Below are 57493 nucleotides of genomic sequence, written 5' to 3'. Positions count from 1 at the left end.
CCTTCAGGGACGGCGAGGTGATGTGGCGGGACTGTGGAGCTTGCTCGGCGGTGTCTCCTTCGGCAAGCCGGGTCTCTTGTTCAATTGGCATGGCGGCGGATCTCCTCGCGCAGGCGGCGGGTAATGGTTCCAGTCAGTTCCCCGGCACGGCCGGCGTCGGTCCGGTGTTCCTCGGTGACGTTCCACTCGGCCACGACCCGCCCCGGACGGGAGGACAGCAGCAGGACCCGCTGGCCGAGCCTGACGGCTTCGCGCACGTTGTGCGTCACGAACACGATGGTGCGGCCCGTTTCCTTCCAGATCCGCTCAAGCTCATCGTGCAGAAGGTCGCGCGTGATGGCGTCGAGGGCAGCGAACGGTTCGTCCATGAGCAACAACTGCCGGTCCTGGGCCAAGGCGCGGGCGAGTGCGACGCGTTGCCGCATGCCGCCGGAGAGTTCGTGCGGGCGTTTGTCCCCCGCGCCACCCAAATGGACGAGGTCCAACAGCTCGCCCGCACGGGCAGCACGCGACGCCTTGCTCTGGCTGCCGGACTTGTCGGCGAGCTTCAGCGCGAGTTCGATGTTGCCACGAGCAGTGAGCCACGGGAACAGCGCTGAATCCTGGAACATGAAGGCGGCGCCGTCGCTGGGCACCTCCAAAGCGCCCGACGTCGGCTCGTCCAGCCCCGCGAGGATGTTCAGCAGGGTGGATTTGCCGCAGCCGGACGCACCGAGCAGGGCGACGAACTCGCCTTGCTGGATGGTGGCGTTGACGTCGTCCAGCACCGGGGCGCCGTCGCCGAAGCGTTTACCCAGGTGTTCCAGTACGACTGGCATGGTCCCGTCCTTCGTTCGTTGCTTGTTGTTTCCCAACTAGCTCGCAGTTGTTGTCGTTATGAGCCGTCAAAACGACAACTAATGCGAGCTAGTTGGGCCGGTCGGTTCAGTCTTGGCCCAGTCCTGCGGCCGAGGTCTTCTGCCCGGTCACGCTGTTGAGGGCGCGGAGGTCGAAGATGCCGTTGATGTCGGCCGGTTTGGTGATGCCGGCGTCGACGCCGTCCTGAAGCAGCTTCTTGTAGGTCCCGGCGAGCGGGTCCACGGTGAAGGTGATGTTCTTCAGGGAGCGGTCGATGACGTCGGCCGGCAGCGTGCTGCCCGCGGTCGCCTTCAGCGCGGCGTTGATCGCGGTGGCCTTGTCGGCCGCCGAAGCGCTGTTGAGCCAGTTGACGGAGGCTTCGTGGCCCTGGAGCAATGCGGTCACGGTCTGCGGGTGTTCGGCAGCGAACTTCTTGCTCACGATCAGGATCGTGGTGGGGAACGCACCCTTGTCCCACAGATCCTTCTCGTCCACCAGGACCTTGCCGCCGGCCTGGAGCACCAGACGCGAGGCCCACGGCTCAGGCAACCACGCGCCGTCGAGCTTTCCGTCTTGGAAGAGCTTGAGGGTCTGGGCGTTGTCCGTCGGGTTGATGGCGACGTCGCCGCCGCCGTTCGGGTTGGTCTTCAGGCCCTGCTTGCCCAGCCAGGCGCGCAGTGCCACGTCCTGGGTGCCGCCGAGCTGCGGGGAGGCCAGGGTCTTGCCCTTGAGGTCCGCGGCAGTGTTGATGCCTGGCTTGACTACCAGCTGCGCGCCGCCGGAGGCTGCGCCCGCGATGATGCTGATGGACGCGCCCTTGCTCTGGACGAAGGAGTTGATGGCCGGGTTCGGGCCAAGGTAGGCGGCGTCGATCGCGCCGGCGTTCAGGGCCTCAACCGCGGCGGGCCCTGCGTTGAAGATCTGGGTGGTGAGCTTGGTGCTGCCCAGCTTGCCGGCGATGATGCCCTTGCTCACGCCGACGAGTGCGGGGGCGTGGGTGACGTTGCCGAAGTAGCCCAGCTTGAGTTCCGCGGCGGGCGTCGTTGCAGCCGCGGCCTGGGTTTCGTTGTTCTTCGCGACAACCGATGCGACGGCGGCGCCGGCACCGATCAGCAGGACGAGCCCGACGGCGATGCCGATCTCGAGCGTGCGGCGGCGCTTGGGCTTGCTGGTTTCGCCGGCGACGATGCGCGTGGTTCCCGGGTTCGAGCCGGGCGGCGTGGGTTCTGGGGTGTTTGACATGGGGAAATCCTTGGGATGCGTTGCGGAAGGGGCAGAGCGTGTATCAGGCCCTGCGACATCGCCCCGAACGGGCGGGCAAGGACCAATCCGATGAGGTCATGGATTCACCATAGGGACTGTCATATTTGCCGTTCAACGACCCGGAAACCCGGGGTCACGCACGTTCATGCGGCGTCACAATTCGGCTCGCCCCAATGCAAAAAACCGCAGCTTGTTTCCCACCCCAAGCCTTGAAGGCCGGGTTTGGGAAACAAGCTGCGGTTCCGGTCATCGAGAACGTCAGATGACGTAACGTTCGTCCTCATGGTCGCCCGGGTGGTCCTTCACCAAGCCGGCCGCGAGCGTGTTGCCGTCCACGGGATCGATCACCAGGAACGCGCCCGTGCGGCGGTGGTGCAGGTAGTTCTCCAAGGGCAACGGCGCGGCCAGTCGAAGCTGGGCGTTACCGATGTCGTTCAGCTCAAGGCTGGAAGCAGCCTCGACGTTGAACGTGGCCAGGTCCAGCTTGCCCGTCACATTGCGGACCAACGCCTGGACGGTGCGGGTCCCGTGCTTCACGAGCACCTTGGCACCTTCGCGCAACGGCTTCGGCGAAAGCCAGCACAGCGCGGCGTACAGGTCGGCCGAGCTCTCGCGCACCGTCCCTGCTGCGGCAATGGTGTCACCGCGGGCGATGTCGATTTCATCGGCCAGGCGGATCGCCACGGACTGCGGAGCAGTGGCCTCGGCGAGCTCGCTGCCGGCGAAGTCGATCCCGGTCACGGTGGTGATCCTGGGCTCGTGGCCCGGGCTCAGGACAGTGACCTTGTCGCCAAGCTTCACGGTCCCCTCCGTGATCTGGCCGGCGTAGGCGCGGTAGTCGCGGTACGCCTCGACGTCGAGCCCTGCGGCGACGGCGTCGGGAGCCAGCGCGCCCTGCGGGCGGATGACCAGCTGGACCGGGAAGCGGAAGCTCTCCAGGTGGCTTTCGAGCTCATCGGCGGCCGGAAGGGTTTCCAGGACTTCGAGCAGGGCCGGGCCGCTGTACCAGGGGGTGCGGTCCGAGCGGTCCACGACGTTGTCGCCGTCGAGCGCCGATACCGGGATGACCGCGACGTCGGCAATCCCATCGCTGCCCAAGCCAAGCTCGCGGGCAACCTTCTGCACGTCCGTCTCGATCTCGCGGAAGACCGACTCGCTGAAGTCCACGAGGTCGATCTTGTTCACGGCGACGATTACGTGCGCCACGCGCAGCAACTGCAGCACCGACAAGTGGCGGCGGGTCTGCTCCAGGACTCCCTTGCGGGCGTCAATGAGTACGACGACGGCATCCGCAGTGGATGCGCCCGTCACCGTGTTCTTGGTGTACTGAACGTGGCCGGGGCAGTCCGCGAGGATGAAGCTGCGGCGGTCGGTGGCGAAGTAGCGGTAGGCGACATCGATGGTGATGCCCTGTTCCCGTTCGGCGCGAAGGCCGTCGGTCAGGAGGGCAAGGTCAATGGCCTGGCTGCCGGTGGCGCCGGCTCCGCCGAAGCCACGGTCCGCCGAGGTGCGGGCGACGGCGTCGAGCTGGTCCGCGAGGATCGCCTTGGAATCGTGAAGGAGGCGGCCCACCAGGGTGGACTTGCCGTCGTCGACGGATCCAGCGGTGGCGAAGCGGAACAGCGTGGATTCGCGCAGGCCGGTCTCCAGGAGTGCGGTTTCGGTGCTCATTAGAAGTAGCCGTCCTTCTTGCGGTCTTCCATGGCTGCCTCGGAGATGCGGTCATCTGCGCGGGTGGCGCCACGTTCGGTGAGTGTGGATGCGGCAACTTCAACGACGACGTCGGCAACCGTGCGGGCGTCGGAAACGACCGCGCCGGTGCAGGACATGTCGCCCACAGTGCGGTAGCGGACTAGCTTGGTGACGACTTCCTCGTGCGGAAGCGGCATGGAAACCTCGCCGACTGCGCGCCACATGCCGTCGCGTTCGTAGACCTCGCGCTCGTGGGCGTAGTACAGGCCGGGCAGCTCAATGCCTTCGCGCTCGATGTAGCGCCACACGTCCAGCTCGGTCCAGTTGCTGATGGGAAACGCCCGGACGTGCTGGCCCACGGTGTGGCGGCCGTTGTACAGGTTCCACAGTTCGGGGCGCTGGTTACGGGGGTCCCACTGGCCGAACTCGTCGCGCAGGCTCAGGATGCGCTCCTTGGCACGGGCCTTGTCCTCGTCGCGACGTCCGCCGCCGAAAACGGCGTCGAACTTGTTGCGCTGGATGGCGTCCAGGAGCGGCACGGTCTGCAGCGGGTTGCGGGTACCATCGGCACGCTCGGCAAGTTCGCCACGGTCGATGAACTCCTGCACGGAACCCACCACGAGCTTCAGGCCCAGGCGCTCCACCGTGCGGTCGCGGAAGTCGATGACCTCGGGGAAGTTATGGCCGGTGTCCACGTGCAGCACGGGGAACGGAACCTTGCCAGGCCAGAACGCCTTGGTGGCCAGGTGCAGCATGACCACGGAATCCTTGCCGCCGGAGAACAGCAGCGCAGGCTTCTCGAACTCGGCAACAACCTCGCGGATGATATGGATGGCCTCGGACTCGAGGGTGTCCAAAGACGAGAGGCGGGCCGACCGCAGAGCCTGGGCGGCAGTCGGCGTCTCCACAAGGTCCTTTTCCAGCACTGACAGCTCCGTGTCCTCGTTGGTTGTGTAGATGCTCATACGTGTAGTCCGCATTCTGTCTTGTCGGTTCCTGCCCAGCGGCCGGAGCGGGGGTCCGCTCCCGGGGCCACTTTGCGGGTGCAGGGCTGGCATCCGATGGACGGGTATCCCTGGCTCAGGAGGGGGTTGACGGGAAGGATGTTGTCTTCGGAGTACTGGACCAACTGGTCAAAGCTCCAGTCCGCCATCGGGTTGACCTTGACCAATCCGTTGGCCTCGTCCCAGCTGATCAGCGGGGTGTTGGTCCGGGTGGGGGCCTCGTCGCGGCGGACTCCGGTGAACCAGACTTCGTAGCCGGCGAGGGTCCGGCGCAGCGGCTGGACCTTGCGGAGCGCGCAGCACTGGGCGGCGTCGCGGGCAAACAGGTCCTTGCCGAGGAGGCGGTCCTGCTGCTCCACGGTGTTCTCGGGGAGCACGTCCACGATGTTCACGCGCAGGTTCGCGGCGACTTCGTCCCGCGTGGCATGGGTTTCCGGGAAGTGGTAACCGGTCTCCAGGAACAGGACGTCGACGCCGGGAAACTGGTCCGCGACGAGGGCCGGCAGCACGGCGTCCGCCATGGAGCAGGCCACGGCGACGGCGGGCAGTTCGAAGTTGCGGGCAACCCAGGCGATGACGTCGCGGGCGGGCGCATTCCAACCGAGCTCGGCGGCACCGGATTCGGCCAGGGCCTTGAGTTCGTCGTGGGAACGCTGGCAGGGCCCACGGCCACCGGGGTCCCCGGCCGAGCTTGCGAGGTTGGGGAGTGGCTGGGGATTGGTCACTGGAGATCTCCTTCATCTGCGGAGTGCGCCCATTCGGCGAAGGTCTGGCCTTCGGCGCGGTCGGCCACGAACTTCCGGACTACCCGCTCTACGTAATCGGGCAGGTCCTCGACGTAAACCTTGAGGCCGCGCACGGTGCGTCCGAGGCCTGCTTCTTCGCGGTTGGACGAAGCCAGCCCGCCGCCCAGGTGAACCTGGAAGCCCGGGGTGGGGTCGCCGTCGGGCGTTGGCAGCATCATGCCCTTGAGCCCGATGTCCGCGGTCTGGATGCGGGCGCAGGAGTTGGGGCAGCCGTTGATGTGCAGGGACAATGCCTGGGGCAACTGGCCGCTGTCCGCGAGGTCGGCCAGGCGGCGTTCCAGCTCGGCGACGGCGGTGGCTGCCGTGACCTTGGTTTCCACGATGGCGAGCTTGCAGAATTCGATGCCGGTGCAGGCGATGGTGCCGCGGCGGAACACGGACGGGCGGGCGGAGAGGCCTAGGGTGTCCAGTTCGGCGACGAGCGGTTCCACCTGCTCCTTGGCGACGTCCAGCACAACGATCTTCTGGTGCGGCGTGGTGCGCAGGCGGAAGGAGCCGCGGGCTTCGAGGGTGTCCGCGAGCTTCACGAGTTGGCTTCCGGAGAGACGACCGGCCAATGGTGTGGCTCCGATGAAGAACTTGCCGTCCTTCTGCTCGTGGATGCCGACGTGGTCGCCCGGGGTCGAGGGCTTGGGCGCTGCGGGGCCGTCGGAAAGCTTGAAGCCGAGGTATTCGTCCTCAAGGATCTGGCGGAACTTTTCGGGACCCCAGTCGGCCATGAGGAACTTCAGGCGTGCCTTGGTGCGCATCCGGCGGTAACCGTAGTCGCGGAAGATACTGGTGACGCCGAGCCACACTTCGGCGGCTTGCTCAGGCTTCACGAACGCGCCGAGGCGCTTGGCGAGCATCGGGTTGGTGGACAGCGCGCCGCCTACCCAGAGGTCATAGCCGACGCCGAGTTCGGGGTGGACCATGCCGACCAGGCCGAAGTCGTTGATCTCGTGGACCACGTCCTGCGAGGGGTGGCCGGTAATGGCGGTCTTGTATTTGCGCGGCAGGTTGGCGAGCTCGGGGTCGCCGATGAAGCGCTCCGCGAGTTCGTGGATCAGCGGCGTAGGGTCGATGATCTCGTCCTTGGCGATGCCGGCAACCGGGGAGCCCAGGATGACACGCGGCACGTCGCCGCAGGCCTCGGTGGTGGACAGGCCGACTGATTCGAGGCGGCGCCAGATTTCGGGCACGTCCTCCACCCGGATCCAGTGCAGCTGGATGTTCTGGCGGTCCGTCAGGTCGGCGCTGCCGCGGGCGAAGTCCACGGAGATCTGGCCGATGACGCGTAGTTGCTCGGTGGTGAGCGCACCGCCGTCGATCCTCACGCGGAGCATGAAGTACTTGTCCTCGAGCTCGTGCGGCTCAAGCGTGGCGGTCTTGCCGCCGTCGATCCCGGGCTTGCGCTGGGTGTAGAGGCCCCACCAGCGGAAACGGCCGTGGAGGTCCGTGCCGTCGATCGAGTCGAAGCCGTGCTTGGAGTAGACAGACTCGATACGCTCGCGGACGTTGAGCCCGTTGTCTTCCTGCTTCCAGGTTTCGTTGGCGTTGAGCGGCGCAGTGCCGTCAACCTTCCACTGGCCATGGGGTTTAGCGGCAGGACGGGCGGTGCGGGCCGGGCGCTTGGGTGCAGCCTCGTCCGCAGACGCTCCGGCTAGAGCTGTATCAGTCATGCATCGACTGTAGGGCTGGCCAGAGAGGCGTAACAAAGGTCCGGGAAACGGAAAGTCACCTAGGGAAACATTTCGTCACGAACCGCCGTCGGGCCTTGTTCAGCTGGCCGCGCTGTGCATTCGACATGCCCGCTCAGGAGCGAGCGGCAACCGCCGCGTCGTAGCGTTCCAAGGCGATCTCCGCGAGCACCGGAGAGGGCAGCAGCGGTGCCGTCACGACGTCGGCGCCGGCCTTGGACAGCTGGTCGTGGAAGTAGCCCGTGGCCAGCAGATACGAGGAGACCACCACCCGGCCGCCGTCGTCGGTGACTTCCGCGCCGGTAAATTCCGCGCCGGTGAGTTCGGCGCGCAGGGCCGCGACGCCGTCGGGCACGTTCGGCTCGGCACTCGCGCCATAGGCGACGCGCACCTTGTTCGGCAGCAACTCGGCGAGCTGGCGCGCCTGCTCTTCCGAATCGACGGAACCGTCCGGCAGCGACGAGCCCGCGGCGGCGAGCAGGACGCCGTCGCCCTCGCCGAGGCCGGCGGCGCGCAACCGTGCAGCGAGCAGCTCCGCGAGCCGCGGGTCCGGCCCCAGCGGCGGCGCGGCGGTCACCTCGGGGCGGGACTTGATCGCCTTGGGGATGTCCACCTTGACGTGGTAGCCGGTGCTGAGCAGCAAGGGAACGACGACGGCGGGCGTGCCTTCCGGGAGCCCGGCCACCACGCCGCCCAACTCGGGCTCCTGGACGTCTACGTAGGCCTCGACGACGGTCAGGCCGGGGCGCAAGGCCTCAATCTCGGCCATGACCTGGCGGATAGCGGCCTGCCCTTCGACGTTCCGGGTTCCATGGGCGCACGCGATCAAGACGGGGCTGTTCATGCGTGCAAGCGTAACGTTGGGCGAGCATGATCGCCCGTCTGTGAACGAAGAATGGAGCTGCATTTGTTCACTTTTGACCTTGCGCTGGTATGGCTGGATCTGGCCGGCGTCTTCTTTTTCGCCGTGTCCGGATCCTTGCTCGCGGCCAAGAAGCAGTTCGACATCATCGGCTCGCTCCTCTTGGCTTCGCTGGTCGGCCTGGGCGGCGGCGTCATCCGAGACATCGTCATCAATGCCGGCCCGCCCGCGGCGTTCACCAACCCGGTGTACCTGCTGCCACCCTTGTTGGCCGCGGGGCTGGTGTACTTCCTGTTTTCGAGCATCCAGCGCTTCACGTCCCTCTTGACACTGTTCGACGCCGGCGGGCTGGCCTTGTTCTGCATCACGGGGACGCTCAAGGCACTGGCCTCTGGGATGAATCCGGTGGCTGCAATCTTGTTGGGAGTCACCACGGCTGTGGGTGGCGGCTTGCTCCGCGACATTACGGCCAACGAAATTCCCACCCTCTTCAATGCCCGGGATCTTTACGCCCTGCCGGCCTTCACGGGGGCAGCCCTGACCGCGCTGTTCTGGAACATCGGAGCTTTCACCGGGGTTACAGCCGGGGTCATTGCCGCCTGGGTTTTCGCCTTCCGGGTGGTGGCTTGGCGGCGCGGTTGGCGGGTGCCCCTCGCGGTCCGGGGATGGCACCGCGCCGGGGTGTCCTCGGGCGCCGATTCACGTGGCCGCGATTAGCTAGGATGGGAGCATGACTGACATGTTCCTCGAGAAGTTCCGCGCGCTTGTACCGAAGTATCTCGAGGACGAATGGCAGGAAGAAGACGGGCTGTCCGCCGCTGAGCTGGACGAGGCCCTGTCCGCCCACTCGTTCACCATTCCCATGGTCCTGCGGGAGTTCTACCTCGCGATCGGTGGCTGCGAGGATCTCATGGAGGCGTACCACTACTTCTGGGACCCCGAAGAGCTCGAAGTGGACGACGAAGGTTTCCTCATGTTCCTGGAGGACGAGGAAGAGCAGTTCACCTGGGGCTTCCGCGTAGGCGACCTCGGCGTCCCCGATCCCATCGTGTGGCGCCGCAACAACGCCCGCGGCCAGTGGAAATCCGAAGAAGGCACGTTCTCCGAGTTCGTGTTCGACATGTTCGACTGGGCCTTCAGCGACGAAGACTAGGGTTTTTGGGGGGGCTTTAGTGGGCGCCGCGCCTTCCTGACCCTCTTTGAATTTCGAGGAGCCGTGACACACCTGGATCAGGGTGTGTCGCGGCTTTTTTCGTGCCAAAGAAGGTCAGGACGGTCCGCGCTTTGGTGGAGTCTGCTGCTGGATTACGACGGCGGCACCCACCCGGGCGCGTATCTTGCGGGGGCGAAGCGGCCGACTTCCCGGTGCCGCAACACGGTCAAGACCTCGTTGACCATCTCTTCAGGACGGTGGACCACGTCCTGGTAGAAGTAGTGCAACGACAAGAGCCCACCCTTCACACTGGCGTTGTCCCGGTACCGGTCCTTCTTGACCTGCCGCGGCTCCAGATGCGTATGGCCGTCGAGTTCCACTACAAGGCACTCGTTGATCAAGCAGTCCACCTCCCCCACCCCCGCCAGTTCCACATGCATCCGGACCCGGAGACCCGCCCGGACAAAGTGCGTGTGTGCGAGCACTTCCAGCAAGGAATCAGCCCTGGGCAGCACAAGATCCAGCGCAGCCCTCGCTGCTCCGTTGCGGTTGCCTTGCAGTTTCGTCTTAAGGAAGTCTGCGGTGATCAACCCGCGGCTAACTGCGGACTGGACAATTACCAAGGATTCCAGTTCGGGTCGGCATCTCAGGGCGTGGATAAGGACATCAGCTAGGCCGGCCACAGGAAGGTACGGATGCCCCGGATGGCTACATCGGGCATGGTCCACCACACCGTCCCGGACTAGGCCGCTACCGCAGCTGAGATGGATGGCCTCGGGTTTCCGGGAACTCCCCAGTCCTTGGACGCCTCCTGGCTCCTGCAGCTGCCACAAATTGTAGAAACGAACAGCCGAAACGCAGGTCAAGACGCCATTCGCCGCTAGCGCAGCAACGATGCCTGGATCGGCGCCCTCAATCGTGTAGATCCCACGGCGCAACAAGTTGAGCGTTCCGTTGCGGAGCCCTTGGGCCAACGCCGACTTGGGAAAGCCCGCTCTAAGCAGTTGCGCAGTCCGGGCCGCACCGCCCCGCCTCTGGAGGAATTGCACTATATCCATGTGGCCACTCCAGCAGCATCGCTCAGGCGACAGTAGCTCCGGGTTCCCCTATGTGGACAACTTTGCTGGCCCTTCCTGACCTTCTTTGGGTCCATAAACTGCCGGACACACCCCTTCTCAGGCGTGTCGGGGCCATTTTGAATTCAAAGAAGGTCAGGACGGCGCGCAGAATTTCCCCGAAAACTCCGAAAAACCCTTTGACCGGGAAAGTTGCACCCGTGACAAAGTTGTCATATGCTGTAACCGGATTCACTAAATGCCTCCGGTGGATCTGATGCGAACGGAGATTATGGTCCCGGTTCGTTGCAGTGCGTGACTCGTAGCGTTGCAAGGAACCGGGGCCATTGCATTTAAGCCCAGCCCCCGCGCGCCCCACCCAACTAGCTCGCAGTTGTTGTCGTTATAACGGCTCAAAACGACAACAACTGCGAGTCAGTTGGGTCTGCGACGAAGGAAAAGGGGCGAGAACGACGGCACCCTCTGCAGGGCTGCCCACGCCGCCAAGACTCAGCTGGCGCGCTCCACCACAGCGTGTGCGAAGTTGGTCAGCGACTCCTTGACCACGCCTTCGGGCAACGGCTTCAAGGCTTCGATGGCTTCAGCGGACCATTGGCGCGCGATCACCCAGGATTCCGCGGTGACAGGATGCTCGCGGAGCCCCGCGACGGCCAGGGCCAGGGCTTCATCGGAGGACAGGTCGCCGTCAACCAGCTTCAAGAGTTCGACGGCGGAGTGATCACCGTTGTCGGCGGCCTTGCGGAGCAGGAGGACGGGCAGCGTGGGAACGCCTTCCCGGAGGTCTGTGCCCGGAGACTTGCCGGACTTGACCTTGACGCCGGTCACGTCGATGACGTCATCGGCTAGTTGGAAGGCCACGCCGACCTTCTCGCCGTACTCCACGAGCACGTCTTCGAAGGCTTCGTCGGCGCCGGCAAAGATGGCACCCAGCTGGCCCGAGGCGGCAACCAGGGAACCGGTCTTGTCGGCGATGACGGAGAGGTAGTGCTCCACCGCGTCCTCGCCTTCGCGCGGGCCCACGGTTTCGTGCAGTTGCCCGAGGCACAAGCGTTCGAAGGTGCGGGCCTGGATTCCCAGGGCACGCGAACCGAGCTCTGACACCAGGATCGAGGCGCGGGCAAAGATCAGGTCACCCGTGAGGATGGCTACCGAGTTGCCCCAGACTTCGTGCGCCGTGGGGGCACCGCGGCGGTAGGGCGCGGAGTCCATCACGTCGTCGTGATAGAGGGTGGCGAGGTGGGTCAGTTCAACCACGACGGCGGCCTGGACCACTTCCGGACGGGAGGCGTCACCGAGGTGGGCACACAAGAGGGTCAGCAGCGGGCGGATGCGTTTGCCGCCGGCTTCCACCAGGTGACGCGACGTTGCGTCAGCCAGGGGATCCGAGTTGGCGATTGCTTCGCGGAGCTTCTTTTCCACGCGGGCAAGGTTGGTGGTGATGGCAGGACCCAGCTCCACGTCCTTGGCGATAGCCGCAAAACCGGCAGGAAGCTGCAGGCCGGTGGCGATCGCGGTGGTGGTGGGAGCGGGTTCGACAGCGTCCGGCAGGCCGTGCCCGGCGTGCGTCCAGCTGTGTTCGGCAGAGTGAGTCACGGGTTAACCCTAACTTTTCGCGGAGGAAAGCGTTGATTCGGTGCCGGTACGGGTGGAAGCGGCGGTGGACGTGGTGTTGGAGGTGGCCGGGACAAGCATCTCGAGGACGCGGATGGCGCGGTCCTCGAAACCCTTGGCGGACGTATCCGTGAGGTTGGCGAGCATCCGCACCACAAAGCGCATGAGAACCGGAATGGGCATGCCGGTCCGTAGTGCGAGTTTCATGACGGCGGGCTTACCAATGAGGGCGGCAAAGACACGGCCCAGGGTGAAGTGTGAACCCCACTGGTCCCGCACGTAGTCCGCGTACCGCGAAAGGTGCGCGTCGGCGTCGTTGGCTGTCCACCGGGCTGAACGCGAGCGGACGGACGCATCAACAAGAAACTCGGCCGCAAAGCGGGCGGACTCCATGGCGTAGGAAATACCCTCGCCGTTGAACGGGGAAACCATCCCGCCGGCGTCGCCCAGGAGCATGAGCCCCGGCGAGTAGTGCGGCGTGCGGTTGAAGCCCATCGGCAGCGCGGCGCCGCGGATCTCCCCCACTTGGTTTTCGGGCGTGAAACCCCACTCGGACGGCATGCCGGCGGTCCATTCGCGCAGGACCTGCTTGTAGTCGAGCTTGCCGAATTCCTTGGAGGAGTTCAGGATGCCCAGGCCGACGTTGGACGTGCCGTCCCCGACGCCGAAAACCCAGCCGTAACCGGGCAGCGGCTTTCCGGACTTGCCCGGAAGCTCAAGCCAGCCTTCCATCCAGTCGTCGTCGTGTCGGGGCGAGGTGAAGTAGGTGCGCACGGCGACGCCGAGCGGACGGTCGTCGCGCTTGTGCATACCGAGCGAAACCGCGGTGCGGGTCGAGTTGCCGTCGGCGGCGAGCACGACGTCGGCATGGAAGTCGCGCGTTTCGCCCGTCTTGCGTCCGGACTCGTCGAGCAGCGCGGCGCGCGCGCCGATCACCCGCCCGGCGTCGTCGCGCAGTGCTTCGGTGACGCTGTGGCGTTCAAGGACGACGGCGCCGGCCGACTGGGCGTGCTGGGCCAGTTCCTCGTCGAATCCGAGGCGCGTGCGGATGAGTCCGTAGGTGGGAAAGTCGGCGACCTCGGGCCACGGCAATTCAATGGTGCGGCCGCCGGCGATGAGCCTGAGCCCCTTGTTGCGGCGCCACCCCTCGTCCTCGGCATGCGGGAGGCCGAGCTTCTGGATTTCGCGTACGGCGCGCGGAGTGAGGCCGTCGCCGCAGACTTTCTCACGCGGGAAGCTGGTCTTTTCCAGCACGGTCACGGAAATGCCCGCCCGGGCAAGGTAGTACGCGGCGGTGGACCCGGCTGGCCCTGCGCCGACTATCAGTACGTTCACAGCGTCCTTGTTAATAGGCCGGTTAGCGGGACTGATCGCCGGCTTGGCGGCGCGGCTTGATCTGGCGGCGCAGCTTGGCCACGGGAACGCTTTCCCGGTGTTCGGCTCCGGGCTTCTGGGCGCGGTGCACCGCTACGATGCCGCCGCTCAGGTTGCGGTAGTTGACGTCGGTCCAGCCGGCTTCCTGCAACCACGCGGCCAGGTGGTCCTGATCCGGCCAGGCGCGGATGGACTCGGCGAGGTACACGTAGGCGTCCGGGTTGGAGGAGACCTTGGTGGCGATGGCAGGCAGTGCGCGCATGAGGTATTCGGTGTACATGGTCCGCCAAAGGGGCACGACCGGGGCGGAGAATTCCGCGATGACCAGGCGGCCGCCCGGCTTGGTGACTCGGAACATCTCAGCGAGGGCCTTGTGTGGTTCGTTGACGTTGCGCAGGCCGAAGGAAATGGTGCACGCGTCGAAGGAGTTGTCCGCGAAGGGCAGCTTGGTGGCGTCCCCGGCAACGAAGTTGATGTCCGGACGGCGGCGCTTGCCCACCTTCAGCATTCCCAACGAGAAGTCGCAGGCCACGACGTCCACTCCGGCGTCCGCGTACGGTTCGCTGGACGTACCGGTACCGGCAGCCAGATCCAGGACCTTTTGGCCTACCCGAACATCCATCGCATCCACGACGACGCGGCGCCAACGCCGGGTCTGCCCCATGGACAGGACATCGTTGACGACATCGTATTTGGGGGCGACATCGTCAAACATCGTCGCAACTTCGTCCGGACGCTTTTCCAAGGATGCTCGGTTCACCCTGCAATTGTCTCAGACAAATATGGGAAGAACTTTCGGGCACTCCGATCCAGGCCCGGTTCGCGCGCCGGGTTCCCGTTCCAGGTTCCGTTCCGGCCAGCGCGGCTACCGTTGCGCGCGGGAGTAATGTTGTTCCATCATGACGAGTACGCTCCGCACCTTGACAGTCCCCCTCGATGTAGATTCATCCTCCGGGGGACTGCCGTCATTTCTGGTCCGGGACGATGTCCTGTGCTGGTCCCGCCGAGAGAACGGGCTGGTGGGGTTTGGCGAACTCGCGCGCTTCACCGCTTCCGGGCCCGATCGCTTCCTCGAGGCCGACATCTGGTGGCGCCACCTCGTCATCGAGGCCGACGTCACGGATCCCCTTGAGCTCCCCGGCACCGGCCCAGTGGCCTTTGGCTCCTTTGCCTTCTCCAAGACGTCCGACTTTGAGTCCCGCTTGATCCTTCCTGAAATCGTTGTCGGTATCCGGGATGGGCAGTCCTGGCTCACGCAGCTGACGCTCGACGACGTCGAACTCACCGAGGCGGGAGCGCTCGCCACCCTCGCGGGTTGGCTCAGCGGCGAGTCAGCGCAACGCGAGTCAGCGGCCGGTGAGCTTACGGCGGCAGGAGGCTCCGGCGTCGGGCACCCAACTAGCTCGCAGTTGTTGTCGTTTAGAGGGCTCAAAACGACAACAAGTGCGAGCCAGTTGGGCGACGGGAAGGTGACGCTGGAGAGCGGTTCACTGAGCGAGGCCGCCTGGAAGCAGGCTGTCGCCGAGGGCGTGGCGGAAATCCGCACCGGAAAGCTGGAGAAGCTGGTCCTCGCGCGCGACGTCGTGGCGACGCTGCCCGACGGCGTCAACGCCGCCAAAGTGCTCCAGCAGCTGGCCAGCCGTTACCGCGAATGCTGGACCTACGGCGTCGACGGCTTGGTGGGCGCGACGCCGGAAATGCTCATCCAGGTGGAGGGCCGCACAGCGCAGGCGCGGGTCCTGGCCGGGACGCTGGACCGTCGCGACGCCGAGGGCGTAGACGGCACCCCTATGGAATACGCCGAACGCGTGCTGGCCGGTTCGGAGAAACAGCGGCACGAGCACGAGATCGCCATCCAGTCGCTGACCACCCAGCTCGCGCCCTTCTCCGAGGCAATGAACGCCCACAGCGAACCGTTCATCCTGGAACTGCCCAATGTGTGGCACTTGGCATCGGATGTGAAGGCCGAGCTCGCCGATATCGAGGGACATGTCCCTACGTGCCTTGCGCTGATCAACGCCCTCCACCCCACGGCTGCCGTGTGTGGCACACCTACTCTGGTTGCCGGGGAACTGATCCGGGAGCTTGAGCACATGGATCGCGGACCGTACGCCGGACCGGTCGGATGGCTCGACGCCGCGGGGAACGGCGAGTGGGGCATCGCACTGCGCGGCGCGATCATCGAGAGTCCTACCACCGTGCGCCTCTATGCGGGCTGCGGGATCGTGGAAGGCTCCGTTCCCGACGCCGAACTTGCCGAGACCTGGGCAAAATTCCGGCCGATGCTCGAGTCGCTGGGGATCAGCAACTAAGCCTCAAACCCGAGGATTCCGTTCGAAACCTACCCTCCCAACTGTCTGGGGTGCGAGACAATAGCCACGTTGGGGGTCTTGATTTTTTACTTGGTAGGTTATCCAATAGTAAAACTTAGTTTTCTGTGACGCACATCTCATGTTCGGCGCTACACTATGAACCGATTAGTTTCGCATCCACTGCAAAAAAAGGTAAGAAAATGCAGAAATTCCGTTCGCTCCCGGTCAGTTCGACGCTCAAGGCTGCAACCATCATCGCAATCGGCGCCTTGGCACTGACTGCCTGCACCAACGCCTCAGAGGCCGGCCCGTCGAGCGCCGCCTCGCCTTCCGGCAGTGCCAATGCAAGCTTTGACCCCAGCACCATCACCAAGGACGACACCCTCGCTGCGCTGGTCCCCGCGGCCATCAAGTCCAAGGGCACGCTGACCGTCGGCTCGGACACGACCTACGCTCCTGCGGAATTCCTCGGAACCGACGGCCAGACCCCGGTTGGTTACGACGTCGACATCGCCAAGGCGATCGGCGCCACCCTTGGTTTGAAGGTCCAGGTGCAGACCGCCGAATTCACGGGCATCCTCCCCGCCCTCGGCCCCAAGTACGATCTGGGCATCTCGTCCTTCACCATCAACCCTGAGCGTCTCGGCGCCGTTAATATGGTCAGCTACTTCAACGCCGGCACCGCGTGGGCCGTGCAGAAGGGCAACCCGAAGAAGTTCTCCCTGGATGACGTCTGCGGCAAGTCCATCGGCGTGCAGACCGGCACGGTCCAGGAAGACCCGGACCTCTCCGGCCGCAACAAGAAGTGCGCGGCTGACGGCAAGCAGCCCATCAACATCGTGACGCTCAAGAACCAGACCGACGTCACCACCCGGCTCGTCAACGGCAGCATCGACGCGATGGCAGCCGACTCCCCCATCATCGGTTACGCCCTGACGCAGACCAACGGACAGCTTGAGAAGCTCGGCGATGTGTACGACGCCGCTCCCCAGGGCATCGCTGTTGCCAAGTCGGACACCGCCCTCGCCGATGTCATCCAGAAGACCCTGACCAAGCTCATGTCTGACGGTTCCTACAAGAAGATCCTCACTGGCTGGGGCAACGCCGAAGGCGCCATCACCAAGTCCGAGGTCAACCCGGCGGTCAAGTCTTGAGTATTCCCGCCACCGATAACAAATCAGGTGCACAGATGGATCATCATCAACCAGGCCACGCCGCGCCCGTGCTGAACGACGCGGTGCCCGTCAGGCACCCTGGCCGCTGGATCAGCGCCATCGTCATCGTTGGCGTACTAGCACTTATGGTGCAGAGCGTGATCACGAACCACAACTTCCGTTGGGACGTTGTGGGCACCTACATCCTGGACGTGAAGGTCGTCCAGGGTGTTGGCTGGACGCTTCTCCTGACCGTAGCTTCGATGGTCATTGCCATTGTCCTGGCCATCCTGCTGGCCGTGATGCGCCAGTCCGACAACCCCGTCCTGCGCTACACGAGCTGGGTCTGGGTCTGGTTCTTCCGCGGCACCCCGGTCTACACCCAGTTGGTCTTCTGGGGCCTGATCGCCGTCCTCTACCCCAAGATCAGCGCAGGGGTGCCGTTTGGCCCCGAACTGTTCAGCGTGGACACGAGCACCGTCATTACGGCTCTTGTTGCGGCGATCCTGGGGCTAGGCCTGAACGAATCCGCCTATCTGGCGGAGATCTTCCGGGCCGGCCTGAAGTCAGTGGACAAGGGACAGACCGAAGCCGCCGAAGCCCTGGGCATGGGCAACGGCAAGATCATGTGGCGGATCATCCTGCCCCAGGCAATGCGCATCATCGTCCCGCCCACCGGCAACGAAACCATCGGCATGCTCAAGACCACCTCCCTGGTCCTGGCCGTCCCGTTCACCCTGGACCTGACCTTCGCGACCAACGCCCTGGCCAACCGGATCTACCTTCCGGTGCCGCTGCTGATCGTGGCAGCCATCTGGTACTTGGTCATCACCAGCCTCCTCATGGTCGGCCAGCACTACATCGAGGCCTACTACGGCAAGGGCGTGGACACCAACTTGGCCCCGGCCGTCATCAACCCGGCAGCCGCCAAGGCCGCTGCCGCAGTGGCACCGAGCGCCGAAGCTGAGCCGTCCTTAAAGATGGACTTCCCCGAGGAGGACGCAAAATGACGATCACCACCCAGAAACCGCTGGTGCGGATCGAAGGCCTCCACAAGTACTACGGCCAACACCATGTGCTCCGCGGCATCGACCTGACGGTCAACCAGGGCGAAGTGTCCGTTGTCATCGGCCCGTCCGGTTCGGGCAAGTCCACGATGCTCCGCTGCGTGAACCTCCTCGAAACCATCAGCGCCGGCCGCATTTCCGTTGGCGACCAGCTGATCGGCTACCGCGAAGTCAACGGCCGCCTCCACGACCTGAAGGTCAAGGAAATCGCCGCGCAACGCCGGGAAATCGGCATGGTCTTCCAGCGCTTCAACCTGTTCCCCCACAAGACCGCGTTGTACAACGTGATGGAAGCACCCGTGCAGGTCAAGGGCAAATCCAAGAGTGATGCCAAGAAGGCCGCCCTCGAATTGTTGGACCGGGTCGGCCTGGCTGATCGAGCCAACCACTACCCTGCTCAGCTTTCCGGCGGCCAGCAACAACGCGTCGCGATCGCCCGGGCCCTGGCCATGGAACCGGAATTGATGCTCTTCGACGAGCCGACGTCCGCCCTTGACCCCGAGCTCGTGGGCGATGTGCTCAACGTAATGAAGGACCTGGCCAAGTCCGGCATGACCATGATCGTGGTGACCCACGAGATCGGCTTTGCCCGCGAAGTCGGCGACCGCCTGACCTTCATGGACGGAGGTGTGGTGGTGGAATCCGGTGACCCCCGCGAAATCATCGCCAACCCCCAGCACGCCCGCACCAAGGAATTCCTCAGCCGCGTGCTGTAATTCCTGCTGCACCTGCGACGCGCAAATGCCCTGACGCGGCTGGATTTCCAGCCGCGTCAGGGCATTTGGGTGTCATCAGCCAGATTGCGCGTCGCCAGGGCCGAACATCTACGCCCCGAGGAGCACCTGGGATACTGCCGCAGCCACTGCGGCCTTGATGCGCGCGTGCAAGGGACGCAACCCAGACCGGTCCGTGCGTACTTCCACGATGCTGCGCCCCTTCAAAGGCGAGGCAAGCACTGCGGCGAGCTCCGCCGTCGTACGCACCAAGGTGTGCCCGACGCCGTATGCCGCGGCGAGCGCTGAAATGTCCACGCTGTGCGGGGTGCCGAAGAGGCGCTCGACGGCGGTGCCGTAACCGCCGTCGTCCTCCACCTTGCCGTGCTCAAGGAGACCGAAGATGCCTCCGCCGGCGTCGTTGAGGACCACGATGCGCAGGTCCGGTCCGGGTTCGCCGGCTCCGAGGAGGAGGCCGCCGGCGTCGTGCAGGAAGGTGACGTCTCCCAGGAGGAGGGTGGTTTCGCGGCCCGCTCCGAGGGCGATTCCTGTGGCCGTGGAGATGGTTCCGTCAATGCCGGCGAGGCCGCGGTTCGCGAACACCGTGGCGAGGGGCTCGGGGCCGGGCTGTCCGGCGAGGTCGACGTCGCGGATGCCGTTGGAGGAGCCCAGGACCAGCTGCCCGCGCGCGTGTTTCCAGACGACGGCTCCCACGGCGGGTCCGTTGGTCGCCAGCTCGGCCTCGAGGACGCCGTCGAGAGCGTGCTGGGCCGCCGCGCCGGCCAGGAGCCAGGCGTCGAGCCAATCATCAGAGCCGCGGCCGGCGAACCCTGCCAGTTCAGCCAGGGAATCGAAGCGTTCCTCGCGACGCCGGCCATGTTCATACCAGGCCACCGGAACGGGCTCGTACATGGCGGCGGGGAGGTCGTTGCGGGCCAGGAGGGCGGCGACGGGCCGGGACAGCGTAGGCCGCCCGAAGACTACCACCCGCTCGATCGGCAGAGCAGACCCGGGCCCGAAGTTGTCCAGCATGAGGCGATACGGGCCGACCGCGTTGGGACCGAAGCGCGCGTTGGAGGAGGGCTCGGCGAGCAAGGGAAGGCCGTGGGCACGGGCGAACGCCTCGGCGACCGGACCGGCGTCGTGCCCTGCCAAAACCACCGTCCGCCGCTCGGTCAGTTCAGCGGGAGCGGGGGGCATGCTCAATGGTTGGGGACCGGAATCGTAGTGGAAAACTCCGTGGCCCTTGGTGGCGGGCAGCGCCTCGCCCGGTTCGGGAACCAACGGCTCGCGGAAGGCCAGGTTGAGCTGCACCGGCCCGGGTGGCGTGTCCGCGAGGGCGCCGGTGGCCGCGTAGATGGCGGTCTCGACGGCCCGCTTCGGGTTGCTGCCCGCGGCGATGTCGACGGCGAAGCGAACGTGGTCGCCGAAGAGGTCCAGTTGGATGGTGGTCTGGTTGGCGCCGGTGCCGTGGAGCTCGGCCGGGCGGTCGGCCGAAAGGACTACGAGGGGCACGGCGGCGTGGTTGGCTTCCATGACCGCAGGCAAAAGATTCCCGACGGCGGTGCCCGAGGTGGTCAGGACGGCCGCCGGGGCTCCCGTCGACAGGGCCAAACCCAGTGCCGTGAAACCGGCCGAACGTTCGTCGATCCTCACCAGGAGGCGGACATTCCCGGCCGCTTCGGCCTCGGCGAGTGCGTAAGCCATGGGTGCCGAGCGCGAACCGGGAGAGATAACCACGTGCCGCACACCGCCGTCGAGCAACGCCTTGACGGCGATACGGGCAGCGGCGAGGGAGCTCAGGGAGCCTTGCGAAGTCACCGCACCAGTCTATTAGCGGCGCCTCCCTCCCGACGCTCGCTCACCTATAGGGCCAAAACCCCAAACGCTCGCTCACTCCCTTGAAGAGAGTGAGCGAGCGTCGGCCGAAAGACCCACATACGTGAGCGAGCGTCAGGCGGTGCGTTGGTCGGGAAGGCGTCGGGAAAGGGAGCAGGCTAGCTGTCCGCGCGGAACACCTGCACGATCGACGGACGCGGGGCGCGGACCTGGCCGGCGGCCGGGGCGGCTCCGGCGCCCACGTAATCCGGGAAGAAGGAGTGGGGGGCGTCGAACGTCCCTTCCTCACCCGGGTGCTGCACGGCGACGAAGACGGTCCGCTCGTCGTCGTGCACGATCGGTCCGCACGTCTCGGCGTCGCGCGGCACGGCGAGGAACTGCTCAACCTTGCCGCGTTCGCTGCCATCCAGCGTGACCTTGAAGAGGCCGTCCGCGTACCCGATCGACGACGGCGCGCCGTCAGTGGCGATCCACATGTAGCCTGCCGAATCGAAAGCGACGTTGTCCGGGCAGGAAATGGGCGAGACCTTGTCGACCGGGAAGCCGGAGAAGTAGGTCGAGGAGTTCTTGGCGGGGTCTCCACAAACCATTAGGAGCGTCCATTTGAAGCGCGTAGACGTCTGGTCGCCGGTTTCGGTGATTTCCACGATGTGGCCGTCCCGGTTGAGGGTGCGCGGGTTGACCTCGGTGGCGCCTTCCTTTCCAGGCTTGCCGCGGTCCGAGTTGTTGGTGCAGACCACGTAGACCTTGCCGGTGGCCAGGTTGGGTTCGACGTCTTCGCAGCGGTCCATCTTGGTGGGGCCGACTTTGTCCGCGGCGAGGCGGGTGTAGACCAGGACCTCAGGAACGGACATGCCCGGAACTGCGGAGACGCCGCCGACCACCAAGGGAAGCCACTCGCCGGAACCGTCGAAGGCGCCGTCGGAGGGAAGCGCGCCGTTGCCGGTAATCTCCGACGCCGGAGAGTCGCCGGTGAACTTGGCCACGTAGAGGTCGCCCTCGGAGAGCAGGTCCATGTTGCTCCGGCGTGCCGCGGCCGAGTCGCCGGGCATGTACTTGCCCTTGGAGACGAACTTGTAGAGGTAGTCGAAGCGCTCGTCGTCGCCCATGTACGCCACCACGTGGCCCGAGTCGGCAACTATCACGTTGGCGCCCTCGTGCTTGAAGCGGCCCATGGCGGAGTGCTTCTTGGGTGTGGAGGAGGGGTCGAACGGGTCGACTTCAACGATCCAGCCAAAGCGGTTGGACTCGTTGGCGTAGCCGGCGTTGTTGGTGTTGAAACGCGGCTCATCCAGCTCCCACTTACGGGCCGTTGCCTTGTTGGAGAGGCCGTAGCGCTTGTCGCCCGCCGAGGTGCCGGGAGCCACAAAGTAGCCGTTGAAGTTTTCCTCGCCGGAGAGGATGGTGCCCCAGGGAGTGGTGCCTCCGGAGCAGTTGCCGAGGGTGCCTTTGATCTTCCGGCCTGAGGGATCGTCGATGGTCTTCACCAAGTCCGTGCCAGCGGCGGGGCCGGTGAGTTCGTAGGTGGTGTCGGTCAGGAAGCGGCGGTTGAGCGGCGCACCCTTGACGTAATTCCACGGCTTGTTCTTGTTCTTGCGCTCAAGTTCCACAACCGTGAGCCCGTGTGCGGCACGCCCGATCGCGCGCGCCTCCGCGGCCGCCAAAGTTGCCGGGAACATGATGTTCTCGTTGGTGTACTCGTGGTTGGTGAAGAGCACGGCACGGCGGTCCTTGGAATCCGGAATGGGCAGGATGTCCGTGTAGTCGTTGTTGTAGCCGAACTGTCGGGCCTGCGCTGCCGCGGTCTGGCCGTTCAGCTCGAAGGCCGGCGAGTCTGCGAAGAGCGGATCGCCCCAACGGATGATCGGCTGCCACGCGAATCCATCCGGGACGGTGAACGCGTCCACGGTGTAGTCGACCGGCTTGATCGGCGCGAACTTGAGGTTGGCCTTGTCGAAGCCCGTCTTCGCCGCCGCTGACAGGTCAGCGCCGCCGGGAACGTTTCCGGAAAGGCTGCCGCCCAGTACGACGGCGAGCGCACCGACGGCGCCGAAGCCCAGGGCGGCGCGGCGGGACACGGCTGCGGAAGCGATGTCGCGGAAGTAGGCGTTGGAACTCGTATTGCACACCTCGCCCGAGCAGGCGTTGTCGCACTTCAGGGCGCACGTCACGGGGCTGCGCTTGCCCTTCGTATGGCCGAGCATGGGGAGCAAGTCGAACTTGCGCTTGGTTGATTCAGACATGGGAAATACCTCCGGGGATTGAGTGATTTCCCAACCCTTACAGCGCTATCGGAATCCGAGAGGACGCTCCGGTTAAGTTCCGGTGAATTCCCAGCCTTTTCCCAGCAATCTATGCCTCAAGGAGTGCGTGCACGCGACGGAGCCGGTCCAGCCACCACTCGCGACGTTCAGCGGGAGCCGCATACCGCTCCAGCAGCCCCTCGTCGGCGACGGCTTCGCGGACCCGGATCGCGCCGTCGTCGGGCACCAACGGATCATGCGTGATGTCCGAGGCGAACAGCCGCACGGTCCCCAGCCCGCACGCGTACGGCAGTTCCGGCAGCGCGGCGGCGAGCGCGAGCCCCGCGCGGATCCCCACCGAGGTGTCCAGCGCAGAGCTCACGACGGCGGGAAGCCCGGCTTTCGCTACGATGTCCAGCGCGCGCCGCACTCCCCCGAGCGGCGCCACCTTGACCACGATCAGGTCCGCCGCGCCCGCGCGGGCCACCTTGAGGGGATCGTCTTCCTTGCGCACGGATTCGTCGGCGGCGATGAGCACGGGCGTGCCCTGCTGCACGAGCCGCCGGCGGACTTCGGCAAGGCCCTCGATCTGGGGCACGGGCTGCTCGGCGTACTCGAGCCCGACGGCGGAGAGCCGCCCGAGTGCCTCAACCGCCTGCGGCACGTCCCAGCCTGCGTTCGCGTCCACGCGGATCGCCGCGTCCGGCAGGGCGTCCCGGACTGCGGTGACGCGCGCGACGTCGTCGGCCAGTTCCTGCCCGCGCTCGGCGACCTTGACCTTGACGGCGTCCACGCGGCCGAAGCGCTCCAGGACCTCTGGCACCCGGGCGGCCAGCACGGCGGGGACGGTCGCGTTGACGGGAATGGTGTCCCTCAGCGGCGGCGGAAAACCCTGCCATGCGGCTTCGACGGCGGCGGCGAGCCAGCGCGCGGCCTCGGCGTCGCCGTACTCAGGGAACGGACAAAATTCGCCCCATCCGGCCGGTCCGCGGAACAGGAGGGTCTCGCGCTCGGTGATGCCCCGGAACTTGACCCGCATCGGCAGGCTGACCACTTTTGCGGTGGCAAGGAGCTCGTCGAGGGTGGGGAACGGAGGCATGGTTTCACTGTAGCGTGGGGCGGCGCCGGGTCGGTTCCTAGGGCGGGGCGAGCCGGCTACGCCGGGTTGCCGCCCGGCGTCGTGGGGCCGTCCGGCGTCGTGGGGCCGTCCGGCGTCGTGGGGCCGTCCGGCGTCGTGGGGCCGGCGTGGCACGCGCCCCAGCCCGACGCTCGCTCACCTTTGGGGTGTTTTCGGCCGACGCTCGCTCATGATGTGAGCGAGCGTTCGGCTGGAAGGCCATATAAGTGAGCGAGCGTCGGGCTGGGGAACGCGGGGAACGTGGACCGGAACCACTCCTCACACGCGTTAGGTAGAATGCAGCAAGAATCGGAACCACAGCCGGAGGAGCCCGCATGCAGCGCAAGGCCACAGCACTCGACGTCGCCAAACGGGCGGGCGTCTCGCGGAGTGCGGTGTCGCTGGTGCTCAACGGCCGGGGAGACGGCAACGTGGCCAAGGAAAGCCAGGACCGCATCCGGCAGGCCGCTGCGGACCTGAACTACTCCCCCAACCCCATCGCCCTGAGCCTGCGGAACCAGCGGACGCGCGTGATCGGCATCGTGTCGGACGAGGTGGTGGTGAGCCCGTTCGATGGCAACATCATTGGTGGCGCCGACGACGTCGCCCGCGCCCACGGCTTTGTCACGGTGGTGATGGACACCGAGCGCGACGCCTCCCGTGACGAGAGCGCCGTCGAGACCCTGTTGGACCGGCAAGTGGACGGGCTGATGTACGTCACGGTCGGTTTGAAGCCGCTCGACGTCCCCCAGGGCATGCTGCGGGTCCCCTCCGTGCTGGCCAATTGCTACGACAGCAGCCCCGCCCCACGGCTGCACCACGTGATCCCCGACGAAGTTTCCGGCGGTCGGGAAGCCACAGAGCACCTCCTGCAGCTGGGCCATCGCGATATCGCATTCCTCGCCGGGGCCGCCACCTCACCGGCTGTGCCCCTGCGCATCGTGGGGCATCGGGAGGCAATGGCCAAGGCCGCCATCCCCGTCCGCGAAGACCGCGTGTTCATGGCCGGTTGGGACATCAACGACGGTTTCCATGGCGCCATAAGACTGCTCTCCGCCAACGATCGCCCGACGGCGATTGTCTGCGCCAACGATCGGCTCGCCATCGGCGTCGCCCTGGCTGCGGCGCGGCTGGGCCTTTCCGTACCGCGCGACCTCTCGATTATGGGTTACGACGACGAGTCCCGCATCGCGGCCACCATGGTCCCTGCGCTCACCACCATGGCGCTTCCCTTGCGCGAAATGGGCGCGGTCGCGATGAGCATGTTGCTTGGGCAGATTGAGGACCCGGCACGGCGACCGACGACGGGCGGCGGCGGCGGTTTCGAGGCCAACGGCGGCTTGGAAACCATGGTTCCCTGCCGTTTGGTCGTCAGAGAGTCCACGGGACCGGTACCTGCCATCTAGATCCGACCACTTTTGGCCGGGCCGCCGCCCGGGAATCCGCGGAAATACGGGGATCCCGGACTGCAGCACCGGCCAAAAGTGGTCAAAAGTTGAGTGCCCGACGGCGGCCTGCCGCCTATTCCGGCAGCTTCAGTTCCCAGACCTCCGCGGCCGCACCTTCGGGAAGCTCAAGGATCCATTCCTCGCCCAAGGCAGGGTAGGCACGGAGTGTCGTGGCGACGGAACCTGTCCGATACACCTCCACCAAGGAAGCATCCACGAAGATGCGGAGTTCCTCGCCCTCGGCCAACGCCCCCGCAAACACGACTTGCCGTTCCGCGCCCGAGGCCAGGACCAGACGAACCTCACCGGCTCCAGCAACAGTCCCAGCCGTCACAATTGCCTCGGCAAACGGCGGCAAGTCAACCACCCCGGAAGCCCCACCCGCAGCCAAGGAACCCCGGTAAGCGTCCACCTCCGGCGCCGGAGCAACCACCAATGCGCCGTCCTCAACCGAGAGGAAGCGCGGGTGGGTTAAGACGCCTGCCCAGCCTGCGGCGTCGATCTCGTCCTGCGAACGGCCACGCCGGCCATCACGACCCGGGCCTTCGTTGGCCCATCCCCACAGCAGGGCACGCGGCTCCGACTCCGAGCCGGACGAAGACGCAGTATCCAGCTGGCCAATCTGCGGAGCATAGAAGTCCCTGCCAAGGTCGGACCTGCCGCCGGAACGCGGGACGAACACCGGCAGCCCGGTAGACGGGTCCTCGGCGAGCGAGCCGATCAGGTGCCCCACCCCGTTGGCGTGCTCGTGGTCATCCCCGGAGAGCCACAGGGAGAACATCATGACCCAGGTGTCGTCCCCGTCGGACGCCGCCTCGTCGGACGGCACACGGACCAGTTGCGGGCACTCCCAGATCTCAGCCGGCGTCTGCGCAGCCGCCACCGGGTTTTCCGTGGTCAGCCAAATGCCTTGGTACTTCCAGTCGGACATGTCCTCCACCGTGTACAGCAGCAAAGCAGCATGTCCATTGGCCAGCCCGGCGCCCTGCATGGCGTAGCGCTTGCCGTTGAAGTGGAAGATGAAGGGGTCGCGCACGGCCGTGACAAGGCCGTCGTCCGGCATGGAAGCGGCAATGTGGCCATCCTGTTCCCAGGACACCAGGTCCGCCGAGCCCCGGGAAATCACCACCTGGGAGTGACCACCATCGCCCCGCACGCCGGAGTACGCAGCGGTGGGGACACCGCCGTCGTCGGTCACTACGCCGGTCCAGCAGCCGAACTCGTCCGGCCCGCCATCCTGCGGGCGCAGCGCGACGGGGTGTTCATCCCAGTGGACCAGGTCCGGGGAGCTCACGTGGCCCCACTGGATCCGGTGGTGTCGTGCCGATTCCGGGTTGAACTGGAAGAACACGTGGTAGCGGCCGTTGATGTAGCTGACGCCGTTGGGGTCGTTGATCCAGCCGTGCGCCGGCCGCGGGTGGAAGCGCGGGAAAGCCGGGTCCGGGTGGGTGGCCGCCGCGGCGAGTGCAGGGGCGGACGAAATGAGGTCCGTCATCGAAGTCCTTTCAGGGAAGTAGAGGCTATTTGCCGGTGCCGGCGGTGAGTCCGTCACGCAAGGCGCGTTGGCCGAACATGAACACCACCAGGGCGGGAATCATGGAGAGGATCACGCCTGCCAGCACCACGGAGATGCTGCCCGTGCCCAGGTTGCCCTGCAGCGACACCAGGCCCAGCGGGAGCGTGAAGTTCTGCTCGGAGATGGTGAGGATGAGCGGGCGGAAGAACTCGTTCCAGTGGTAATTGAAGGCCAGGATGCCCACGATCGCCATGCCCGGCATCGCCAGCGGCGCATACACGGAACGGAACGTGCGCCACGGCGAGGCTCCGTCGATCGCGGCGGCCTCGCCCAAATCGGCCGGGAGCCCCAGGAAGTACTGCCGCATCAGGAAGGTGCCGAACGCCGTCGGGATCGCCGGAAGGATGAGCGCGAGGAGCGTGTCGGACAGACCGATGCCGCGGATCAGCATGAAGACCGGAACGATCGTCACCTGCGCCGGGACCATCATGGTGGCCAGCACAATCGAGAACAGTGCCCCGCGGCCGCGGAACTTGAGATTCGCGAACGCGTAACCGGCGAGCGCCGCCGTGAACATCTGCCCGACGGCGATCAGTCCCGTCACGAGGGCGCTGTTGAGGACCAGAAGCATGATGTTGAGCTGCTTGAAGACCTGGTCGTACGACGAGAAATCGGGGTTGAGGGGAAGGAACGACGGCGGCAGTTGGAACGATTCCGCCGGTGGCCGCAGCGAGGTGGACAGGGTCCACAGCACCGGACCGAGGATGAAAACGGACGCGATCAGGAGCAGCACGATTCGTCCCGCCATGCTCCAGTTCCGCTTCTTTCGCGGCGCGGGCCGCTGGGGAGCCAAGCGATCGACGGCGGCGCGCTGGGTTGAGGTTGTAGTCATGGCGGGCCTTACTGGTAGAAGACGAATCGTTTGCTGAGCCGGAACTGGGCGGCGGTAATGGCCATGATGATCAGCGTGAGGATGACGCCGATCGCCGAGGCCTGGCCGAACTCGAGGCGCTGGAACGCGGACTCGAAGATCACCATCACTGCGGTGCGCGTGGCGTCGCCTGGGCCGCCGCGGGTGAGGACGTAGGGCTGGTCGAACACTTGCAGGGCGTTGATGATCGCCATGACGGACGCCACCAAGGTGGTGGGGCTCAGGAGGGGCAGCGTCACGTGGAGGTGCTTGCGCCAGCCCGTGGCGCCGTCGATCGACGCGGCCTCGTACGTTTCGGTGGGGATGGACGCCAGTCCGCCGATGAACAACAGGAACGAGAACCCGAAGTTCTGCCACACGTACACGAGGATCACGACGGCGGCAGAACCGGCCGGCGTCGTCAGCCAGGGGACGGCGGGGATGCCGACGAAGGACAAGAGCCAGTTGACCACGCCGAACTGTTCGTTGAACAGGTAGCGCATGAAGATGGACACCGACGCCGCGGACAGGATCAGCGGGAAGAAGAAGGCGCTGCGGAAGAAGACACGAAGCCAGGCCGGGAGCTTCTCCTGCACCATGATCGCCAGTGCTAGCGCGAGGCCGAGCTGAAGCGCGACGGCTACCACCACGAACAGGATCGTGTTCAGGAACGAAACACGCACCGTGGGGTCCTGGACCACTTCGGCGAAGTTGTCGAACCCGACGAAACTTGGCGCCGAAATAATGTCCCAGCCGAAGAAAGCGAGAACCACGGAAGCAACGATCGGCACGAGCGTGAACAGCCCCATGCCAAGGATGGTGGGAGCGAGGAACGCCCAGGGCAGCCAGCGTTGACGCTGCCTTCCGGTAGTCTCACCCCCGGTTCCGGCGCCGTTTCGGCGCTTGGGCCCCGCGCCGTTGCGGCGTTTGGTGGACGTGCCCGTTGTTGCCGTGCTCATGCCTGCCTCCTCAAGGCGATCTCAAGGTCGCGTTGCATGGAGGCGAGGGCCTGCTTGAGCTGGTTCTCATCACCGCTGACGGCCAGGGATACATTTTTCATCAGGGCGGTCTCGACGGCGGCCTGCTGGGGCGGTGCCGGAATGGGACCTGTGGTGGGGAATTTGTCGAGGGTGTCGTAGAAGACTTTCCAATGCTTGGGTCCGCGTCCGGCATACAACTGCTCGTTGACCATGGAACGGCGCGCCGGGGTGGTGTTCGGCGTCGGGAAGACCAAGCGCATGGCTTCCAGGCTGGAAGCGAACTTGAGCCACTCCCACGCCGCGTCCTTGTCCTTGGCGGTCTTCATGATGGCGTAGCCGGCAGTGCCGAACTGGTGCCGCTGGGTGCGCCACCGCGGGAAGAACTGGACGTCGAAGCCGTCTTCCTTCATTCCGGCTTCGTGGAGGCCTTCCACCCAGTAGCCGCCGGCCGGGGTCATGCCGATCCTGTTGGAGGCGAACAGCCCGACGAGTGAATTTCCGCCGCCCTCCTCGGGACGAACGCCGAGGCCATCCTTGACGAGGCCGCGGAGGTAGTCGAACGATTCGTACACCCGCGGGTCATCCGCGTTGGGCTCAAGCCACTGGTAGCCGCCGGAGCGCAGCCCGCGTGACGGATCCTGGGCGTAGAAGCTGTCCCAGAGCCATTCGCCGCCGGTGGACTTGGATTCCTTGAGGAAGCTGGTGTCGTTGGCATAGAGCCAGGGCACCACGCCACCGAAGAGCCTGTTGGTCCAGTAGTACGGAGTGAAGTCCTGCGGCCTCGCTTTGCGCATCGAAGCCAAGGTGCTCCGGAAATCCACCTGGGTCCAGTTGTCTGCCGGACGTTCGAGTCCGGCTTGCTGGAGCGCCGAGGTGTTGTAGTACATGTTGGCGGCGTTCCAGTCGATGGGAAGCTGGAACAGGCTGCCCTTGTACATGAACGCCTCCACGAGGCTCGGGTGGACGTCCGCGAAGTACTCCTTCATGTCCGCGGCGTCGCGGCGAAGGTACTCGTCCAAGGGGTGCGCCAGTTTCTCGGCGAAGAGCTGGGCACCTTCCGTGGCCACGTAGACCACATCCGGTGGCGTTCCTGCTGCCACCATAGTGAGGATCTTGGTGAAGAAGTCCTTCCAGTCCGCGGCCTGGATGGCCTGGACCTTCACCTTGATCTCCGGGTGCACTTTCGCGAATGCATCGATGACCCGCTGGCGGGCGGCTGCGTCCGCTGCGGTTCCCAAGATGGCGATGCTAAGGCTGTTGTCCCCGCGGCCCGGGATGTCCATGCCGGTCAACCGCGGCCACGACGCCACTGTTGCTCCGACAATTCCCGCACCCAAGGCACCAAGGGCTGTCCTGCGTGAGATCTCACGCAGCGTCCCATTGCTTCCTGCCATGTCCAATTCCTTCCTAACACGTGTTAGGTAGCGTAAATCCATCACCTAACACGTGTCAAGCGTCACATTCGTGTTACGGCTCCCTCACTTGTCCCCGACGCCCGCTCACCTATGTGCCCTTTTGACCAAACGCTCGCTCACGTATGTGCCCTTTTTCCCGGACGCTCGCTCGGATACAAGGCGAAACCGGCAAACCCTCGCTCACCTATGTGGCCTAGGGGCCAAACCCTCGCTCACCAACCGCGCCCAACCCCAGGCCCACAACCCGCCATATCCGAGCGAGCGTCCACCCACAACCCGCCATATCCGAGCGAGCGTCCACCCAAGAGCCCCCATATCTGCAGGAGGGTTCACTTCCGAAGACGCGGCGAATACGCTGAAGCAAGCTGCCCCATTCCCCCGTCCCTAGCTTTGGAGCCCATTAATGACAGGTTGGAATGCCGAGAACCTCGCAGGTTCGGCCGGCGCAGGTGCCGTGACACTTTTGGCAGGAACATCGTTTTGCGTCTCGGCGGCCAACGGCGATATGGACCAACTGCGCCCGCACGGGATGTTCTTCCGCGACACACGGTTCGTTTCGAACTGGGCGTTGGAGGTGAACGGCCACCCCATCGAGGCCTTGGGTTCCCCTGTCCCAGAGCCCTATCGCGCCGATTTCGTCGGCCGAGCGTCTCGCACCGATGGCTTGGCAGACAGCCATCTCCTGATCGAGCGCCGGCGGAGCCTGTTCGGCGGGGTGCACGAAGAGATTACGATCAGGAATTTTTCCAGCAAGCCCACCCACGCCACGGTTTCACTCACGGTCAATGCGGACTTTGCGGACATCTTCGAAGTGAAGGAAGGCCGGGCACGCCACGAGAGCGTGCATTTGACGCGGGCCAGTGACGGTTCGTTAGTCCTCGAGTCCCAGCGGGAGGGGCGGCACGTACTTGTCACCATTGACGCACCGAATTCCGAGGTTGACGGAGACGTCGTCAGCTACGACATCTCTCTTGAGCCCCAAGGCCATTGGTCCACGGGTGTGACGGCCACGCCCCGCATCGACGGAGTTGGACCCGAGGCGGACGCCCAGGTTTGGGGCCACCAGCGCGCCTACGATCTTCCTGAAGAAAGGCTTCAGGAGTGGCACGGCAGGGTTCCCATAACGGAGCTTGCCAACCAGGCCTTCGACAAAGCATTGGCCCGGAGCAGGGAAGACCTCGGTTCCCTCAGGATCTTCGACCCCGACCATCCTGGACGGACGGTGGTGGCCGCAGGATCGCCTTGGTTCATGGCACTTTTCGGCCGGGACTCCCTCCTGACGTCCTTCATGACCCTTCCACTGGACCCGTCCCTGGCGTTGGGAACGCTCAAAACCTTGGCCGACCATCAGGGCCGGACCGTCAATCCGCTCAGCGAAGAGGAGCCGGGCCGGATCCTGCACGAGGTGCGCCTGGGCGCCACGACAGGCCTCGCGCTTGGCGGCGGCAGTGCGTACTACGGTTCAGTGGATGCCACCCCGTTGTTCGTCACGCTCGCGGGGGAGCTCACCCGCTGGGGGTTCCATTCCGAGGTCTCGGAGTCCCTTCTGCCGGCGGTGGACCGGGCCCTTGACTGGATCCGCGACTACGGAGACGCCGACGGCGACGGGTTCGTTGAGTATTCGCGGGCCACGGACCATGGCCTCCTCAATCAAGGCTGGAAGGACTCCGGGGACGGGATCAACTTCGCCGACGGCACATTGGCGGAGCCGCCGATCGCCTTGTGCGAAGTCCAAGGCTACGTCTACACCGCCTATCTCAGCCGGGCCTTGATGGCCCAGGAGGAGGGCGACCTGAAGCTGGCTGCGGTGTGGGGCGCGCGGGCGGCCGAACTCAAGCGAAAGTTCAACGAGGAGTTCTGGCTCCCTGAACGCGGCTATTTCGCCATCGCCCTCGATCGTGACAAGCGGCCGGTAGACGCCTGCGCATCCAATATGGGTCACTGCCTGTGGAGCGGAATCGTCGACGACGACAAGGCTCGGTTAGTCGCGGAGCGGCTCATGTCGGACACAATGTTCACGGGCTGGGGCGTCCGGACGTTGGCCTCGGACATGGCGGCCTACAACCCGGCGAGCTACCACAACGGCTCGGTGTGGCCGCATGACAATGCCCTCATTGCCGGCGGATTGATGCGCTACGGCTTCGTCGAAGAGTCCCAGCGCCTCGTCACGGGCCTTCTCGATGCGGCCGAGGCGTTCGACGGACGGCTACCGGAGTTGTTCTGCGGCCTGGACAGGAAAACCTACGGGACGCCCGTCCCCTACCCTTCGTCCTGTTCGCCGCAAGCGTGGGCCGCTGCCACACCTGTTCACTTGCTGCGCGTATTGCTCCGTTTCGATCCTTGCCTCACTCACGGCGGCCTCTGGCTGGCACCGGTGGTTCCCGAAGGCTTCGGCCGGATCAAAATGCGGAACATCCCGCTTGCCGGCTCCCGGATCTCCGTGGAGGTGGTCAACGGAGAAACACGGGTCACGGACCTGCCCGAGGATGTCGCGCTGCACCGCGAAGCCCGCAAGCCGTTGTCCGATCTCTTGGATGTCCACCACGTCACCTCTGGTCTGCGGCGGGGGCACTAGGTGCGCATCGGCTTGGTTGCGCCGCCTTGGATTCCAGTCCCACCGCCTGCATACGGGGGGACGGAGTCGATCATCGATATCCTCGCTCGCGGCCTGGCGGCCGCGGGCCACGATGTGCTCCTCGCGGCGGCGTCCGGAAGCACGTGTCCAGTGGACAAGGTCCCCGGCCCGCCGCTTGCCGATGGCTCCCGGATAGGGAACGGGACGGACGAGCTCCGCCACAGCGTGTACGCCTTCGCGGCCATGCACGACGTCGACCTCATCCACGACAACACCTTGGCGGGGCCGCTGTACCGGCATCGGCCGGAGGGAACGCCCATCGTCGCAACGGCGCACCTTCCGTTTTCAGAAGAAAACCATGACATTTACCAGGCCATGGCCACAGACACCGCGATCATTGCCATCTCGCACCATCAAGCGGAAACTGCCCCCGGAATCAAGATAAGGAGGGTCATCCACCACGGCATCGACACGCAATCCGTCCCGCTCGGAGCCGGCGACGGCGGCTACGCCAGCTTCCTCGGCCGGATGCATCCCGGAAAGGGCCTGCCGGAAGCAATAGAGACCGCCCGCCTGGCCCAGGTACCGCTGCGAATTGCGGCCAAGATGTACAGCGCGGAAGAACATGAGTACTACGCCGCGGTCATCGCGCCGCTGCTGGGGCCCGACGTCGAATACCTCGGCGAGCTGAACGCTGCGGACAAGTTCGTCCTCCTGGGCGGGTCCGTGGCCTTGCTGAATCCGCTTCAGTGGGATGAACCTTTCGGCATGGCCATGATCGAGTCCCTCGCGACCGGGACTCCGGTGGTGGCAACATTCCGCGGATCCGCCCCGGAAATCGTCTCCGAGGGCGTCACGGGCTACCTTCGTTCCAGCCCTCCGGAGCTGGCCGAGGCAGTCATCGCCGCCGCCGCGCTGGATCGCGCCGAGTGCCGCCACGCCGCGGAAAACTACTTCAGTGCCGAGCGCATGGTCGCCGAACACTTGACGCTCTACGAGGAGCTCCTCGCCGAGCAAAAGTGATCCTCCCAGCCAAATATGACACCCTGAAAGCAATGAGTTTTCCTAAGACGAGCCGGCTGCCGGCCACACGTGGAACCGCTACTAGGCGCTGGCCGAGCGCTGGGATGGGCTTGCTTTTTGTGCTCGCAACCTTGGCATGCATGGCCGCATTCGTTGCCACCTACTACTTTTTTGTTCGCACCACCACCGGACAGTACATCGACGAATCCGCCCTGGTGGAGGCCGCGACCATCAACGGTCCCACCGAGCGGGCGACCACCCAGTTCCTCGATTGGCTGCCGGTCACCTCGGTGGCGATTGCCGCCGTCGTCGTTCTTTTCGTCACCTTAATGCGCCGTCGCTGGAAGTCCGCCGGGATCGCGGTGGCCGCATGTGTCGCGGCAAACCTGGCCACCCAGCTCCTCAAGGACTGGTTCCCGAACAGGCCGTTCCGCGGCGTCCAGACCATTGAACTGAACTCGCTGCCCTCCGGTCACACCACGCTCGCGGCGTCTGCGGCTGCTGCGGTGTTCCTGGTGGTGTCGCCCCGCTGGCGGCCCCTGGCGGGGTTCCTCGGTGGCACTTTCGCTGTGGCGGCCGGAGTTTCCACCTTGATCAACCAGTGGCACAGGCCCGCCGACGTCGTCGCCGCGTTCCTCGTGGTGGGAGCGGTCATGCTGCCGGCCGGCTGGCTGGTGCTGCGCACGGGAAAGCGCTGGAACGTCCAGGACGGCCGCGGTGACCATTGGGCGTCGTCGCGTTTGTGGCTTTCGCTGTCGACCCTCGCGGGCGTGGTGGCCGCGGCCGTTGCGGTGTACTCGCTGATCGGAATCGCGAGCGGTTTCGGGCAGGAGAGCACCACCCACTACTTCTGGGCCGGGGTCTCCTTGATTGTCATCACCGGTTATCTGGCGACGGTCGCGGCCACTTGGCTATTTGGTCTGAATGCCGGACGGCGGCAGTCACCTTAGTGCGGCGAGGCGTACCCTGATGCTATGGGCGCCGAAGTCCTGGATCTCAGGCTCACCACGGGTATTCGGGTTCCGTGTTTGGTCCATGGCGACGCCGATGCGAAGCCGGTGTTGCTTCTGCACGCCTGGGGCGAATCCCGCCGTAGTTTCGACCGCCTTGTACCCCTGCTGACGGACTTCAGGGTCTACGCGCCCGACCTCCGCGGGCAGGGCGACGCCGAGAAACCGGAGCTCGGCTATTCGTTGGCGGAGCAGGCCGAGGACGCCGCAGCCATCCTGGATGCGCTCGGTGTGCACAGGGCGTCCGTTCTTGGTTCCTCGAGCGGCGGCTACGTGGCCCAGCAGTTAGCCATCGCGTACCCTGGTCGCGTCGCGGCGCTCGTGCTGGTTGGCTCGCCGCTGAGCCTTCGGGGTCGGACTGCTTTCGCCGATGAAGTCGCCACTCTGCAGGACCCCGTCGACGAGAACTGGGTCCGGAATTCCTTGGCTTGGTTCCCACTGCTGCATGCGGTTCCCACTTGGTTTATCGAGGACCGGGTGCGCGACGGACTCAGGATGCCCGCGCATGCGTGGAAGCTCATCCTCAATGGCTTGCGTACGGCAACTCCGCCCACCGAGTTAGGAACCATTCTCGCGCCCACCCTGATCCTGTGGGGCGCGCATGACGGCGTACTGCCTCGAAGGCACCAAGAGGCCTTGGCGGCGCGAATATCAGGCGCCGTGTTGAAGGTCTATCCCGGGGTAGGGCATCTGGTCTTGTGGGAGTGTCCGGACCAAGTTGCAGCGGACACCATCGCGTTCCTCAGTTCGCGCGGCTGAGGTTCACGCACGGCATCACGCCCCCGGCCTCGCGGCACCGACCTTCGGCACCAATGCGCGCAACCGGAGTCGGGCCGGTTCCTCGACATACTTGTACAGCAGGTGGGTGGCCAAGGCAATCCCGAGCAAGCATGCCACCCCGAGCTCGTTCTCCGCCACAGGTCCGGCGCCGTTCGGCCAGTCCCTGATGAGCCAGTAGAAGAGGTAGATGAAGAACATGTGGACCAAGTAAAGGCTGTAGGAGCTGTGCCCGCCATACTGCAGCCACCGGGCGGACAATGCCGAGCGGAGCCAGCCGCGGGTCAGGCTAAGCAGGGCAATGAGCAACGGGAAGGCAAGCACGGCCAGCCGTCCCGGACCCGGTTTACCTGCCGTGGCCAGAAAGACGACGACGGCGGTTCCGGTCAGCAGGGCGCCCGGACCGGCCAGGGCAGCGTTGAATTTCATACGGTCCGCATTGCGTGCGGCGATGCAAGCGAAGGCTCCGGCAATGAAGCAGCATGCGATCCGCAGCAGCCATTCGTAAGGCTGATGCTCATCCGTGGCGATGGGCAAGTCCGGACCCCAGACGGCCGTCGGCAGGAGAACGAGCACAGAGGCGGCCAGCGCCGCGAGCGGATGGAGACGGCGTAGCCGGAACAGGACCAGCGCCAGCAGCGGAAATGCCAAGTAGGCCAGCCACTCGGCACTTACCGTCCATCCGGGCCCGAACCAACTGGCGCCGTCGGTACCCGGCTGGAACCAGAGATGCATCATCAGCAGCTGCTTGGCGAGACCCCACGGCGACAGGTCGGGAGACTCGGTCTGGAGGGACCATTCCCGCACGGATTCCTGCGCGCTCCCATACACCAACCAAAGGCCCAACACGCCCACCACCAGAGCGAACGCGGGCCACATCCGGGCGAACCGGGCCCAGACAAAGTCCGCTGAAGCTCGCCAGCTGAACCGTGGGCCGAGTCGGTCCAGGTACGTGTAGGTGATGATGAAGCCGCTGAGAACAAAGAACACGTCCACACCGAGGTCGCCGTTGGCAATGATGGGTCGGAACAGCTCGTAGACGGGGGCGAGGAAGGTGTGCTGCATGGCTTGAAGGTGGAAGAACACCACCCACAGAGCGGCAACAAAACGCAGTGCGGTGAGCGTCGCCAGATCAGGCCGGGACTGCTTCGCGTCGCTCTTCGGCAGGCGATTCTGTGCCCCTGAACCAAGCGACGGGGCGCCGTCTTTGGCGGGATTCCCAGGGGTCGGATTCGCAGTGGGGGCACGATGCGGAGGCGCGATGACTGAGAACATCCAATTCACCATACCGGAGCCACCTGACCGGAATCTGGGAGCCGCATACCCAACTGACTCGCAGTTAATGTCGTTCTGAGCCCTCAAAACGACATTAATTGCGAGCCAGTTGGGCCCGCACCGCCGGTGGTGGCTCGCAAAGCGAGGGGGTCTGGGCCCCGCCACCGGCGAGGGAGCCGGTGGGTGGGCCCACAGCCGCGGGGTTCCCTGGCTGAGCTTGCGAAGCTAGGGGGCGGCTGGGGACTAGTAGTTCCTGCGGTGCTTGAGTTTCGGGAGCGCGACGGCGAATACCGCCGCCGCCGCCACGCCCAGGAAGCCCGTGGCCCAGACGCCCGCCGCGAGCGATACTGCGGCAGTGAGCGCCGAGAGCAGCACTGGCCCGCCCGTGGCACCGGCGTCGGAAATGAACCTCCACAGGCCGAGGAATTGCCCGCGGCCCTTCTCCGGGGAAAAGTCGGCGCCGAGAGTCATGATGAGTCCCGAGCTGATGCCGTTGCCGAAGCCGATCAGAAGCGAGGCCAGCAGGAGCCCCACGAACTCGGCGGAGGACGGCATCAGGAACAACGCCGCGCCCATGATGAGGGTGGACGGCACCGCGACCCACATGCGCCCCTTGCGGTCCATGAGCTTGCCGGCCGGATAGAACACCAGCATGTCGATCGCGCCGGACAAGCCGTAGATCAGCGACGCGTGTGTCGCGTCCAATCCCAGGTGGTCCGCCCACAACGGGATGACCACTTGGCGTGAGGCCCGCAGGGCGCTGAGCAGCAGGATCCCGGTCCCGATCGTGAGGAACACGCCCGCATGGGAAACCGCAACGCCACGGAGGGTAGGCTCCGGACCCTTGCGGCCGCCGTCGACGTCGTCCGGCAAGACGAGATCCGGGATGGTGAGGGACAGAACCGCGGCGGCGGCCATACCCACCACCCCAACCCAATACGCCCCGCTGATGCCAGCGAACTGCATCACGGCCGCACCGACGAACGGGCCGATGAACACGCCGATCCGGGTCACTCCGCCCAACGTCGACAGGGCACGGGCCCGGTAAATCACGGGGACGGCTTCCGTCAGGTACTTCTGGCGCGCGAGGTTGAAGACGCTCGTGGACATCCCGACGACGGTCATCGCCGCGGCGAGCAGCCAGATTCCGTTGTGCGCAAGGAGCGGCGCGAATCCTGCGGCCAACAAGGCCAACGCTCCGGCTGCGCCTGCGGCCACGATGGCCCATCGTTCGCCGAATTTGATGGTGATCAGCGAGGCGGGCAGGTTGAAGAACCATGATCCCAGCCCGATCAAGGTGACCACCAACGCGGAAACAGCCACGGACGCACCAAGGTCTCGGGCGGACAATGCCACCACCGGAAGCACTGCGCCTTCGCCGATACAGAACAGCAGGGCGGGCCCAAAGGCGGGCAACGCGATGCTGCGGAGATTGAAGGGCTGAACGGTGCTGGTTGTCGTCATCCCTTTCATCCTAGGCCGCCACTCCATTTGCGACGCGCCAAATACCTGTAGCGCACGGAATTCCGGCAGCGCCAGGCATTTAGCGCTGCGTCAGGCATTCCGCGCAGCGCCAGGCATTTCGCGCAGCGCCAGGCATCCAGCGAGTCGTCAAAAGCCTCCGCGCGGACGACGCCGGGGCACGCCTGCCGCTGCCAGCTTCCGTTCTAACACGCCGGGCGCCATGAGTTCCGCCCACACCCAACGGACTACGCCGCACCCCGTGGCACGGATCCGGTCTTCGCGCAGCTTCTCCTCGACGACGGCTTGAGCGGGGGTCCGTCCCTTGAGGAATTCCGGTTTCAGGTACTTGTCGATGCCGTCAAACTCCCCGGCCACCCGCACACCCTTCCAATAGAAGTCCGAAAAGCCCACCAGGCCCGCTTCGTCGCGGAATTCGCGTTGAAGAACCGGGGCCTCAAAGCCGCCGACATGCATCAAGGCGCAGCTGTAGGATTCCCCCGCGGATCCGGACAGGGGATCTGCGAATTCGACCGCCGTTTGGATTCTCCGGATGGCCGCCGCCGTGTAAATTCCGTCCGCTCCTGCCAGAAGCGCCTCTTTCGTGATAGCAGGCAATCCCCGTTTCCGGTCGGATTTGAGCACGTGATCCAAGGGAGCGACGGCTTCGACGAACGGGGTGAACGCTGCCAGATCCAGTACGGTGCGAACCCTGTCAGTCACCAGGAGTCCCTCGCGGCGACATACGTTGAGGCCGGAGGGGTCCGCGTAGTGGCGGGTTATCCCTGCCCGCGAGCGGCCGCCGTCGTTCCTCAGGGTCACGGCCTGCATCGGATGATGCAGGCCGATGGTGGGGATCCCCCATACTGACGCCGCCGAGTGCCTGGCGAAAATGGTCCGCGCTCTGGAGGTTTCGGCCGCCGCGCTGATCTGGACACGGTATTGTTCCCACGGTTTCAGCGCTGCCCACGCAGCGCCGTCGACGTACACGCCTTGGCGGACGCGATGCAAGGCACCCGTTTTGGCGCTGCGGGCGAGTTCCTTGAGGGTCGTTCCGTGAAAAAGGTGATCTCGGCTGAGTATCAGGCGTGGCAAGCGGGTCATGCCTAAGAACCTGCCACGGCGATTGAGGCCCGCGACAGCACCGAATTCCCCCATGTGGACAACTCCCGTGCTCTCCGACACGGTGTGTTCCCTGCGCCCCCGGAATTCCGCCTGCGTCAGGAATTTAGCGCAGCGCAGGGCACGAAGCGCAGCGACTACTTCAGGAAGCTGGCGTTGAACGAGTTCAGGTCCACGTTGATGCCGTTCAGGGTATGTTCGAACTTCTGCTGGATGCCCACACGCATGGTGCCGGCCGTGTTCCAGCCGCCGTACTGCACAGGGTTCGGTGCCAGGTAGTTGGGGACCCAGTTGGCGTAGTTGAGATTGCTCGTGTCGGTATCCCACAGGGGCACGTCAGCAAATGCGGTGCTGTTGCCCATCAGCCCGGGCCACATGCCGCTGCCGCTGTAGATCACGGGCCGAACGCCGAGGCCCCGCACGCCATCCACCATGGCCCGCGTCACCAGGGATCCACCGGGTTCGATGTCCAGGGCAAAGAACTGCAATTGCGACATGTACGGACCGGCCGCTTTGATCCCGTTCGACCAGCACGACGCGTCGCGCGTGTAGACCGCGATCTTGAGGCCGGCGTCGAGCGCCATCTTCAATTGGGCCTGGGTCTGCTGCCACGGAGTGCACGTGCCCCAGACGGTGGAGTGCATCACGTAGAGACGGAAGCCCTCGGCGTAGGCCTGGCGGAACCAGTTGGGGTCGGTGATGGCCGCGGTGGTGTCGAGCACCTTGACGGAGCCGCCCTGATCCGTTTGGGGTACGGCGGCAGCCTGGGGCACGACGACGACGGGCGCGGGAGCGGCGGCAGGCTGCGGAACGGCGGGCGGTGCTGGAGTGGGGGCAGCGGGCGGTGCTGGAGCCGGCGTCGCGAGCGGGGCCACCTCAGCGGCGGGTGCGGCATTGGCGATTGGTGCGGCGCCGGCGTCGGGCGCTGTGTTGGCGGAAGGCCGAGCGCCCGTGGCACCCGTCACTCCGAGGAGAAGCACGGCAGCAAACATCAAGGCAAGTTTTTTGGGAATCAAAAGAGGCTCCTGGGTGCTGGCCTCGGGTTCAGAGACGGGCGCAGCAGGGTGTCATGAAGGCACGGAATTGGGTGCACCATGCCCGGGCCCAGTTCCCGGTCATGGCGAGGTCGCCCCGCAAAGCGAATGACGTCCAGGTGCAACTTTAGGGAAATCCCGGCGGAAGCGACAATTTGCAATCCGCGTAGTAGTCGAGTAAGAACCCGCTCTTACCCGGGCAAAAACAAGTAGTAATAGAGTGTCGCGGGCGTCACGCTAGGCAATAACTAAGTAGCCCCACCCAACTGACTCGCAGTTAATGTCGTTTTGAGCGCTCAAAACGACATCTAATGCGAGCTAGTTGGGCCGGGCCCGCCGAAAAGGGAGGCGCTACACGTACCCGTCCACGATCGCGGCCGCGATCTCTTTGTACGCACGCCGGGTGTCGGGGCGCAGGACGTCCAGGGTGACCAGGTCGCCGTCGGCCACTCCCCTGTCGTGCGGCACGGCAATCAACTGTCGGCAGATCCCGGCGAGGTGTTCCTCGATGGCATCCTTGTCCACGCGGGACGACACCTCGTCCTTGTCCGTGATCACCACGATCGCGTTGCGGGCGAGGTCCTCGTAGCCGTGGCTCGCAAGCCACTGAAGGGTGCTGCGGGCACGCTTGGCACCGCTCACAGCGTAGCCGGCGGCGATGATGAGGTTGTCGGCCGATTGCAGGATGCCGCTCATGGCATTGTGCGTGACGCCGGTACCGCAATCGGTCAGCGCGATGGAGTAGTAGCCCGAGATCAGCTGGCGGATCCGCAAGTATTCCTCGGCGGTCAGCGAATCCGAAACTTCCGGGTCCTGTTCACCGGCGATCAGGTGCAGTCGGCCGGCATGGTGCATGTACCGGGCCAGCGCCGTGAGCGAATCGACGTTTTCCACGTTCTTGAGCAGGTCCGTGATGGTGCGCGGCGTGGCCTTTTGGTAGATGCCCTCGCCCAGCGCACGCTCCACGAGGTCGCCGGAATCGGGGTTCGCGTCGATGGCGCAGGGCGGGTCGCCGCGGAATTCCGCCAGGGTGAGGCCCACGCCGACCGTCGTCGAGGTCTTGCCGATCCCGCCCTTGAGGCTCAGCACGGCGGTGTTGTAGCTGCCTTGAAGCTGGCGGGAAATGCGCCGCGCGAGCTCGTCCTCTTCACGCTGCTTGGCGCTGGGACCGAGGTTCCACGCGCCGCCGGTCAGCCGGTAGAGCATGCCGCGGAAGCCACCGATGGGACGCGGTTTCTGTTCCCTCACGAAGGAACCCGGGGACGAGATGAAGTCTGAAATCGGAGCATTGGCGGCTGCGGCCCGTCCGGCTCGAGCGGATGCCGGGATCTCGCGGCGCGGTTCCTCACGGCTCGCGTCACCGCTGGCCGGGTCGGTGACCGCTCCGGTGGATGCGTCGGCTGCGGCTGCCGCTTCGGCCCACGATCTGCTTTGCAGCGGGGCAGGCGTGGATGCGGGTGCGTCGGAATCGTTCGGCGTGATGATCGGCATAGTTCCTGTCCAGGGGTCACCCTCTTCGCGGCGGCGATCGCGGCGTCGACGAAGCTCGGGCTGCCCTTCGATAGATGCAGCGGCGCTGGCTTCGTTCTCCACGGAATCCGGCATGGTCTTGTCCCCTAGGATTCGCAGCGTTGTGCGCCGCGGCTCTCGTTTGAATTGCTTCAACCAGCAATTCTAGGTGGAGACCGTCACAAACCCGTCATAGCGGGCGTGCCGCGCGCTTCGGACAGCCTTTTTTGGCGGTCGCTCAAGCCGGCGGGTCGGACGTCGGAACACCGCCGATGCCGAACACAACGTCAAGAAGCCCGACGTCGATCGCGTCGCCGCTGTTGTCGAGTTCGACGTGGCGGGCACCTTTCCACTCACAGGCGTTGACCTGGGATGCGGCCCAGAATTGTTCCCAGTTATTGAGCTTCCATTCGTCGCGCTCATATCCCCGGGCTACAAGGCGCGCCCTGACGGCCTCCCCATCGGTTCGAACATGCACCACGATCAGTTCGGCCTCGGGCCAATGATGCTCGCGCCCGGCGTTGATGAGGTAGTCCGGATCGGCGAAGAACTTGCCAAAGGGTGCGTCCAGGACCACGGAGCGGCCGACGCTCAGGTTGTCACGGGTGAGGTCCAAAATGGACGCGTACTCCAGCGGCAGGATGGCCCGCTGGTAGAACTCATTATTATCGCGCTCGTTCGGATCGGAGCCGTCGAGTGTCAACAGCAGCTCCGTGAATCGCTTGGTGGCGGTGTCCTTGTCGATGTAAGCGGCACCGTGGTGTTCGGCGAGGAGCTTGCTGACGCTCGACTTGCCGGAGCCCGCCGGCCCGATCACAAAAAATACCTGCGGCATGGTTGTCTTCAACTGTCTGTTCTGCATTGAACCCTGGATCAAATTCTTTCAGTCAAGGGCTGTGGCGGGTAGGCGTTGTTGCCGTCCCCGCCACAGCGCCGAGGCTAGGCCGAAACTGTGGTCCGGCGGTCCTTAACGAAGAAGCCGTAGGAGAGTGCGCCCACCACCAGCAGGACTCCGCCAATCAGGAAGACCAGGGTGTAGTTGCCGCCGGTTTCGGTAAGGATGAAGCCAGTGACGATCGGAGCGAGTGCCGCACCGAGGAAGCCGCCGAAGTTCTGGATGGCACCCAAGGAAGCCACCTGGGAGGGTTCTGCGATGTCCGCTGCCAGCGTCCAGAGGACACCGATCGGCACTTGGGCGGCGAAGTAACCGACAGAGAGCAGGACGATAGCCAGTGCGGAGTTATCAACATAGGCAACGGGCAGGACGGCTGCGGCGGCGAGGAGCGCGCCTCCGACGATCGGGAGCTTGCGGGCGGTGACGGTAGGAATGCCGCGGCGGATGGCCCTGCTGGAGATCACGCCGCCGGTCAGCACACCAATGATGCCGCAGAGGAACGGCAGGGCCGCGAGCCAGCCACTCTGGCTGAGGCTGAAGCCACGGGCGGTCTGCAGGTAGCTCGGCAACCAGGTGAGGTAGACCCACACTGTGTAGAAGATGCCGAACGCGCCCAGGACCATGAACCAGGTGTTCTTCTGCTTGAGCAGTTCGCCCCAGCCGGCTTGCTTTTCCTTGGGCTTCGACTGCTCTTCGAACTCGGCACCCTTGATGAGGAACTGTTCCTTGAGCGTGGGGTCACGGTAGACGCGGAGCCACACGAGGGCGACGATCACGCCGAGTGCGCCGATGACGATGAACATGCCGCGCCAGCTCATGGTCAGCAACAGGAAGGTCAGCAGCGGAGGGGCGATGGCGTTGGCAATCTGCGAGCCGGTGTTGACGATCGAGACCGGCAGGGCGCGCTCGGTCTTGTTGAACCAACGGTCGGCGACCTTCAGCCCGGAAGTGAAGAATGGGGACTCCGAAATACCCAAGGCCACACGGGCGGCGTACAGGAAGCCGAAGGAATTGGCGAGGGCGGAGAGCATCGAGATGATGGACCAGAGTCCGGCGGCCCAGGCGAACATGCGCTTGGGACCATACTTGTCCACAAGGTAGCCGGCAGGCAGGTTGGCAATAGCGTACGGCCACGAGAACGCCGAAAGCAGCAACCCCATCTGAAGGGCGTTAAGGCCGAATTCCTTGGCAATCGTGGTGTTCGCGATGCTCAGGTTGTTTCGGTCCAGGTAATTCACGATCCCGCCGATGACCAGCAGAGCTACCAGGTACCACCTGATTCTCACGCGCCTCAGGGGCTTGGTATCCGTGGCGTCTATATCTGCTGATGCTTGGCTCATGCAGCTCACTCCTTTGTGTTCTGACCGACAGTCTTTGTCGGGTTGTGCTTTCGCCGGCTCCTGCCGGATTTGCTTGCCGGCTAGCGCCGGGCTTCGGTTAGCGCCGGGCTTCGTCGATCGCTGTGAGGAAGGTCTGCGCAGCGCGGGCGACTAGTCCGTAGTCGCCGTCGTTCCGGGCCGCCTTTGTCACAAAACTTCCCACGCCGACGGCGGTCACACCCGCGCCGAACCAGGCGCCGACATTCGCGGGCGCAACTCCGCCGGAAGGCATGATGGGTGCCTGCGGCAGGGGCGCCAGGATGGTCTTGACGTATGAAGGCCCGCCCAGTTCAGCGGGGAACAGCTTGATGATGTCCGCCCCGGCTTCGAGGGTGTTGACGACCTCCGTGGGGGTGAACGCTCCGCTGGCAGTGACGGCTTGGTAGCGGTTTCCTGCAGCGATCATCTTCGGATTGAACTGCGGGCTGACCAACAGCCGGGCGCCCGCAGAGATGCTCGCAAAAGCAGCTTCTGCGTCGAGCACGGTACCGGCGCCGATCACAATGCCTTGGTCCCCGTATTTATCGGCGAGCCGCTCGATGACTCCCAGGGCGCCGGGAACAGTCAACGGGACCTCCACTGCACGGATGCCGCCCTCGATGGCCGCTTCAGATACGCGGTAGGCCTCGTCGGCACTGTCCAGGCGGGCAATCAGCAAGGCGCCGGTGCGGACGATGGTCTCTAGTACTTCAAATTTGGTTAACATTGATTAAGAGATTACCCCAAATATTCACAAATCGGAACAGTCTGTGAAAACTTGTTAAAACTTCGGCGGCCGGAGGCTCAGCTGCTGCGCATGGAAGTCGAAATGCCGGGTGGCATAGGCATAGGTATCCGCGAGCGTCATGTCAGCTGTGAAGAAGGGGTCCCACCGGGTCGGGAAAGGCATCGATCTGGCCAGGGAGTCCGGGGATTCGCGTTCGAGGCGGTGCGCCAGTACCGTGATCGTCTTTTCGAGTTTCCGGCCCATCCGGTGCCGGTCATAGACCGTGGCGGCCGCCCGGGAACCCCAATAGTTCACCCAGTCGAACGGGCCGGTTCCCGCGTTCAAAGCGGCGGCGAACCCCCTGCCCCAGGATCGGGGCAGGCGACTCATGACGCGGACCAAGGGCAAGAGGGACCGGACGATCATGTATCCGAAGACCATGTGGAAAAGCAGTTCCTCGTTGGTCCAGCGGGTCCCGTTGCTCTTGCGCTTCAAATCCGATGGCGTCGCGTTCGCCAGCCAACTTTTCAGCTGAAGACAGGCACGCCCGTATTCGGCGACGGTTGCTTCCCGGCCCGGATCCATGGCTCAAGTGTCCCGCAATCGACCGCCGAAGGAACGCCGATCGTGTCAAGTTTTTCGGCCCGGGCGGGCCGGCCAAATCTGGTCCGGTGGGGCAGGGCCCGCGAAAGCTTCATGCCCTCGGAAACGAACCTGCGTTCATCCTGTTTCAGGCAGTGAGGGCATATCCTTCGCGGATCCAGGCCAGCATCTCAGCATCAAGCTCTGAAGGGTCCTTCAGGAGGACTTCGTTATGCCACCGGTTAGCAGATACACGCTCGGCGCGGTGCACACGATCAGATTCGAGTTGCCGGTCCAAAACAATGTTGACCAGAATCCCGCCTCGGCGGGGATGGATCCCCAGAAACGCGCGCCCGTGAGCGACATGGAACGACGAGGCGTTCTCCTGCAGCTCACACCCGTCAAGCGCAGAAATCTGATCGAGGAGGGCACCGTAAACGCCCGACGAAACGGGATCGCCATCAATGCGTTCTCTTGCAGTACGTGCCATTCAGCCAGCATAAGGCGAAGACTTGTCTCCGAGCCTTCGCTTGGACCCGGTTTAGTCGGGATTTCACGGAAAGCGCCTCGGGCTCCGCTTGTGACTATCAAGGAGTTGACCGGTTGAGGCCGTGTGCGAGGCGGAGGAGCCTGTCCCGTAATCGGCGGCCGAAGAAACGCCGGGGGCCTAGTTTTCCACGAGTTCGGCGTAGAGCTTTTGGACGCGGTCCTTGATGTCGTCACGGACCAGGCGCATGCGGTCCATGCCTTCTATTCCGCGAGCGGAGGGTTCGTCGGTTTCCCAGGTCAGGACGCGGGCCGTGCCGTGGCGTTCGAGTTTGGCTTCGGTGCCCAGGACAACCACGACGTCGGCGGCGTCCAGCACCTCGTTCGTGACCGGTTTGGGGTGCTCGCCGGTGACGTCGATGCCGAGTTCGCTCAGGGACTCCACGGATTCGGGATTCAGTGCCTCGCATGGGTTGGTGCCCGCGGAATGAACCGCGACAGCGTCTCCGGCAAGGTCACGCATGAGCCCGGCGGCTAACTGGGACTTTCCGCCGTTCCTGCTGCAGACGAACAGGACGCTCGGGGTCTTGATTGACTCGATCATGCTTGTGATTCTTGCATCTGAGATCGCCGATTCTTGCATCAGGCTGCGCCCGAGCGTCCGTGGGTCAGCCCGGTGGGGAACCCGACGAGGACCGGCTCGGGAGCCGCGCAGCAGCCGGCGTCCTCCGATGATGCCGTGGTGTTCGTGACGGGGACGTCGCAGCTGGCGCCGGCATCCGTGGAGCACACCCCGGTTTCGGGCAGTTCAAGCTGGACGGTGTCAGCGGCTGTCTGGTCTCCGGCGAGGGCGGCAGCGACGGAGCGGACCTGTTCGTAACCGGTGGCCAGCAGGAAGGTCGGGGCCCGGCCGTAGGACTTCATGCCCACGATGTAAAAGTCCTTCTCAGGGTGCGCCAGAAGCCTCGCGCCGTGCGGAGGAACCGTGCCGCAAGAATGGAATTCAGGATCGATCAGCGGGCCGAGCCCTGTAGGTGCTTCAACGGCGGGGTCAAGGTTGAGTCGGAGTTCGCGGAGCATGTCCAGGTCGGGGCGGAAGCCGGTGCAAGGCACGACGACGTCCGCGTCGAGCGTGCGGCCATCGGCGGCTTCGACACTCACATGGGTATCCAGGGATTTCAAGGTGCGGATGCCGAAGCCGGTGTGCAGTTCGATGGTGCCGGCCTCGACCAAGCGGCGGAGCCGGGATCCGAGCTGGCCGCGGGCGGGAAGACCGTCAGCGTCGCCGCCACCATAGACCTTCTCCGCGGAGGCGCCCCGGACCGCCCAGAGGATCGTGGTTCCGGGTTCTTCCTTGGCGAGGTCCGCGAGGTTGATCAGGGTGTTCGCGGCCGAGTGCCCTGCCCCCACCACGAGGACACGGCGGCGGGCGAAGGCGGCGCGGTCCCGGCCCATTACGTTGGGAAGGGGCGAGGAGATCCGCTCAGCGGCCGCGTTCTCGCCGATGGCGGGCAGGCCGGAGGTGCCGAGTGGATTGCGGGTGGACCAGGTTCCTGAAGCGTCAATGACGGCTGCCGCGGTGTGGTCGCGGATTTCGCCGTCCTCGTGCTCGACCCGCACAACGAACGGCGTGGTGTCACAGTCACTGACGTGGGTCTTGTCCAGGCCTGCACGGGTGACCGCCACAACTCGGGCACCCGTCTGGAGGCGGGAGCCGATGGCAGGAAGGGCGGCCAAAGGTGCAAGGTAATTGTCGATGAGCTCCCCGCCATACGGGAGTGCCGTGGGGCGCGGTGCCTCCCACCCGGATGCATCGAGCAGGCGGAGGGAAGCGGCGTCGAGGTTGAACCGCCAGGGTGAGAACAAGCGGATGTGGCGCCATTGTTCGATCGCGTCCCCCGCCGTCGGGCCTGCTTCGAAGACCACCGGTTCCAAGCCACGTTCAAGGAGGTGCGCAGCGGCGGCCAGGCCGATAGGTCCGGCGCCGATCACTGCAATGGGAAGGTTCTTCACTGAATCCATGCTGTCCTCGGTTTGTCCAGTTCTCCCTGCGTTCCGCGCTACGCAGCAGGGCTAAGGGATGCGATCAAGCCCTCGATGCGGGTCTTGATCTCGTCGCGGATCGGCCGGACGGCTTCAATCCCCTGGCCGGCCGGATCTTCGAGGACCCAATCCTCGTAGCGCTTGCCCGGGAAGTACGGGCATTCGTCGCCGCAGCCCATGGTGATGACGACGTCGGATTCCTTGACGGCCTCTGTGGTGAGGATCTTGGGGATTTCGGCGGACATGTCGATGCCAAGTTCGGCCATGGCTTCGACGGCGGCAGGGTTGACCTTGTCTGCGGGCTGGGAACCCGCCGAGCGGACCTCGATCCGGCCCTCACCGAGGGTCGTGAGGAAGGCGGCAGCCATCTGGGAACGGCCTGCATTGTGGACACAGACAAAGAGGACGGAGGGTTTCTTGACGGTTTCAGCGCTCATGAGAGGACCTTTCGATCGGGTGCGGGAGCTGACAGAGACGGAGGCAACGCGGTAACGCCTGGGTACAGGGCACGGATCAGGAAGAACCCTACGGCGCCGCCCAACAACTGCGCGAGGATGAACACCGGAACGGAGGCCGGGGCTATGCCGGCGAAGGTGTCGGTAATGGTCCGGGCCACGGTCACGGCGGGATTCGCGAAGCTGGTGGAGCTGGTGAACCAGTAGGCGGCCGTGATGTAGCCGCCGACTGCAAACGCCACGCGCTCAGGGCGTCCGGAACGGATGGTGCCGAAGATGACCAAGAGCAGCCCGATGGTCGCGATGACTTCGCCGAGCCACAGCCCTCCCCCGGCGCGTTCATGCGTGGAGAGCGTCACGGCGTCGAGGCCGAACATCAGGTTGGCCAGCACTGTCCCGGCGAGGCCTCCTACGAACTGTGCGGCGATCAGTGCAAGCGCAGTGGGCGTATCCAGGATCCCCAGGGCGCGCTCCACCAAAGTGACCACCGGGTTGAAGGATGCCGAGACCGGCTGCAGCGCCAGGATCAACGCCACGAGCGCGGCGCCAGTGGCGACGCTGTTCTGCAGGAGCTCCAGTCCGACGTCGTTCGGGGACAGTCGCGAGGCCATGACGCCGGACCCCACCACGGCCATGACCAGGAAGGCAGTACCCACGAACTCCGCCACGGCCCGCCGTGTCAGAACGCTCACTGGCCCTGTCCCCCGATCAAGGCCGCCAGGCCGGACAGCGCGTCGGTTCGGGCGCGGTAGTAGACCCAGACTCCCCGCTTTTCGCGTTCCAGGAGACCTGCTTCGTGCAGGACCTTCAGGTGGTGGCTGATGGTCGGCTGTGACAGCTCAAACGCGTCGTTCAGATCGCACACGCAGGCTTCGCCGCCCTCATGGGACGCCACCAAGGACATCAGCCGCAGCCGTACCGGATCGGCCAGCGCTTTCAGCAGCGGAACGATTCCTTCGGCTTCGGATTCAGACAAGGGCTCCCGGGACAGCGGCGAGCAACACGCCACCGCCTCGACGGGCGTCAACTGCAAGGACATAGACACACGTAAATATTCACACTTGTCGATGTTTAAGGCAAGGCCGTTTAAGGCAAGGCCGCGGCGATCAAGAAGGTTCCCGACTCCGGCGGCAAACACAAATCGGAACACTGTGTGAAAACTTGTTAAGATGGGGTTGTCACCGCGAAGGAGCAACCTTGAGTTCGTCAACATCACCTCCCCTGATCCCGGAGCAGCGCCATCAGGAGATTCTTCGCTTGCTTCGCCGCGAGGGAGTGCTGAGCATCCGCAGCCTCACGGAATCCATGAACGTCTCCCACATGACCATCCGGCGCGACATTACGGCCCTCGAAGATGCCGGTCATGTGTTGTCGGTCCAGGGAGGCGTGCGTTTGGCGGAGAGGACCAGCCAGGAACCTCCACGGGAGCGGGAATCACGGGCTCAGCTAGAGCTGCCTCGGAAAAAAGCAATCGCCGAGCTTGCGTCCCAGTTCGTTGAGGACGACATGGTCTTGTTCCTCGACGCCGGTACAACTTGCCAGTCCGTGGTCCCCTATCTCGGTGCCCGGAAGAACATCACCGTGGTCACCAACGATTTTTACGTGGTCACGTCTTTATTCGCATACCCCAACGTTGAGACCATCCATACCGGCGGTGTGGTGGATGCTTCCAGCGCTTCAAGCTCAGGCCGCATGGCAGCCGACGCCATCAAGCACATCAACATCGATCTGTTCTTCATGAGCACCGGCGCATGGAGCCTCTCTCGCGGCGTCACTACGCCGTCCATGGACAAGGTGGAAATGAAACTGGCCGCTCTTGAGGCAGCGTCGCGCTGCTTCCTGCTGGCGGACAGCACCAAGTTCGGAACCTTTGCGAAGTTCCGGGTCGCGCCGATCGAGCAACTGGACGCCGTCGTCACCGACGATGAACTGGAGCGGGACACCCGGGATAACATCCAAGAATTGGGCGTAACCGTGTACGTCGCGGCAGCGAATGGTTCCGGCCGCTAAGGCAAGGCCGGATCGTCGTCCGCCATCGACGCCGCCGCTGCCGTAATTCGGTTGGCCATTCCCTTGAAGATGACGCCGTGGAAGGGCAATACCGCAAGCCAGTACAAGCGTCCGCCCAGACCTTTGGGGAAGAAGATCGCCCTTTGTTGATAGAGCGCCCCGCCTTCGGCTTCTTCGGCGCGCATTTCCAGCCAGGCCCGCCCGGGGACCTTCATTTCCGCGCGGAGGCGCAACAGCGAGCCGCGGTCGATCTGCTCCACACGCCAGAAGTCCAGCGCGTCCCCCGTATTCAGGCGGGTCGGACTGAGCCGGCCGCGGCGGAGCCCCACTCCACCCACGATCTTGTCCATCCAGCCGCGCACGGACCAGGCCAGGGGAAACGAGTACCAGCCGTTGTCCCCGCCGATGCCTTCGATGACTTGCCACAATTGTTTCGGCGTCGCCGTCGTGAGCTGCTGCTGGTTGTCCTGGTACACCAGGTGGCCGGCCCATTGCGGGTCGCTGGGAAGCGGATCGCTTGGAGCACCGCGGACGGACGAGTTCTGCCAGCTGGTTTCCACTTCCCCGGCGGCCTCCCGCGCCAATGCCAGGCGAAGCGATTCACGGTATCCAAGCAGCCCGGCTTCAGGCGGATCGATGTATTGGTGGATGTCCCGCTCCGCGACCACGCAGTTCTGCTGCAGGGATCCGATCAGCGGCACGGCCAAGGACCGCGGAATGGGGGTGACGAGGTTGACCCACTGGGATGCCAACCATGGAGTCAGGACGGGCAGGGCAATCACCGGACGACGCCGGAGGCCCGCTTCCGCGGCATAACCGTTCATCATCTCGTCGTACGGGAGGACGTCCGGGCCGCCCAGGTCGAAGGTGCGGTTGAGCGAAGCCGGGAGCCCGGCCGCCGCGACCAGGTAATAGAGCACGTCGCGGATCGCTATCGGCTGGACTTTGTTCCGCACCCAACGCGGGGCCACCATGAGGGGCAGCACTTCGGTTAGTTGCCGGATCATTTCGAACGACGCCGAACCGGAACCGATCACGACGCCGGCCTGAAGGACGATCGCGGGCACGCGCGGTTCCGCTAGGAAAATGTCGCCCACTTCCTTGCGGGATTGGAGGTGCCGGCTGAGCGTTCCTTCCGGGTGCAGTCCGCCCAGGTAGATGATCCGTCCGGCGCCAGCGTCGGCTGCCGCACGTGCTACGTTGCCGGCGCAGAGCCTTTCGGTCTGTTCAAAAGACCGCTGGCCGGATGGACCCATCGAGTGCACCAGGTAGTAAATGACGTCGGCCCCGGCAAAGGCCTCCCGCAAGGAGTCGACATCCTCGAGGTCGCCGATCATTACGTTCACACGGTCCGCCCAGGGGACGTCCCTGAGCTTGTTCGCATGGCGCACCAGGACGCGGACGTCGTAACCGGCGTCGAGCAATCGGGGAACGAGCCGTCCGCCGATATAGCCGGTGGATCCCAATACCACTGCAAGTGGATTCATTGTGCCCCTTCCGAATGACCTTGCGGAGCCGGATGCCCTTACGGAGCCGGAACGCCGACGCCCTATGCCAGCGTAGCCCTACACCGATCCGGCCCGTTTCCGGCGGTCGTTCTTGCCGCGGAGGTCCCGGTTCAGGCGGCGGTCACCGTGGTAGAGCAGAGACTCCCAGTCGACCTGTTCCGGGGTTTTGGGAATGATGGCCGGCGGCAGCGCCTTCGGCTTCTTGGGCTCGACGTACAGCCAGTTCAGCACGCCAAGGTACATGTCCACTCCGGAGTTGGCCAGTCCGATGTAGGCCCGGATCGCGCCGGCGGCCATGATGGCGTTGAAGGCGGCGAAAGCGGCGTTGCCCCAGTTTCCAAGTTGCCAGTTGCGCCAGACGGTCAACAAGGAGAACGCAACGATCAAGTACGGAGCCAGGACATAGAGGGCCGGGGCCGCGGTGCGGTCCTTGACCTTCGGGGTGCGGACGAACGGGATCTTGTCTCCCGTGAGGGCCTGCTGGAGGGACTTCAGGACGCCGGCAAGATTGACCGGCAGCAGCACCAGGTTGAAGCCGTAGATCCGGAAGATGTCGCTGAACCGGTGGCCGCAGTCCCGCAGGTCGCTGCCCATCGCCAGGAAGTAGGGCAGGGCGGCAAGGAAGACCAAGGGGCTGAGGAGGCGGCTGTCGTAGGGGTACGCGAGGAGGAACAGCAGCCCGAAGCTCGCCCAGGTGATGGAGGCCATGTAGTTGACGCGCAGCAGGATCTCGCGGAAGAGGACCGGCCGGGCCTGACCACGGCGCTTGCGGATCTGTTCCCAGAGTTTGGGAAGGATCAGCAGGCCGCCGTTGGCCCAGCGCCGTCGCTGCACCACGAGCGATCCGAAGTCCGGCGGCGTGGCGCTGTAGCTGAGCCTCTCCGGGTAGTTGGCCAGGGTCCAGCCGTGCTTGCCAAGGTCCACGCTGGACTCGGTGTCTTCGATGACCGTGCGGTCCTGGATGTAGGTCCTGACTTCAAAGCCACCCACCGTCGAGATCTCGACAATGTCTTCCAGTGCGCGTTTGCGGATCACGGCGTTCGCTCCCACCCAGAACGTGGCGCCGTATTGGGTCATGCCTTGGTGCTGGATGTGCTGGATGTCCGTGGTGGCGCCGGCGATGCGCTCGATCCGGGTCGGTGCCCCGCGGAAGGAGGAATACGGGGTCTGGGTGACGGCTACCTTTTCATTGCCCGGGGATTCGAGAAGATGAACCAGGCGGAGGCAGTAGTCGCGCAGCAGCATCGAGTCGGCGTCCAGCGTCAGGACGTAGGTGGTGTCCGGGACGGACAGCACATCGCCGTCGTCGACTCCTGCGGGCCGCAAGACGGTGCCGTCCGCCGTCTGTTCCGGGTGCCACGTCCCGCCCATGAGCGAGAGGTAGGCGTTCAGGTTCATGGCCTTGTTGGCCTCGTGGGAGAGGCTCGCGAATCGCTTCCGCTCGAACGTGGACACCCGGGCGTTGAAGATCCAGGTCAGCCGCGCGTACAGTTCAGCGATGCGTTCCGGGCCGGGCGAGGTCCGCTGCGCGTTCGCGGCCGTCAGGGCCAGGATGACCAGGCGCAGTTCCCGGGCCAGGCCCATGAGGACCAGATCGACGAAGAACTCGTCCACGTGGTCCTCGACGGACTCGGTCTCGGCCATAGCTTCGAGCCATTCCGCGGCGTATTGGTATTCGGCGATGAGCCGCTCAACTTCGGTGCCCGCATCCAGTTCAGCTTCTTGATCACGACGACGACGGCGGTACCTCGCGTAGGCGGCGTTGACCCTCGCCGCTGGTTCCTTGAGGGTTTCCGTGATCTGGCCGGCGAGCGCGCGGGTGGCTTCGAGGCGGCGGAGCACGTCAGGGTCTGCAGGGAAGGGTGGGTCATCGAGGAGCAGCACGACGCTGAGGTCCGGGAATTCCTGCAGGACCGCGGACCACATGGTGCCGCGGACTACTTCCGGTTCCTCCGCATAGGAGGGAATCAGTACGGTGATGCCCTCGGAGTAGTCGAAGAAGTGCCGGTCGAGCTCCCCTCGGGGAACCCGACGGTGGGCCCGAAAGCGGGTCAGGGCGCCCTGGCGGGCGGTGAGGTACATCAGTGCCGAGAACGTCAGGAAGGACACCACCACCAAGTAGGAGAGGGTTTCGGCGCCGAAGCGGAATCCGGCGCCGGGGTTGTCCACGAGCTGCTTGAGCACGGTCGTGATCACATAGCCGAGCCAGGCGAGGACAGTGGTGAGGACGCCGACGCGGCCGAGGACTATTTTTCGGCGCGACGGTGCTGGGTGGACGATCGAGAGCGGTTCAGAGCGTTTCTCCGCGCCCCACTGACGCTTCCGGGCTTTTGAAGACTGCCCGTCCGCGGTTCCCTGGTCATCGGGGCGTAGCAGCACGATCTGGTCCGACATGAATCCCCATTCGCCGTCCGTGCGCCCCCAGCGGACGCGCGGCACAATGCAGGCGTAATGTGACGGCCCGCACTACAGTGCGCCCCTATGATAGGCGAACGACGCGTAGTTGGGATAAGACTCGTGGAAATGCTACGCCAAGCTGCGCAGCCACCACCGGAGTGAGTTCTTTCCCGGACATCCGCGAAGTCCTATTCCAATGCTCTGGGGGTATCTCTGTGTCGAAACGCTTTCCCGGCCGCCGGCTGTCCGTCCTGCGTTTGGGCATCCTTTGCGTCATCGTGGTGGCGGCGGTCACGGCGGGCTACCTCGGACTCCGCAACGTCCAGGACGTCAGCGCCGCGGCCTCCATGCCTTCGGTGTTTTCCGGCTATGTGGACGTGACGGCGACGCCGCGGTTCGCGTTCGAAGATCCAGCCGTGGCCAGCGCGAAGGCCGTGGTGCTGTCCTTCGTCGTCGCCGATCCGAAGCAGGGCTGTGCCCCGTCCTGGGGTGCGGCGTACAGCCCGGACCAGGCAGCTTCCGACCTCGATCTGGACCGGAGGATCGCCCGGCTCCGCCAGCTTGGAGGGGCCCCGGCGGTTTCCTTCGGCGGGATGAACAACAGCGAACTCGCAGTTTCCTGCAAGGACACGAAGTCCCTGACCGACGCATACCGGCAGATCGTGGATCGCTACGACGTCGCGACGGTGGATCTCGACGTCGAAGGCGCCGCCTTGGGCGACATAGCCGCTGCCGACCGACGTGCGCAAGCCATCGCCGCCCTTCAGAAGGAACGCAAAGCCAGCGGCAAGCCCCTCGCCGTCTGGCTCACCCTTGCGGCCGACCCGGACGGCCTCACGAGCCAAGGCCAGGTCATCGTGGCGCATACCCTCGCGGGCGGCGTCGAACTGGAAGGCGTAAACATCATGACGATGGATTTCGGCGCCAGCAAGCCAGCGGCCTGGAGCATGTCCCGGGCCGCGGAATCAGCCGCGGATGCCGCCCACGGACAGCTCGCCGCCCTCTACCGCAACGCTGGAACCGACTTTGGCAGCGAAACCCTTTGGCGCAAGCTCGGCCTGACCGTCATGGTGGGCCAGAACGACATTGCCGGCGAAATATTCACGCTCGACGATGCCGCCACCATGAACAGCTTCGTCAAGGACAAGGGCCTCGGTAGGTTGTCGATGTGGTCCATGAACAGGGACCGGACGTGTAGCCCCAACTACCCGGATGTGAGCAAGGTTTCGGACGGATGCAGCGGGGTGGTCCAGGGTTCCCAACTGTTTTCCGCCACGCTTGCCAATGATGTAGGGCTGCCTACGCCGGCTGTGGCTCCATCGCCCACTGCAACTGCCTCAATCAGTGCCACGCCCACCACCGACGATCCCGCAACCAGCCCTTATCCGGTGTGGAGCAGCTACGCCGCCTACACCGCGGCGGACAGGGTGGTGTGGCACGGCAGCGTCTACGAGGCAAAATGGTGGACCCGCGCCGACGTCCCGGACAACCCCGTTCTGCAGGGCGGTGCCACCCCGTGGAAACTCGTGGGTCCGGTGCTGCCCGGAGACAGGCCAAGCCCCAAAACAACCGTGCCTGCGGGAACTTTCCCGGCATGGGCGCCGGAGACGATCTATCACAAGGGCGACCGCATTCTCTTCGAAGGATCCGCGTTCGAGGCCAAGTGGTGGACCCAGGGAGACAGCCCGGAAGCCGCAATCCAGGGCGCCCCGGACTCCCCCTGGGCGAAATTGACCCCGGCCCAGCTCATGTCCCCCTCGCCCACCGCTCCAGCTTCCTGAACTTAAGCGCGAACTGGCAGCAGATGCCCTCTGCGTTGCTTTTTGAGGGCATCTGCTGTCAGTTCGGGGACTGTAAGAAAAACGGTGTGTGAGGGTCCGGCCTGATCCGAAAGGAGACGGCCGTGTCAGAGTCCACGACCGAGATGGAAGGGGTGATGATCGATCCTGTGACGGGAGAGATCATCGATCAGAAGGAGCTTGCGGAGCGGTTGCTCGCGCAGGCCAAGGAGCAGGGCGTGAGCCTGGTTGGCCCGGGCGGGCTGCTGAACCAGCTCACGAGGAACGTGCTGGAAACCGCTCTGGAAGCGGAACTGACCGAGCACCTCGGGCACGAGCATGGCCAGAGGCCGATCGCAGCCAACATGCGCAACGGCACCCGGCCCAAGACCGTGCTGACCGAGATCGGCCCGGTCGAGATCGAGGTGCCCCGGGATCGGGACGGCTCGTTCGAGCCGGTGATCGTGCCCAAGCGGAAACGGCGCCTGGACGGGATCGACCAGATCGTGCTCTCGCTCTCCGCCCGCGGGCTGACCACCGGGGAAATCGCCGCACACTTCGAGGAGGTCTACGGGGCCAAGGTCTCCAAAGACACCGTCAGCCGCATCACGGAGAAAGTCGCCGGGGAACTGGCCGAATGGTCGGCCCGGCCTTTGGATCCGATCTATCCGGTGCTCTTCGTCGACGCGGTCGTGGTCAAGGTCCGTGACGGGCAGGTGCGCAACACCGCGTTCTATGTCGTCATGGGCGTCACCGTGAACGGGGAGCGGGAGATCCTGGGGATCTGGGCCGGCGACGGCGGCGAGGGTGCCCGGTTCTGGCTGCAGGTCTTTACCGAGCTGAAGAACCGGGGCGTCGAAGATGTGTTGATCGCTGTCTGTGATGGGCTCAAGGGCCTGCCGGAGGCGATCACGACCACGTGGGAGCGAACGGTGGTGCAGCAGTGCATCGTGCACCTGATCCGCAACAGCTTCCGCTACGCCGGCCGCCAGCACCGCGACGGGATCGTCAAGGCGCTCAAGCCGGTCTACACGGCCCCGTCCGAGCAAGCGGCGAAGGACCGGTTCGCCGAGTTCACGGCCGAGTGGGGCCAGCGATATCCGGCAATCGTGCGGCTCTGGGAGTCCTCATGGGCTGAGTTCGTGCCGTTCCTGGAGTACGACGTGGAGATCAGGCGGGTGATCTGCACGACGAACGCGATCGAGTCGATCAACGCCCGCTACCGCAGGGCAGTGAGGGCCCGCGGGCACTTTCCAAACGAGGCCGCTGCCCTGAAATGCCTGTATCTGGTCACCAGGTCCCTTGATCCGACCGGCGGCGGTCGGGCACGCTGGGTCATGAGGTGGTTGAGTCGGCCCACAGCGCGGTGCCGGTGTTGCCACCGGTCCGTTTCTGTG

General features: G+C 65.0%; 50 protein-coding genes (1 of these 50 cut by a window edge). 14 read left to right on the top strand and 36 right to left on the bottom strand.

What is annotated here, in order from left to right; translation table 11 throughout:
• The 8 genes from QRN51_RS16715 to QRN51_RS16680 form a co-directional block, all read right to left on the bottom strand.
• Nucleotides 1-91: the beginning of an ABC transporter permease gene (locus tag QRN51_RS16715; RefSeq protein ID WP_284990962.1), read on the bottom strand. 860 nt of this gene lie to the left of the window's left edge; 91 of the gene's 951 nt are visible here — the first part of the coding sequence; the start codon lies at nucleotides 89-91; its stop codon lies off the left edge, out of view.
• A complete protein-coding gene (locus tag QRN51_RS16710) occupies nucleotides 81-818 on the bottom strand; it encodes an ABC transporter ATP-binding protein (RefSeq protein ID WP_284990961.1) in 738 nt (245 codons plus the stop codon). The genes QRN51_RS16715 and QRN51_RS16710 overlap by 11 nt, the downstream gene beginning before the upstream one ends.
• 106 nt (nucleotides 819-924) lie before the next feature.
• Nucleotides 925-2079: an ABC transporter substrate-binding protein gene (locus QRN51_RS16705; protein ID WP_284990960.1), complete on the bottom strand. Its 1155-nt coding sequence runs from the start codon at nucleotides 2077-2079 to the stop codon at nucleotides 925-927.
• A gap of 279 nt (nucleotides 2080-2358) precedes the next feature.
• Nucleotides 2359-3771 (bottom strand): sulfate adenylyltransferase subunit 1, encoded by a 1413-nt coding sequence (locus QRN51_RS16700; protein WP_284990959.1) that lies wholly within the window; start codon nucleotides 3769-3771, stop codon nucleotides 2359-2361.
• Nucleotides 3771-4757 (bottom strand): sulfate adenylyltransferase subunit CysD, encoded by a 987-nt coding sequence (gene cysD / locus QRN51_RS16695; RefSeq protein WP_284990958.1) that lies wholly within the window; start codon nucleotides 4755-4757, stop codon nucleotides 3771-3773. Before cysD ends, QRN51_RS16700 begins: the two co-directional genes overlap by 1 nt.
• Entirely contained in the window at nucleotides 4754-5425 is a 672-nt protein-coding gene (locus QRN51_RS16690) for a phosphoadenylyl-sulfate reductase (RefSeq protein WP_370872172.1), read from the bottom strand. The genes cysD and QRN51_RS16690 overlap by 4 nt, the downstream gene beginning before the upstream one ends.
• A 92-nt stretch (nucleotides 5426-5517) precedes the next feature.
• Nucleotides 5518-7263 (bottom strand): nitrite/sulfite reductase, encoded by a 1746-nt coding sequence (locus QRN51_RS16685; RefSeq protein WP_284990956.1) that lies wholly within the window; start codon nucleotides 7261-7263, stop codon nucleotides 5518-5520.
• 133 nt (nucleotides 7264-7396) lie between these two features.
• Nucleotides 7397-8125 carry a sirohydrochlorin chelatase gene (locus QRN51_RS16680; RefSeq protein ID WP_284991070.1) on the bottom strand — a complete coding sequence of 243 codons (729 nt, stop codon included), beginning with the start codon at nucleotides 8123-8125 and terminating at the stop codon, nucleotides 7397-7399.
• 63 nt (nucleotides 8126-8188) lie between these two features.
• Between QRN51_RS16680 and QRN51_RS16675 the strand changes: the two genes are divergently transcribed.
• Together QRN51_RS16675 and QRN51_RS16670 are read left to right on the top strand one after the other, a co-directional pair.
• Nucleotides 8189-8860, top strand: a complete 672-nt coding sequence (locus QRN51_RS16675; protein ID WP_284990955.1) for a trimeric intracellular cation channel family protein — start codon at nucleotides 8189-8191, stop codon at nucleotides 8858-8860.
• A gap of 13 nt (nucleotides 8861-8873) precedes the next feature.
• Nucleotides 8874-9296 (top strand): hypothetical protein, encoded by a 423-nt coding sequence (locus tag QRN51_RS16670; RefSeq protein WP_284755357.1) that lies wholly within the window; start codon nucleotides 8874-8876, stop codon nucleotides 9294-9296.
• Between the two features lie 152 nt (nucleotides 9297-9448).
• On the opposite strand, the gene QRN51_RS16665 is transcribed toward QRN51_RS16670, so the two are convergent.
• From QRN51_RS16665 to QRN51_RS16650, 4 genes are all read right to left on the bottom strand, one after another.
• The gene (locus QRN51_RS16665) at nucleotides 9449-10354 is read right to left on the bottom strand and encodes a DUF559 domain-containing protein (protein ID WP_059387237.1); all 906 of its coding nucleotides are present in this window, start codon (nucleotides 10352-10354) and stop codon (nucleotides 9449-9451) included.
• A gap of 507 nt (nucleotides 10355-10861) precedes the next feature.
• The gene (locus tag QRN51_RS16660) at nucleotides 10862-11965 is read right to left on the bottom strand and encodes a polyprenyl synthetase family protein (protein ID WP_059387239.1); all 1104 of its coding nucleotides are present in this window, start codon (nucleotides 11963-11965) and stop codon (nucleotides 10862-10864) included.
• Between the two features lie 9 nt (nucleotides 11966-11974).
• The gene (locus QRN51_RS16655) at nucleotides 11975-13318 is read right to left on the bottom strand and encodes a geranylgeranyl reductase family protein (protein ID WP_284990954.1); all 1344 of its coding nucleotides are present in this window, start codon (nucleotides 13316-13318) and stop codon (nucleotides 11975-11977) included.
• A 22-nt stretch (nucleotides 13319-13340) separates the two neighbouring features.
• A complete protein-coding gene (locus QRN51_RS16650) occupies nucleotides 13341-14117 on the bottom strand; it encodes a demethylmenaquinone methyltransferase (RefSeq protein WP_084784263.1) in 777 nt (258 codons plus the stop codon).
• Nucleotides 14118-14256: 139 nt separating this feature from the next.
• Here QRN51_RS16650 and QRN51_RS16645 point away from each other — a divergent pair, with 139 nt between their 5' ends.
• The 4 genes from QRN51_RS16645 to QRN51_RS16630 all read left to right on the top strand — a co-directional run bounded on the left by QRN51_RS16645 (nucleotide 14257) and on the right by QRN51_RS16630 (nucleotide 18606).
• Nucleotides 14257-15669: an isochorismate synthase gene (locus QRN51_RS16645; protein WP_284990953.1), complete on the top strand. Its 1413-nt coding sequence runs from the start codon at nucleotides 14257-14259 to the stop codon at nucleotides 15667-15669.
• 200 nt (nucleotides 15670-15869) lie between these two features.
• Entirely contained in the window at nucleotides 15870-16823 is a 954-nt protein-coding gene (locus QRN51_RS16640) for an ABC transporter substrate-binding protein (RefSeq protein WP_059387235.1), read from the top strand.
• A gap of 35 nt (nucleotides 16824-16858) precedes the next feature.
• Entirely contained in the window at nucleotides 16859-17833 is a 975-nt protein-coding gene (locus tag QRN51_RS16635; protein WP_059387234.1) for an amino acid ABC transporter permease, read from the top strand.
• Nucleotides 17830-18606 carry an amino acid ABC transporter ATP-binding protein gene (locus QRN51_RS16630; RefSeq protein WP_059387233.1) on the top strand — a complete coding sequence of 259 codons (777 nt, stop codon included), beginning with the start codon at nucleotides 17830-17832 and terminating at the stop codon, nucleotides 18604-18606. The genes QRN51_RS16635 and QRN51_RS16630 overlap by 4 nt, the downstream gene beginning before the upstream one ends.
• A 108-nt stretch (nucleotides 18607-18714) precedes the next feature.
• Here QRN51_RS16630 and menD read toward each other — a convergent pair whose 3' ends face one another.
• The 3 genes from menD to QRN51_RS16615 all read right to left on the bottom strand — a co-directional run bounded on the left by menD (nucleotide 18715) and on the right by QRN51_RS16615 (nucleotide 23784).
• Nucleotides 18715-20424, bottom strand: coding sequence for a 2-succinyl-5-enolpyruvyl-6-hydroxy-3-cyclohexene-1-carboxylic-acid synthase (gene menD, locus QRN51_RS16625; RefSeq protein WP_284990951.1), 1710 nt, complete (start codon nucleotides 20422-20424; stop codon nucleotides 18715-18717).
• 176 nt (nucleotides 20425-20600) lie between these two features.
• Nucleotides 20601-22685, bottom strand: a complete 2085-nt coding sequence (locus QRN51_RS16620) for a PhoX family protein (RefSeq protein ID WP_284990949.1) — start codon at nucleotides 22683-22685, stop codon at nucleotides 20601-20603.
• 109 nt (nucleotides 22686-22794) lie between these two features.
• Nucleotides 22795-23784 carry an o-succinylbenzoate synthase gene (locus QRN51_RS16615; protein WP_284991069.1) on the bottom strand — a complete coding sequence of 330 codons (990 nt, stop codon included), beginning with the start codon at nucleotides 23782-23784 and terminating at the stop codon, nucleotides 22795-22797.
• A 353-nt stretch (nucleotides 23785-24137) separates the two neighbouring features.
• On the opposite strand from QRN51_RS16615, the gene QRN51_RS16610 reads away from it, so the two are divergent.
• Entirely contained in the window at nucleotides 24138-25208 is a 1071-nt protein-coding gene (locus QRN51_RS16610; RefSeq protein WP_284990948.1) for a LacI family DNA-binding transcriptional regulator, read from the top strand.
• Nucleotides 25209-25323: 115 nt separating this feature from the next.
• On the opposite strand, the gene QRN51_RS16605 is transcribed toward QRN51_RS16610, so the two are convergent.
• The 4 genes from QRN51_RS16605 to QRN51_RS16590 form a co-directional block, all read right to left on the bottom strand.
• Nucleotides 25324-26745, bottom strand: coding sequence for a glycoside hydrolase family 32 protein (locus tag QRN51_RS16605; RefSeq protein ID WP_284990947.1), 1422 nt, complete (start codon nucleotides 26743-26745; stop codon nucleotides 25324-25326).
• Nucleotides 26746-26770: 25 nt separating this feature from the next.
• Nucleotides 26771-27574: a carbohydrate ABC transporter permease gene (locus QRN51_RS16600; protein ID WP_253257148.1), complete on the bottom strand. Its 804-nt coding sequence runs from the start codon at nucleotides 27572-27574 to the stop codon at nucleotides 26771-26773.
• 92 nt (nucleotides 27575-27666) lie between these two features.
• Nucleotides 27667-28635, bottom strand: coding sequence for a carbohydrate ABC transporter permease (locus QRN51_RS16595; protein ID WP_284990946.1), 969 nt, complete (start codon nucleotides 28633-28635; stop codon nucleotides 27667-27669).
• The gene (locus QRN51_RS16590; protein WP_284990945.1) at nucleotides 28632-30050 is read right to left on the bottom strand and encodes an extracellular solute-binding protein; all 1419 of its coding nucleotides are present in this window, start codon (nucleotides 30048-30050) and stop codon (nucleotides 28632-28634) included. The genes QRN51_RS16595 and QRN51_RS16590 overlap by 4 nt, the downstream gene beginning before the upstream one ends.
• 424 nt (nucleotides 30051-30474) lie before the next feature.
• Between QRN51_RS16590 and QRN51_RS16585 the strand changes: the two genes are divergently transcribed.
• The 4 genes from QRN51_RS16585 to QRN51_RS16570 all read left to right on the top strand — a co-directional run bounded on the left by QRN51_RS16585 (nucleotide 30475) and on the right by QRN51_RS16570 (nucleotide 35438).
• Nucleotides 30475-32646 (top strand): amylo-alpha-1,6-glucosidase, encoded by a 2172-nt coding sequence (locus tag QRN51_RS16585; protein ID WP_284990944.1) that lies wholly within the window; start codon nucleotides 30475-30477, stop codon nucleotides 32644-32646.
• Complete coding sequence (locus QRN51_RS16580; RefSeq protein WP_284990943.1) at nucleotides 32647-33669, top strand: glycosyltransferase; 1023 nt, start codon at nucleotides 32647-32649, stop codon at nucleotides 33667-33669.
• A 104-nt stretch (nucleotides 33670-33773) separates the two neighbouring features.
• A complete protein-coding gene (locus QRN51_RS16575) occupies nucleotides 33774-34619 on the top strand; it encodes a phosphatase PAP2 family protein (RefSeq protein WP_284991068.1) in 846 nt (281 codons plus the stop codon).
• Between the two features lie 24 nt (nucleotides 34620-34643).
• Nucleotides 34644-35438 carry an alpha/beta fold hydrolase gene (locus QRN51_RS16570; RefSeq protein WP_284990942.1) on the top strand — a complete coding sequence of 265 codons (795 nt, stop codon included), beginning with the start codon at nucleotides 34644-34646 and terminating at the stop codon, nucleotides 35436-35438.
• Between the two features lie 15 nt (nucleotides 35439-35453).
• Here QRN51_RS16570 and QRN51_RS16565 read toward each other — a convergent pair whose 3' ends face one another.
• The 15 genes from QRN51_RS16565 to QRN51_RS16495 form a co-directional block, all read right to left on the bottom strand.
• The gene (locus tag QRN51_RS16565) at nucleotides 35454-36731 is read right to left on the bottom strand and encodes an acyltransferase family protein (protein ID WP_284990941.1); all 1278 of its coding nucleotides are present in this window, start codon (nucleotides 36729-36731) and stop codon (nucleotides 35454-35456) included.
• Nucleotides 36732-36974: 243 nt separating this feature from the next.
• Nucleotides 36975-38195, bottom strand: a complete 1221-nt coding sequence (locus QRN51_RS16560; RefSeq protein WP_284990940.1) for an MFS transporter — start codon at nucleotides 38193-38195, stop codon at nucleotides 36975-36977.
• Nucleotides 38196-38342: 147 nt separating this feature from the next.
• Nucleotides 38343-39296 (bottom strand): hypothetical protein, encoded by a 954-nt coding sequence (locus QRN51_RS16555; RefSeq protein ID WP_284990939.1) that lies wholly within the window; start codon nucleotides 39294-39296, stop codon nucleotides 38343-38345.
• A gap of 155 nt (nucleotides 39297-39451) precedes the next feature.
• Nucleotides 39452-40330, bottom strand: coding sequence for a glycoside hydrolase family 25 domain-containing protein (locus tag QRN51_RS16550; protein ID WP_284990938.1), 879 nt, complete (start codon nucleotides 40328-40330; stop codon nucleotides 39452-39454).
• 369 nt (nucleotides 40331-40699) lie between these two features.
• Nucleotides 40700-41839, bottom strand: a complete 1140-nt coding sequence (locus QRN51_RS16545) for a MinD/ParA family ATP-binding protein (RefSeq protein WP_502870876.1) — start codon at nucleotides 41837-41839, stop codon at nucleotides 40700-40702.
• Nucleotides 41840-42095: 256 nt separating this feature from the next.
• Complete coding sequence (locus QRN51_RS16540) at nucleotides 42096-42692, bottom strand: P-loop nucleotide/nucleoside kinase family protein (protein ID WP_113990515.1); 597 nt, start codon at nucleotides 42690-42692, stop codon at nucleotides 42096-42098.
• Between the two features lie 104 nt (nucleotides 42693-42796).
• A complete protein-coding gene (locus QRN51_RS16535; RefSeq protein ID WP_284990936.1) occupies nucleotides 42797-44092 on the bottom strand; it encodes an MFS transporter in 1296 nt (431 codons plus the stop codon).
• 97 nt (nucleotides 44093-44189) lie between these two features.
• Nucleotides 44190-44837 carry a beta/alpha barrel domain-containing protein gene (locus tag QRN51_RS16530; RefSeq protein WP_284990935.1) on the bottom strand — a complete coding sequence of 216 codons (648 nt, stop codon included), beginning with the start codon at nucleotides 44835-44837 and terminating at the stop codon, nucleotides 44190-44192.
• A gap of 54 nt (nucleotides 44838-44891) precedes the next feature.
• Nucleotides 44892-45422 (bottom strand): DinB family protein, encoded by a 531-nt coding sequence (locus tag QRN51_RS16525; RefSeq protein ID WP_284990934.1) that lies wholly within the window; start codon nucleotides 45420-45422, stop codon nucleotides 44892-44894.
• 145 nt (nucleotides 45423-45567) lie between these two features.
• The gene (locus QRN51_RS16520) at nucleotides 45568-45909 is read right to left on the bottom strand and encodes a DUF5655 domain-containing protein (RefSeq protein ID WP_284990933.1); all 342 of its coding nucleotides are present in this window, start codon (nucleotides 45907-45909) and stop codon (nucleotides 45568-45570) included.
• Between the two features lie 177 nt (nucleotides 45910-46086).
• Nucleotides 46087-46509, bottom strand: a complete 423-nt coding sequence (locus QRN51_RS16515) for an arsenate-mycothiol transferase ArsC (protein ID WP_284990932.1) — start codon at nucleotides 46507-46509, stop codon at nucleotides 46087-46089.
• A 38-nt stretch (nucleotides 46510-46547) separates the two neighbouring features.
• Entirely contained in the window at nucleotides 46548-47927 is a 1380-nt protein-coding gene (locus tag QRN51_RS16510; RefSeq protein WP_284990931.1) for an NAD(P)-binding domain-containing protein, read from the bottom strand.
• Between the two features lie 38 nt (nucleotides 47928-47965).
• Complete coding sequence (locus tag QRN51_RS16505; protein WP_284990930.1) at nucleotides 47966-48385, bottom strand: arsenate reductase ArsC; 420 nt, start codon at nucleotides 48383-48385, stop codon at nucleotides 47966-47968.
• Nucleotides 48382-49095, bottom strand: coding sequence for an aquaporin (locus QRN51_RS16500; RefSeq protein ID WP_284990928.1), 714 nt, complete (start codon nucleotides 49093-49095; stop codon nucleotides 48382-48384). Before QRN51_RS16500 ends, QRN51_RS16505 begins: the two co-directional genes overlap by 4 nt.
• Entirely contained in the window at nucleotides 49092-49442 is a 351-nt protein-coding gene (locus QRN51_RS16495) for an ArsR/SmtB family transcription factor (protein WP_284991066.1), read from the bottom strand. Before QRN51_RS16495 ends, QRN51_RS16500 begins: the two co-directional genes overlap by 4 nt.
• 158 nt (nucleotides 49443-49600) lie before the next feature.
• Here QRN51_RS16495 and QRN51_RS16490 point away from each other — a divergent pair, with 158 nt between their 5' ends.
• Nucleotides 49601-50413 carry a DeoR/GlpR family DNA-binding transcription regulator gene (locus tag QRN51_RS16490; protein ID WP_059387214.1) on the top strand — a complete coding sequence of 271 codons (813 nt, stop codon included), beginning with the start codon at nucleotides 49601-49603 and terminating at the stop codon, nucleotides 50411-50413.
• Here QRN51_RS16490 and QRN51_RS16485 read toward each other — a convergent pair.
• The gene (locus QRN51_RS16485; RefSeq protein WP_284990926.1) at nucleotides 50410-51900 is read right to left on the bottom strand and encodes an SDR family oxidoreductase; all 1491 of its coding nucleotides are present in this window, start codon (nucleotides 51898-51900) and stop codon (nucleotides 50410-50412) included. The genes QRN51_RS16490 and QRN51_RS16485 overlap by 4 nt on opposite strands.
• Before the next feature lie 78 nt (nucleotides 51901-51978).
• A complete protein-coding gene (locus QRN51_RS16480; protein ID WP_284990925.1) occupies nucleotides 51979-54315 on the bottom strand; it encodes a glycosyltransferase family 2 protein in 2337 nt (778 codons plus the stop codon).
• A 218-nt stretch (nucleotides 54316-54533) separates the two neighbouring features.
• Between QRN51_RS16480 and QRN51_RS16475 the strand changes: the two genes are divergently transcribed.
• Complete coding sequence (locus QRN51_RS16475) at nucleotides 54534-56099, top strand: chitinase (RefSeq protein WP_284990924.1); 1566 nt, start codon at nucleotides 54534-54536, stop codon at nucleotides 56097-56099.
• Between the two features lie 155 nt (nucleotides 56100-56254).
• Nucleotides 56255-57493: IS256 family transposase (locus QRN51_RS16470; RefSeq protein ID WP_284991065.1), on the top strand; the 1239-nt coding region annotated here is incomplete at its 3' end.

This window comes from Arthrobacter sp. efr-133-TYG-120, from assembly GCF_030209785.1.
Classification (GTDB): Bacteria; Actinomycetota; Actinomycetes; order Actinomycetales; family Micrococcaceae; genus Arthrobacter.
Note: the sequence above shows the minus strand (reverse complement) of the source record. Positions and strands in the feature narration are given on the sequence as shown.

Excerpts from the sequence above, each read along its gene's own strand:
- QRN51_RS16710 (WP_284990961.1), bottom strand. The coding sequence starts at position 818 with ATGCCAGTCGTACTGGAACACCTGGGTAAACGCTTCGGCGACGGCGCC.
- QRN51_RS16705 (WP_284990960.1), bottom strand. The coding sequence starts at position 2,079 with ATGTCAAACACCCCAGAACCCACGCCGCCCGGCTCGAACCCGGGAACC.
- QRN51_RS16700 (WP_284990959.1), bottom strand. The coding sequence starts at position 3,771 with ATGAGCACCGAAACCGCACTCCTGGAGACCGGCCTGCGCGAATCCACG.
- cysD (WP_284990958.1), bottom strand. The coding sequence starts at position 4,757 with ATGAGCATCTACACAACCAACGAGGACACGGAGCTGTCAGTGCTGGAA.
- QRN51_RS16685 (WP_284990956.1), bottom strand. The coding sequence starts at position 7,263 with ATGACTGATACAGCTCTAGCCGGAGCGTCTGCGGACGAGGCTGCACCC.
- QRN51_RS16680 (WP_284991070.1), bottom strand. The coding sequence starts at position 8,125 with ATGAACAGCCCCGTCTTGATCGCGTGCGCCCATGGAACCCGGAACGTC.
- QRN51_RS16670 (WP_284755357.1), top strand. The coding sequence starts at position 8,874 with ATGACTGACATGTTCCTCGAGAAGTTCCGCGCGCTTGTACCGAAGTAT.
- QRN51_RS16665 (WP_059387237.1), bottom strand. The coding sequence starts at position 10,354 with ATGGATATAGTGCAATTCCTCCAGAGGCGGGGCGGTGCGGCCCGGACT.
- QRN51_RS16645 (WP_284990953.1), top strand. The coding sequence starts at position 14,257 with ATGACGAGTACGCTCCGCACCTTGACAGTCCCCCTCGATGTAGATTCA.
- QRN51_RS16640 (WP_059387235.1), top strand. The coding sequence starts at position 15,870 with ATGCAGAAATTCCGTTCGCTCCCGGTCAGTTCGACGCTCAAGGCTGCA.
- QRN51_RS16635 (WP_059387234.1), top strand. The coding sequence starts at position 16,859 with ATGGATCATCATCAACCAGGCCACGCCGCGCCCGTGCTGAACGACGCG.
- QRN51_RS16630 (WP_059387233.1), top strand. The coding sequence starts at position 17,830 with ATGACGATCACCACCCAGAAACCGCTGGTGCGGATCGAAGGCCTCCAC.
- QRN51_RS16620 (WP_284990949.1), bottom strand. The coding sequence starts at position 22,685 with ATGTCTGAATCAACCAAGCGCAAGTTCGACTTGCTCCCCATGCTCGGC.
- QRN51_RS16615 (WP_284991069.1), bottom strand. The coding sequence starts at position 23,784 with ATGCCTCCGTTCCCCACCCTCGACGAGCTCCTTGCCACCGCAAAAGTG.
- QRN51_RS16610 (WP_284990948.1), top strand. The coding sequence starts at position 24,138 with ATGCAGCGCAAGGCCACAGCACTCGACGTCGCCAAACGGGCGGGCGTC.
- QRN51_RS16605 (WP_284990947.1), bottom strand. The coding sequence starts at position 26,745 with ATGACGGACCTCATTTCGTCCGCCCCTGCACTCGCCGCGGCGGCCACC.
- QRN51_RS16600 (WP_253257148.1), bottom strand. The coding sequence starts at position 27,574 with ATGGCGGGACGAATCGTGCTGCTCCTGATCGCGTCCGTTTTCATCCTC.
- QRN51_RS16595 (WP_284990946.1), bottom strand. The coding sequence starts at position 28,635 with ATGAGCACGGCAACAACGGGCACGTCCACCAAACGCCGCAACGGCGCG.
- QRN51_RS16590 (WP_284990945.1), bottom strand. The coding sequence starts at position 30,050 with ATGGCAGGAAGCAATGGGACGCTGCGTGAGATCTCACGCAGGACAGCC.
- QRN51_RS16585 (WP_284990944.1), top strand. The coding sequence starts at position 30,475 with ATGACAGGTTGGAATGCCGAGAACCTCGCAGGTTCGGCCGGCGCAGGT.
- QRN51_RS16575 (WP_284991068.1), top strand. The coding sequence starts at position 33,774 with ATGGGCTTGCTTTTTGTGCTCGCAACCTTGGCATGCATGGCCGCATTC.
- QRN51_RS16570 (WP_284990942.1), top strand. The coding sequence starts at position 34,644 with ATGGGCGCCGAAGTCCTGGATCTCAGGCTCACCACGGGTATTCGGGTT.
- QRN51_RS16565 (WP_284990941.1), bottom strand. The coding sequence starts at position 36,731 with ATGTTCTCAGTCATCGCGCCTCCGCATCGTGCCCCCACTGCGAATCCG.
- QRN51_RS16560 (WP_284990940.1), bottom strand. The coding sequence starts at position 38,195 with ATGACGACAACCAGCACCGTTCAGCCCTTCAATCTCCGCAGCATCGCG.
- QRN51_RS16555 (WP_284990939.1), bottom strand. The coding sequence starts at position 39,296 with ATGACCCGCTTGCCACGCCTGATACTCAGCCGAGATCACCTTTTTCAC.
- QRN51_RS16545 (WP_502870876.1), bottom strand. The coding sequence starts at position 41,839 with ATGCCGATCATCACGCCGAACGATTCCGACGCACCCGCATCCACGCCT.
- QRN51_RS16540 (WP_113990515.1), bottom strand. The coding sequence starts at position 42,692 with ATGCCGCAGGTATTTTTTGTGATCGGGCCGGCGGGCTCCGGCAAGTCG.
- QRN51_RS16535 (WP_284990936.1), bottom strand. The coding sequence starts at position 44,092 with ATGAGCCAAGCATCAGCAGATATAGACGCCACGGATACCAAGCCCCTG.
- QRN51_RS16530 (WP_284990935.1), bottom strand. The coding sequence starts at position 44,837 with ATGTTAACCAAATTTGAAGTACTAGAGACCATCGTCCGCACCGGCGCC.
- QRN51_RS16525 (WP_284990934.1), bottom strand. The coding sequence starts at position 45,422 with ATGGATCCGGGCCGGGAAGCAACCGTCGCCGAATACGGGCGTGCCTGT.
- QRN51_RS16520 (WP_284990933.1), bottom strand. The coding sequence starts at position 45,909 with ATGGCACGTACTGCAAGAGAACGCATTGATGGCGATCCCGTTTCGTCG.
- QRN51_RS16515 (WP_284990932.1), bottom strand. The coding sequence starts at position 46,509 with ATGATCGAGTCAATCAAGACCCCGAGCGTCCTGTTCGTCTGCAGCAGG.
- QRN51_RS16510 (WP_284990931.1), bottom strand. The coding sequence starts at position 47,927 with ATGGATTCAGTGAAGAACCTTCCCATTGCAGTGATCGGCGCCGGACCT.
- QRN51_RS16505 (WP_284990930.1), bottom strand. The coding sequence starts at position 48,385 with ATGAGCGCTGAAACCGTCAAGAAACCCTCCGTCCTCTTTGTCTGTGTC.
- QRN51_RS16495 (WP_284991066.1), bottom strand. The coding sequence starts at position 49,442 with ATGTCCTTGCAGTTGACGCCCGTCGAGGCGGTGGCGTGTTGCTCGCCG.
- QRN51_RS16485 (WP_284990926.1), bottom strand. The coding sequence starts at position 51,900 with ATGAATCCACTTGCAGTGGTATTGGGATCCACCGGCTATATCGGCGGA.
- QRN51_RS16480 (WP_284990925.1), bottom strand. The coding sequence starts at position 54,315 with ATGTCGGACCAGATCGTGCTGCTACGCCCCGATGACCAGGGAACCGCG.